The sequence below is a fragment of the Reyranella sp. genome (assembly GCF_004297405.1).
Taxonomy (GTDB): domain Bacteria; phylum Pseudomonadota; class Alphaproteobacteria; order Reyranellales; family Reyranellaceae; genus Reyranella.
On sequence record NZ_SCVC01000046.1, the window covers coordinates 110527 to 165540 of the forward strand.

A 55014-nucleotide genomic window follows, 5' to 3' on the forward strand; every position below is an offset into this window, starting at 1 on the left:
AGCGCAGCGCGCCTTGTATCATCGAGCGCGGTGAGCCACTCCCAAAGTGCTCCGTCGTCCTCGGGCAGCTCGGCCTTCCAGGCGTCGTGCCGCTCGGCGACCGCCTTGGCCGAAGCACTGTCCTTCAGATCCGTCGCCTGAACGGGGAAGAACACATGCCGCACCGATGCGTCCAGGCATGCGCCTGGCGCGCTGTGCAGGAAGGTGTCGAGGCAGAGCTTGTGCAGCAGCGCCGTCAGGGCGACTCGCGGATTGTTCGCGACGGCATCTCGCAGTGCCAGGGTACGGTGAGCGGTGAGCTCGCTGACTAGCCTTTCCGGCAGCGGTCTCATCGAATCATCCTCCCCCTCCTCCTCGGCTACGACCCCGCCGACAGTGATGACGGTGGCTTGACTGGGGGAAGTGGAAGGTTCCGCGCCATCAGAGGACAAAACGGCACCGTCGGTGCGGGGAGACGGTTCGTCCTGCGGCCGGACGTAGCCTCGATCGACAGCGAGCGTTCCATCTGCATCGATGCTGACGAAGACTCCGGCGCGCACGATCTCGGCAGGATCGTAACGAAGCGGATGATAGTCGAAAGCCGCGAGCGCGGTCTCGATCTCACCAAGCCGGGCATCGACATCATCCGGAAGCTCATCGGCTCCCTCATAGTCACTCTCGAGCTTGGCGCATTCGGTGGTCAGGGCATCGAAAGTCGCCTGTTCCTCCGCGGACAGCTCGACGGGCTCGCCATGAAGGCGTCGAAGATGGTTCGCGTGGCCGTAACGAAAATCGACAGCGACCTCGATCCACTTCCAGCCTTCGGTGGCGACCTTCTGGGCTTCTGCCGCCAGCTTCTCGGCGGCCAGGCGATCGAGCAAGGCGACGTCCTGGAGCCAACCGCCACCGTCGTTTTCGAACAGGTCGCGCAGGACAGCACCACCGGCGGCCTCATAGCTCTCCAGCCCCACGAAACGCGCTCGACGGTCCGTGGCGCGCACGGCGCTTTCGGTAAGCTGGCGCCGGATCAGATACGGCTCCTTGTCGTAGGACTGCCGCAGCGCCTCCCAGACCTGCTGTTGCCGAGCTTGGTCTGTGGTGACCGTGAAGGCCATGAGCTGCTCCAGCGTCATGCCGTCCTCGGCATAGATGTCGAGCAGCTTCTCGGAGACGGAGGCCAGGCGCAGGCGCTGCTTCACCACTGCGGGCGTCACGAAGAAGCGGGCGGCGATTTCCTCCTCCCCCGCACCCTGCTCACGCAACGTTTTGAACGCGCGAAACTGGTCCAGCGGATGCAGAGCAACCCGATGGGTATTTTCTGCGAGCGAGTCCTCTTCGACTGTGGTCAACGCGCCTGGATCTCGAACAACGCAGGGGATCAACGCCGTCTTTGAAAGGCGCTTCTGCTGGACCAGACGCTCAAGCGCCCGGTAACGGCGGCCGCCCGCCGGAATCTCGAACATGCCGGTCTCGGCACCATCGGCGTCGAGGACAGGCCGGACGTTGAGGGCCTGCAGGAGGGAACGTCGGGCGATGTCCTCGGCCAGCTCCTCGATCGAGACGCCGGCCTGGAGGCGGCGTACGTTGGACTGGCTTAGCACAAGCTTATTGAAGGGAATGTCGCGCGAGGCGCTGAGGGTGATTTTCGGAACAGCCTTTGCCATGTTGATGGACTCCGCGACGGACGGCCAAAAGACTCTCTCGACCTCCAATCCGTCACAGAATTTGGCGCAGCCCTCTCACTCGCCTTCACTTCCCGACGCGCTATCTCAGGCGCGGACCCTCATTGCCACACGCGATCCACCGGAATCGCGTCTGCAGTAGCGACCCGTTAGCGCAAACGCCTCAAGTAGTCGCCGAGCTCGGAGAGGTCCTCGACCCAACCATAAAGCGCCGAGTCATGGTTCCTTGGCAGCTTCGGCAAGGTACTGCCGATTGGTACGGCGACAACCGACGCACAGGAGTCAGGTCCCCAATCTGGTCCGTCCGCGTAGCTCTCAACGTACACGCGGCGACCGTCGAGGAGCTCCATGACAAACCCGCCAGCCCATGTGTCTCCCTCAAAGTCACCCCAGGCGCGCAATACGCGAGCGATCGCGCGGACATTCAGATCGTGACTTCCAGGCTCCTGGGCATTCTCTCGGTCGATCAATGCGAGCGTCTCAGCAAGCCCCGAAAGATAGAGCATATTCAGCCCAGGAGGTGCATCTCGGCGCATCTCCAGGAGGACGCTGCGATACTCCATGGGTGATCGTTCGGAAACGTGCTGATCCATCTTAGATCTCCTATCGTCTTCCGACTTTCAGTTGCGGGTGATTTGACGGCGCTGGCACGGGACGGCTCTCGATGCCCGAAGCATCGATCCACGCTTGCATGGCGCGGGCCTTCTCCGCCGTGTCAAAGCAGAACACTCGGCAGTAAAGCTCATCGCCGCGACTACCGGCATAGGCGAGGTACTCAGCACCGGTAGAAACACTCATCATCATAGCAATGACCTCGTCATCGTCAGACCGCCGCAGCGGCTCGTCGCGCCGCATGAGCGCCTTATGTGGAAGTCGCTTCAACATGTTCGCAAAGGGGTTTCCTCTACGGCGAACCATGCTCAGATGTTCCTCAAGAAAGCGTGTGCGGCAGAGCGCGTCGTGAAGCGAGTTGTCGTGAAGCGGCGAGAGCCGCACTTGCTACAGTGGACGCCAGCTTCCTCAAGGGTACGACTATCACCACGCCGTGCCGTCAGCGTCTCGGCCGTGAGTAGACCGCGCCGTATACAGTGCTGGCACTCGACTCCGATCAATCGCGCCCCGAGGCCACTAGCTATGTCGTGAATCGTAAGAGCGGGCATCGCTAGGCGTCGCCAACAGTGGGTTCTGCAGCCGTGGCAGCCGCATATACCGCGATCTTGCCGTAACCAGAGCGTGCCCACGGCGCTGCAAACCGGATGCGGCGTAGCGCCAACCGAAGCGGCCGATACACGAGAAGAAACTCGCTGAATGTTGGCGCTTCGACGAAAGGCCGCAACGTGGTTTCGATGGCACGCTTTGCCTCGTCCATCTCGAGCGAAAGCTCGTCGGTGTCGTCGAGTGCCGTCACACCGGCATGCACCACGGCTTCCCACTGGCGAACCAGCGCACCACTAACCTTCGTTTCGGGGGAGAGCCCAACATTGGTCATGCGGCAGGCGGTAGCTACGACTATCCGATGGTAGGCGCGGACCGGTTCGCGAAGGTGATGGGCTAGCTCGGTGCCGAAATGAACCTCTGCGTTGACGGCGGCGCGGTCCAATTCCTCGAATGCATTGCGGTGAACCTTTAGACGCTCAACGGGAATGTACAGACGGTCCAACATGCCGCCGTAAGCCGGCAGCTCGTAGTCGCCGCGCTTTCGTGTTGTCCCTTCGCCGGCATTTACAATGGGCTCGCGAGCGCGCGCTATTGCGGTCTCGGCCCGACAGAACGCGGACAACGCAGCGTCCGCAATCTCGAAGTGTCGCTTCCGCACGAGCTGCCGATGCCAGACATAGAAGCCCACAAGAGCAACCAGGATGGTCGTAAGGGGGAGAAGAAGGATCATGGCCATCCTCCAAAAGAGCCCAGAATGGGTCGCCACATGGCGAGAACAAAATGAGAACATCTGGGTCAAGTGTCAATCCGCTAGAGGTTGGGGCAATGAATCTCAAACTCTAGATGCCGCCACTAGGCGTTGAGAACGGCGGTGCTGCTGGCCCAGCCAGGGTGGTGGCCGGTAGTCGTCGGTAGATGCCCTTCGAGGTCGCGCAGCGCACAGTGCTGGCGTTGCTAGCAGTGTATGCTCGCCCTTTGCTTTCTTTGTGCGTCGCCAGCGAGTTTCGTCCAGCCGTTGGACTTCACTCTTGTCGCGAACAGCAAACCGTTCTGGGGCGACCCACAAGAACTTGAAGACTCCATTGGCCAGCAGCCCATAAGAGCATCGTGGACGCGCCAGCCACGCTATGTCTCCGACGCGTCGCTCCGTCCATCGTCGTGCACCCACCGCACCTCGCCTGACGTCATGTAGACAACAGCGCCCTTTGCGACTCCGGTTAGTTCCAGGTATTCCAGCAGTTGGCTTACGTACGCTACGTGGTCGTCCGGTGTCGGCGACACGTCACTCTTCCAGTCAAATACAGCAGTCGGCACCCCACCTTCGAACGCGACGGCGTCCGCTCGTGCAGCGGTTAGGACCATCTCCGATCGCGCTCCGTAAAGCGGGATCTCCGGCACCAACTTCGCGATATAAGGCTTGAGCTCGTCGTGCGTAAAAGTGCGCAAGGCCGTGTCTGCCATTTCTGACGGCTCAGGTCCTGGCGCTCCCTCAACGACCACCTGGCTCATCAGAGCGGCCGCGCGGTTTCTCAGATCCGCCTGATCCGGCTTCACAATTCCCGTCAGCAGTTCTTCCATGAGCTTGTGGAGGACGATGCCGCGAAGAGCACCACCACCAACCACATTCGATTTGACTCCACTGTCCAGCTCTTCCGCGACAACGTCGAAGTCTGCACGATCAAGAAGCTCTCGATCGATGTCCATCCGACTCGGCCGGCGCCACTCGATCCTCACGTTAAGCCGCTCAATGCGTTCTCGCTCCTCCGCAAAAACGGAGGCCGACTGATCGCTCTGTGGTACGGCCCGGGCCTGTTGGGCGCCCGGGCGTGAGGGCTGCTTCATGTCTTTGAGGTAAGATTGACCAAAGTCGAAGAACTTCATCCAGCCGCCTTTGGGGGCCCAACTCGGGGCTGGAAGAACGAGCAAATCGAGGGCGCGCGTGCAAGCAACGTAGAGGAGTCGCTCGTTCTCTTCCGCCTCCTCGGCCTCGTGGGCTGCAATCGCCTCGTCAAGGGTGCTTGAGAAGACGTCACCCAACGTCCAGTGCACGCTATTGTCGATCGAGCGAAAAAAGAAGTCTTCGTCACGCCCTGGCATGGTCACGAAGTTGATCGGGATCACAATGGGCCACTCCAACCCCTTCGCCTTGTGAACGGTCACAATTTCGATGCTGCTGCGCTGATGATCAGGTTCAGCTTCATCAGTTGGCAGACCACTGTCCCATTCGGCGCTGAGGTCTATGGCCAACTCCTTAAGACCCCGCACATGGTAATCGCGTGACCGCTCAAGAAGACTGTTGATGTTGCCAAGGGCACGAGCCCGCTGGTCAGGGGCCCGGCCCACAACGCTCGGGGTCACCCGAAGCCGCTCAATCGCCTCAGAGAGGAGCGCGTAAGGGGTCGTTGCCCGGCGTTTGTGCCAAAGTTCTTGGAGGCTCTCCATCACGTGACGAGCCAGAGGGTGATTTACGCGGGACAGGTCCGTCCTCAAGTCGAGGACAGCTTCTTCATCTTGCTCACGCAAGGCATGAGTGATGTCGAGGAGTTCTCCTTCGGTAAGACCGACGAGAGGCCCACGGAGGACGGCGCCGAGAGCCAGCGTGTCGCGACTGTCCGCCAGCGCACGGACAAGGGCGACGAAGTCTTGCGTTTCCTGTCGCAGGTAGAGGTTCTTGCCCGCCTGCGACGCAACAGGGAGCCCCCTCTCCTCAAGGGCCCTTTCGTATCTCCAAAGTTCCGTTCGTCGGGGCGCCAGGAGCGCTATATCGCCGGGCTCAGCAAGAGCGATCGTTCCATCGGAGCGTCGGACCCGCACCGTTCCGACGAGGCTTGCGCAAAGATCAGCGATGGCCTTCGCTTCAAGATCTCGAATTGGGCTGACGTAACTGTCCTCCGAAACATGAAAGCTGAGGCGTGCGATACTTTGAAGCCGCCCTGGGTCTTCGAGGACTGTGGAAGTGAGCGCAACGTAGTCGCCTAGCTGTATCGTCAGCCGCTCGGCGAAGATGCGATCGACGTGAGCGAGAATGCTCTTTCCCGATCGGAAGTTCGCGGCAACCTGGATGACGTTGGAGGGAGCCTGCGACCTGATAGCTGAGCGCGCACGCAAGTACGATTTCAGGTCAGCGCCCCGGAAGCGATAGATCGCTTGTTTCGGATCGCCGACCATGAAGAGGGCGCCGGGGCGAATCCTCCGGCTATCCCATGACTCTGAGGGGCCAGGATCTCCTGAAATCAAGAACAGAACTTCGGATTGGAGTGGGTCGGTGTCCTGATATTCATCGATCAGAATGTGTTTGTAGCGTTGCGCTACTTCCGCTCTGACTCGGGCATCCGTACGTAAGAGGTGCCGGGTTCGGATCAGAATATCGTCAAAGTCCAATACCGCCGCGTTGCGTTTGAACTGTTCAAAAGCGGCCACGAGCTCATCCGTCTCGCCGAAGAAGCTAGCAAGAAGCGCGTCGGCGATTGCACCAAGCGCATACGAGAACAATTTGGCGCAACGGTCGTAATGGTCCTGGCCCGCCGCGGAAAGCAATCGCCCTTCGATCTTCCCAGCGGCGCTCGACCAGAGCTTCAGTCGTCCGTTGTAGCGTTTTAGCTCGCGCTTGCGAGGCCGCAACGCTGCGCCCTCGGGATGCACAAGCGGCCACAGCTGACCGAAATCGAGGTCGACCGAAGTCGCTGGAGCAAGCGCGTTTGCGAGTTCTTCAATAGCCTCGACATCCGATACAGCTTGGTTGGGGGCCGGAACACGATTGATCCAGCGCCGATACTCTCCGACCGCTTCAATGAAGTCATGAATCGCGTCCGCGTAACGCGGCGGCGGCAATGGCCTTGCCTCTGGGCGAGACCGGCGAAACTTCGCCAGGGCCTTGAGCGTCTTCACTGACTGTACGGGGTCGTGTGCAGCCATGACGACAATGGGATCGTTCGGCCGAGCAGTTGGGCCGAGCCGTTGGCTTAGCCAAGAATCGAAGATTGACGCGAAGGCGAGGTCTGCCTGGTCTCCGTCCATCACCACGGCACCCGGATCGATGCGAGCCTCGACAGCATAGCTTTGCAGGATGCTGAGACAGAAGCTATGGATCGTGGAAGCCGTGAGCTCACCCAAGTGGGTTCGGGCGTCGCCAAGCGTCCGCACCTGTTCGTCGCTTAGCGGCAGCCTCCGAAACGCCAGCTCAAGATCCTTCGGAACCTTACGGTCAACAAGAAGCCGGGCAAACTTGTCAACGCGCTCACGAAGCTCGGCTGCCGCTCGTTCGGTAAACGTGATGGCCGCGATGGTTGATGGCCTGCGTCCGGCCGCAAGGAGCATCGCCACACGTCCAGCGAGAAGCGAAGTCTTTCCAGTGCCGGCGGACGCCTCAACTAGAAGCGTCGAATCAAGATCGGTTAGGGCGCGCTCTCGAGCTTCGTCGTCGGGCGTCGACTTCACTTCGCCCTCCAATACGCAATGAGGTCTTTGCCTGCGGCTTGGCGAATCGCATTGCTCTTTCGTTCGACGTACCGAGCTGTCGCATTGTCCCTTCGTTCGACATACCGAGCTGCGGCGGGTAGAGCGAGTTGACCAAAGCGATCCAACATCGTGGCGATGCCTGGATAGACGGTGCCAGCTTCAAGGACACTGCGTGCAATCTTCACCCATGAGGCGACGAGATCGATCGAGTTGTCGGGATTGTTTAGCGGGTAAACCTGAACGGGCGGCCGAAGATAGATAAGCCGCGCACGGAGGGGCTTCGTGTCAGGCAGCAGCACTCGACATGCAAGCGAGTAGAGTACGCGCTGCAGTTCACGGCCGCCGGCAACAATCACTTCCGGCGATTTTGGCCTTTCACCTGTCTTGTAGTCGGTCACCCGCACGGCGACGGCTGAGGCACGCAGGTCAAGCCGATCAATAGTTCCCTGGATCTTGATGTCTGTCCCCGGAAGAAGCACGGGCTGAGCTGGATCCCATGGTGGCGGCCGCCTGGGCCGGGCGCTTGCGCCCTTTTCCCCGCCAAATGCTACCTCCGTCCACGAACGCGTTCCCGCTTCCGTGAAGGATTCGAAGGTAAGACCTTCTAAACTCATCTCAGCGGCGCGTCGGACCGTGTTGGTCCAAAGCACCGGCGGCGGCACGTTCACCACCAACGGCCACGTCTCGATCACATGGTCAGATGCCAGGCCAAGCGCGTCCTCAATCTCGTGGCGGGCAGCCGCGGTGAACCCAGATCTCAGCTCGAGGTGATCGACGGTCCGGCGGAGCAACTCGTGAACGAGACGCCCCATATCGTCCGGTGGAAGCACGAGCCCACGCTCTTTGTGCACCAAGTCTCGCCAACCAAGGGCGTAGTACCATACGTAGGCCAGCGGGTCCCTTAGGAGCCGAGAAAGCGACGTTGGCGACTGCGGGCGCAAAAAGAGTGTGGCGAGCAAAGGATGCCGTGTCCCGACAAGGCCATCGTGGAGCGTAAGATCGGGCACAGCCCAGTTACGCCATGCTGTTAGAGCCGACGACACGAGCGGATCGAGACTTCTATCCTGCGGCCGTGCGAGGAGGCGATCCGACTCAGATACAGCGTGATGAGGCGGAGCATCGCGTCGCAGAGCGCACTCTGGGTCGACCGGTGGCATGAGGGCGCTCGCGCCCACAGCCTTCCCCTCGCGGCTCAATCGTCCGCAGGAAAGTATTACTTCCTCAGTGGAAGCCAGGATGTTGTCGAGACAACGGCGATCGGCCGCTTCGATTGGATCCGGAACGATGCGAGATGCTGGAACGATGTATTCCGGAAGAATGGGGTCCAGCCCATCGGTCCGAGGCCATCTCGTTACCGTAAGTCCCAGAAGCCATGCAAAGCGCCGAGGTGCGCCAGCTAGCTCATCCGCCGAGCACCAGGCAATCGAGTCTGCCGGATCATTCTCCTCGACCACGCGCAGCGATCCGAGCGAGAACATGAGCGCTGAGGCGGGCGCCGAGCGTAGGGCTTCCTCCCAAAGACTCCGAGAACGTCCGCGCAGCAGCAGCTTCCCAGCTTCCTCAGCGGCGTCCGCGCCCCGTTCGAGAAGCTTAAGCACCGGCACTAGGATAGACGCTACTTCAGGATAAGGGCTGAGTACGCGTCGCCAGTCCTCCGACGTAGAAAGCGAGGCCTCGCTAGGCACAGGCAAATGACCGTCCACTATACCGTCGAGCCTTGTCCCTTGATTGCGAATGAGCGAAAGCAAACGGCGCACTCGCGCCTGGCTCAAGCCGGCTTGCAACGCATCCGCGAGAGCGGCGCATCGCTGACCGTCCCTTGTTGAAAGCGCCGGCCGGCCATGTACGAAACTCACAGGCAGGCCCGATGCCGAGGAGAGCGCTAGCACGTAATCGTCGTATGCGGCCGGCGCCGTCGTAGCGATCGCGATATCGGACGCACGGACCCTACCGGACGCAAGAAGTTCACGCGCCCATCTCATTGCTTCAAGGGTCTCATGATAGGGGTCGGTGCAGCTTACGGCCCGTTTGCTTCCACTCTTGGCACTCTCGCGTTTGTGCGTACCCTTGAACCAGCTAGCTTCTGAGAAGACTGGCGCTGCCCATTCGACCGGTATGACCTCGCACAAGTCGTTGATGAGCGTCCGCCAGAGCGGATCGACTGCATGTGACCCGCGCATGAGCAATGGTCCAACTACCCGAGGCGCGAGCCGTACTGCAGCACGAGCTAGCTCGCACAAGTCGGGGAGAAGGCATTCCCCTGGCTGCAAGTGAAGGCGAATGGTCTCTTCGACCTCGATCAGATCGCGAACACGTGGCTTCTCCACAAATGGCTTGGCCTTCAGATCAAAGCCGGCGCGCCACACGTTTCGGAGTGTCTCATGCAACGCGCGGGTTACTCCAGGCAGATCACGCACTGGCGCAATGTCCCTGAGTAGATTCGGCTCCTTAAGGGCCGCACGAATGCCGATTTCGATGCTCTCGCGGGAGGCCGCATGGAGGAGGCCACCAGCAAGTCGTGCAGCCAGCAGTGAAGGCGTCATGATCTGGAGCCCGAGCTCCTGACTGCGCGCCGCTGCAGCGCGCCGCATCGCCAAGGCAAGACGTCCTTGAACGAGCTCACTATGCAGAGTGTGGCCACCCGTCATGCTTGTGTTTCCAACTGTACCAGTCTCCTCCGAATCAGCTTTGGCGACTAGGACGTGTACTCATATACCGGCCGTACCAATACCGGACAGTCCATGTCCGCTTTGCTCAACAGTCGGACATTCGGAGAAAGCGGTTGCGTCATTGCCGTCGTCCCGTGAGATCGCCGGGCAGATTGGCGCAACCGAGCTGGGCAGCAAACCGTGATGAGCACCAGGATTTAATAATCGCGACATGCTGTGCCACGACATTAAGCTTATCGATATTGGCCGCCTGATTATAAGCGAGGCCAGCCTGAGACTTGGCCACCTCAAACTGCTCAAGAGCGAGTTTCGTTGCCTCAAGTTTGCTCGCGAGTGTTGTCATGCCAGCGCTTTGCATCAGCTTCTCGGCTACGACGCGGGCTGCTTTGGCTTGCAACTGCCTTGTCTGCACCTCCGTTTGCACCCGCTGAATTTCAATGGTCGTGCCTTCAACCTTGCCGTTAAGAGCGTCGCTCTCGATTTGCGCCTTTGCCGCCTGCTGCCGCTTGAGGTCGAGCTCGGCTCGAATCGTGCAACGCGCAATTTCATCCCATCTACGTCCGACGTGTTTGCGCGCGCTTCGGCATTCTTGATGGTCGCCTGGGCCTCTTTGATGCGCGTTTCAGCGGCGGTCTTGAGCGACGCGTTGTAGTATTCCCACACGTGGAAGAGCACGAAGACGAGGACGCCGGCGACCATGATCGTTGGCGGCACGAAGTAGCTCAGATAGTGCCAAATCTGTTCGACAATGTTCCCGCCCGGTTTCGGCTTCCTGGCGGCTCCGGCCTCTAGCTCTGCAACCCTTGCCGCAAGCGCTGCCTCGCGCTGTGTCATCGGCTCCGACATGACGCCCCACCGCTTCGTCGAGGCCAAATGGTTGCGGCGGCCACGTCCCCTTACAACCGAGTAAGCTCCGAATCCGTTGATGGCTGAGGTCGAAACAGCTTTGCAGTCTGCCGGTAGCGCTCTTACGCGGCGTGCTGACGCTCACGGGCGGCAATGCTCGTCGGATGGGTGTAGAAGAGTTTCGCCATCTTCTCGAGATCGATTCCCGCACGGATTTTTCGCTCGCAGTAGCCTTGGCGCATTACATCCGCAGCCTGCAAACGGTTCGGATGAAACGTCCGCCCGACGTAATCCCACTTCGCGGGGGCGGTGTACTTCTCAAGCTCTCCCGGCCGCACATAGACGAGATAGCGCTGGAGGTCCGGCGGCATGAATTCGGGCTTTACCCGATAGAGATCGAGGACGGTAGGGAACACAGGACATCCTTATATCATAGTTTGTCGATCTTTAGCCATGTGGATCAGCATGTTACCTCATCATGTAGTCGAACGCTGACATTTCTTATTGTCAGCGCTCGACGACATTTCATATTGTCAACGATCGACGACATATGGTAATGTAAGCGAACGACGACATTTGGAAAACTCTATGCTCATACGTACATCAGCCGATCTTGGCGCCGTTATTCGGGACAGACGAAGGCAACTCAAGCTCGACCAGGCCGCTTTCGCCAAGCGTATCGGCGTCAGCCGTCAATGGGTCATTGAGATTGAGCGCGGTCACCCACGCGCCGAACTTGGCCTCGTGCTTCGCGCTCTCGATACCTTGAATATCCGCGTCGACGTCGACGCCGACCGTAGCGCTCGTCGCCGCACGCATAGTGCCGTCGACATCGACGCCATCGTCGACAAGGCCAAGAAGGCTATGCCATGACCAGTGAGCTGATCGCTCTCCTTGCCGGAAAGGAAGTCGGCCGTGTCCAACGAGACGCCCACGGGAGGCTCTCGTTTTCGTACAGCGATCAATGGCGAGACGATCCCGACGCCTATCCTTTGTCGCTCTCGATGCCGCTCGCCGCGAAGGAGCATCGCCGATCTGCCATTGAATCGTTCCTCTGGGGGCTCTTGCCGGACAATGAGCGGGTTCTCGATCGCTGGGCCGCGAAATTCCAGGTCTCCGCCCGCAATGTCTTTGCGCTGCTTTCGCATGTTGGCGAAGACTGCGCCGGTGCCGTCCAGTTCGTGACATCCGACCGCCTAGACGCCATACGCACCGGCGCGGAAGACAAGATCGAATGGCTTGAAGAAGCCGACATTGCCAATCGCCTCAAGACGCTGCGCACCGACCATGCCGCGTGGCGGCTGCCGAGCGATACCGGACAGTTCAGCCTCGCTGGAGCCCAACCAAAGACCGCGCTGCTTCTCGAAGGAAAGCGCTGGGGAGTCCCATCGGGGCGTCTCCCGACCACACATATCCTCAAACCGCCGACCGGCCACTTCGATGGCCATGCGGAGAATGAGCATATCTGCCTCATGTTGGCGCGGAGCCTCGGCCTCCCGGCTGCGCAGTCGCAAGTTATGCGCTTCGGTGACGAAATCGCGATCGTCATTGAGCGCTATGACCGCCTGCGTCAGGGCAACGACATCGTCCGCATCCATCAGGAGGATATTTGTCAGGCGCTCGGCATCATGCCGACGAAGAAATACCAAAACGAGGGCGGGCCTAGTCCGGATACCATCGTCGAGTTGCTTCGCACCTATTCCACCGATCGCGACGCCGACGTTGCGACCTTCGTCGCTGCTCTCGGCTTCAACTGGCTCATCGGCGGCACCGACGCTCACGCCAAGAACTATTCGCTGCTGCTGAGCGGTCCGCAGCGGCGCCTCGCGCCGCTTTACGATATCGCCAGCATTCTGCCTTACGACAAATTCGACAGGCGCAAGGTCAAGCTGGCCATGAAGATCGGCGGCGACTACAAGCTCGATCAGATCGGCCTCAGGCAATGGCAGAAGTTCACGCGCGAAATGCGCGTCGACATCGACGCGTTCCTTGGCCGCCTCCAATCGATGGCTAGGCAGCTGCCCGATGAAGTCAGCACGGCGCGGGAACTTGCCAAAGGGCAGGGCCTCGATGCGCCGCTCATAGACCGCCTTGCGGCGCAGCTCATCGAACGCGGCCGGGAATGCCAATCGATGCTTGGCGGCTCCTAGCCACCAGTATTTGTGAACGGCTCGGTCTCGGCCGCCTCGGCCCGTAAGCCACCTTGATTCCTTGAGCCGTGGATCACATTTTCCACCAGACATTGCCGAAGTTTCTCTAATTGTTCTAATCTTTTTGCTGCCGCCACTTCCACTTTTCCTGAGCTCGCGCCGCTTTCAGTGAGGAGACGCGGACCAACTGAAGGTGTGCGAACGATGAAACGAGTATTTGCGGGCGGACCACCGCCGGCATCCACGGATTCCGAGGGCTGGCGCAAGGCCATTGAGGACGGGGCGCTCACCCGTCTTCCCCTGGAATCCATGGTTGCCGCGCTTCAGGACCTTGATCCTCGCACCGCCAGCGACGTGAGGCGGGCGCTCCTGAAGTATCTGAGCGACGCGGCATCGCGGATTCTCCGCGGAGCTGTGGGCTTTCACCATCCTAATCGCGGCGAAGACATCATCTATCGCGTGCATACCAAGATTTGCGAGGCCCTCTTTCGTCCGGAGTCGAGTGACGGCCAAGCTCTCCGAGCCGGTTTCGCCGACATCGTCAATTTCCGGGTCAAGGATGCGATCGCGACCGAGAACAAGCATTCGCGCATTCCGGTCGAAGCTCATCTCAACGAGTTTGCCGAGCAGGACGATTCCGGTTCGACGCTTCCCACGCCGGCGAATGATCCCCTCTGTGCCGCCGAAGAAAAGCTCGATGTCGAACGTATCTTGGCGCTGGTCGCGGAGGACCGAAAGCGCCTGGCTTTTCGTCTTTACATGAACAAGCCAGAAACCGGTTCGACAGACCGTGACATTGCGAAGGCGGTCGGCGTGAGCACGAAGACATTAGTGCAGTGGGTCGAGGAGGTCCGGACCGAGCTGCAATCCAAAAAGGAGGTGCAGGACCTTCGGAAACTTAGTGTCGGAGAGAAGCCATGAGCCCTTACAACAAGAATAGCCGGGATGAAGTGCTGCTGGCATTTCACAGGGCCTACGATCGCCCAACCGCCGAACAAATCATTGAGTGGGTCTCGAAGCATCCGGAGTTCGCGGAGGATATCCGCGCGCATGCCGCCGTTGCCCATGACTGGGCTGCGGTCTGCGAAGCCCCGGCTACTGAGCCGGATGAGACCATGCTTCAGCGCGCGTTCAGCAATGCTCTGAACGCAATGTATGACGCCGACCGTGAAGCTGAGGCCACCTCCGACGTGGCCTCAGAAGGATTCCATGACATCCTCGCCAGGAGCGGCAAGGAGATCTTCGAGCTTGCCAGCGAGTTCGACATCGCCCGTGGCGTTCTGGCCGCTCTCTTCAATGGCTGGATGCTGCCGCCGATTCGTGCGCGACTTGTTTCTGCTGTTATGTCTGCATTGGCGATTACGCGCGTCAAATTCGATTGTGCGTTGGCGTTCGCCTTGCTGAATCCGCGTCTTGGTCATGCGAAGGCAAATCAGGCGCCGGGCATACAGCCGCGAGCATGCGACGACATCATTCGGGATAGTCCCATGTCACCCGAGCGAAAACGATATTGGCTTGAACAGGATCAATGATGGACGCTTGGGCGGACATTCGCCGCAAGGCACGCGATTGTCATGCTCGCGCGCTGGCGAAGACAAATGGAGACCGGCGCGCAGAAAGCATTGTTGCTGCTGCTCTCAAGAACGACAGCCTTGAGACTCAATGCGTCGACTTTGGACCAGGCACGCTCGGGTCTCTCGATCGTTCATCGAGGCTTGTCAATCTCGCCAAGAACCTCGATCCGATCGACAGGCTGGTCGTCATCGCCCACGAAATTGGTCATTTCCACCTTCATCTCGATCCCCGCAATGAGGTCACGCTCCGCCCGCCGGGCCTGGGCGGTGATCCCGTCGACAGCGGAGCGGGCCGGGTCGAAGGCTATTCGCCGCGCGAGCGCAAAGAAGTCCAAGCCGAAATCTTTGCCGGAGAGCTTCTCTGCCCGTCGGACTGGCTGCGGGAAGAATTCATAGTTCGCAGGAAGCGCCCGGCTGAAATCGCCACTGACCTCGGCGTGCCACCGCATCTGGTCGTCAACCAGATTGTCCGGGCGTTGCTCCTCCCGGCCCTCAAAGAAGTGACACCGCTGCCGCCGGGTGCTCATCACGACCTCGACGAAAGCCAGATCATCGCAGCGACATGGGACAAAGGCCCATTGCTGGTTGACGCGGGACCGGGCACGGGAAAGACGCGCACACTCATCCATCGCATCAAGCATCTTCTCGGCAAAGGTTCCCGTTCCGCCGACTTCCTCGCGCTCACCTTTTCCAACAAGGCAGCCGAAGAGATGCGGGAACGTCTCTCGGCGATGGACGCCGACGCATCCATCGAAATGTGGGTCGGAACATTCCATGAGTTCGGTTGGGAGCTCATCTGCAAATGGCCGTCCGCCGTCGGCCGGACATCCAAGGTCCGCGTCCTCGATCAGACTGGGTCACTCGCGCTGCTTGAATCCAAGCTTCACAAGCTGCCTCTTTATCACTACCAGAACCTTTATGAACCGGCTTATGAGCTCGTTCCGGTTCTGCGTGTTATCTCGCGCTGCAAGGATGAGCTGATTTCGCCCGCGCAATACCGGCAGGCTGCGGACGCTGCCGCAGCGGCCGCCACGACCGATGACGAGCGTGAGGCGGCGGAGAAGGTCAAGGAGATTGCCGAAATCTACAAAGTCTATGACGCGGCGCTCCAAGAGGCCGATGCCGTCGATTTTGGCGATCTGGTCGCGCGCTCCATCCGGCTGGTTCAGCAGAACGAGGATGTGAAGAAATACCTGGCGGGCTTCAAGCACATCCTTGTCGACGAGTTTCAGGACGTGAACGCTGCGAGCGGCGCTTTTCTCCACTCGATATGCAACGCCGGAACCGATGTCTGGGTCGTCGCCGACCAGCGCCAATCGATCTATCGCTTTCGCGGAGCCGAACCGTCCAATACGTCGCGCTTCGTCGAGAAGCTCAAAGCGGCGCGTCACTCGCTTGCCAACAACTACCGATCGTTTGCTCCCGTCGTTCGAGCGTTCGAGCGCTTTTCCTCGGCGATGCGCGGCGGCAGTCTTGCCGGCAAGTGGACCGCCACCCGAGGCAGCGGCGGCAACGTCACGTTGACCGTCACCCCGACCTTGGCGTCTGAAGGCGAGGCAATCCGGAATCAAATCGAGTCTCTGCGCAATCAAGGCATCACCTATGGCGAGCAAGCCATTCTTGCGCGCTCCCACCTTACGCTCGCTCGCATCACCGGCGTGCTGGAGCAACTCGGCGTCCCGCTTCTCTATTTGGGAGACTTGTTCGAACGGAACGAGATTCGCGATCTTCTCTCGCTGGTCTCGATCGGCGCCGAAGCTGGCGGCATCGGCCTTGTCCGCGTCGCCGCGTTGCCGGAGTACCGAGTTGACCGCGACGATACGCTAAAGCTTATTCGCTGGTCACAGGAGAAGTCGCTCCATTATTTTGAGGCGCTCAAACGAGCCTCGGAAGTTGATGGGATCACTGCCGCCGGCCGCGAAGGCCTCGCCAAACTTGGGCATGAGCTCGAGGGGCTGAAGGACGCCTCGCCCTGGACCTTGCTCACAACGTGGCTCTTCGAGCGCAGCGACTATCTCCGACCTATGCTCGCCGGCAACTCAGCTGCGGCCCGCCAGCAGCTTGTTGCGATCTATCAGCTTCTGAAGGTCTGCGGCGAATACGCCGCCCTTGGCGAGACGAACCGCAAGAGGTTTCTTGACCGCATTCGCCGTATCGAAGCGCTCAACGAGGACACCGCTTATAGGGCAATATCATCCGAGGCCAGCGACCTCGACGCCGTCCGCGTCATGACTATCCACGGCAGCAAAGGACTGGAATTCCAAGCGGTTCATTTGCCCGCGATCGCGACCGGCTACATGCCGAACAGCTGGCGCGGGGTGCGCGTCGCGCCGCCACCGACGCTGTCCCACCTTGCGATGCAGCCCGTCGGTCACGATGCCGAAGAAGAGGGGTTGTTCTTCGTTGCACTGTCACGCGCGCGCGACCATCTCTCGCTGACCCGCGCCGAGAAATACACGACGCGAGGCGCCGGCGCCTCGAAATTCCTGACATCCCTCTCGGGAACGATATCGCCTGCCCGCCACCAGGGATCGGGCAAATCCTACAAGGACCCATCGCCTCTCCGGCCGCCGGCGCCTCGGGACACTTATCTGGAGCGCGACCTCGATCTCTACACTCAGTGCCCGGCGCGCTATCGATATGAGGTGATTGAAGGTCTTCGCGGCGGCCGAGATCAGTCGGCCTATATCCGTTTCCATCGCTGCGTTTACGGGACCATTGGCTGGCTGGAGACCGAGCGGGCAGCAGGCAAGGCGACAAACGTTGCGGCAGCGTTGGCGCGACTCGATGAACTATGGTCGGCAGACGGTCCGGTCGGCCATGGCTTTGAACAATATTACCGCAATGCGGCCGAGGGAATGGTTCGGCGCATCGCCGACGCGGTGGCCACGGAATCCGGCCAATACGCGCGGGAGGAATGGGCGATAGCCTTGGCGGGCCGCAAGGTGCTGGTAACGCCCGATCGCGTGTTGCTGACCGCCGACGGCACGGTGCGGGTGCAGCGCATCCGTACGGGCCGAAAGACCAAGTCGGAACTCGAACGGCCCATTTATGCGCTGTTGCGCCGGGGCGCGGCGCTCATGCACACCGGCAAGCGCGCCAAAATCGAAATCTTCTATCTGGCAACGGGCGAGTGCGTTCCGCCGGTTGCAGGCAACGACCAGAAAAGCCTCAGCATCTACGCCGACGCTATTGCCGGCATCGAGCGCGGCGACTTTCACCCCGAAACCGACGCGCGCCGCTGCCCGAATTGCCCCTCCTACTTCATTTGCGGCAGCTGAACGCGGCCACTTCCACTTTTTCCTGAGCTGCATCGCTTTCCTTTTGAGAGGCCATTTCGGCCGCAACAAGAGGAACTACGATGTCCAACCCGATCATCTTCATCCAGGTCCACGGCCGCCCCGGCATCCTCGAGGCGGCGCTGGCCGAGACCGCGACCATCGCCGAGCTGCATCAGGCGCTCTACGCCTGCGGCGTCCAGATCGACGCCGAGACCTTCATCTTCATCGACGAGGCCGAGGAGCACGTCCACGGCCTCCCCCACGAGCGCGTGCACGGCCTGAAGCACGGCACGCGCGTCCACGTCGGCAAGTGCCGCCGCATCAAGACCACGGTGCACTTCCTCGACAAGACCGAGGAGCGCGAGTTCTCGCCCGGCGCGCGCGTCCGCGCCGTCAAGGCCTGGGCGGCGCACGTCTTCAAGATGGACCCGAAGGACGCAGCCGAGCACGTCCTCCAGCTCTGCAACTCGACCGAACGCCCGGCGAGCGACACACCGCTGCACCAGCTCGTCCACGGCCACCCCTGCGTCCTCTGCTTCGACTTCGTGCCCGAGAAGCGCGTCGAGGGCTAGGGCGTGACCACGCCACTTGCCCCCGACCGCATGCTGTTCGAGCAGGATCTCGCCGCGCCGGAATTCCGGTGCGGCGAGATCGAAGGACGCTGGCGGCACGTTTCCACCAGCTGGCCGCACTCGATCATCGCGATTTCGGTGCCGGAGCGCCTGACCGGGCCGCGCGAGTTCGGCTTTCGTTTCGAGTGCTCGGGCTACCGTCAGACCCCGGTCACCGCCCAGCCCTGGGACATCGCCGCCAACACGCCGCTGCCGCCGAACCGCTGGCCGACCGGTCGGTCCATTGTGCCCTCGGTTTTCCGCCCGGACTGGATGCAGGGCCAGTGCCTCTACCTTCCGTGCGATCGCCTGTCGATCGCGGGCCACGACGTTTGGCGCAGCCAGCACCCGAGCCGACTTTGGCAGCCGTCGCGGGGAATCGTCTGCTACCTGGAGCAAGTCTATGAACTTCTCAATCAAGGCGACTATACGGGCGTTACTGGCACCTAGGCACCGGCTGCACTGCAACCGGCATCGCTGGCGCGCCGTCGTCCATGAGCTTGAGCGCCGGGGCGAGCGCCGGCACGAAGCCGGGGCGTTTCTTCTCGGACGCGAGCTTGACGGCCGGCGCGAAGTCCTCGACGTCGTCTACTACGACGATCTCGACCCCAACGCCTACAGCACCGGCATCTGCATTCTCCATGCCGACGCCTTTGCCAAGCTCTGGGCGGAATGCCGTCGGCGCAGCCTGACGGTCGTCGCCGATGTTCATGTCCACGGCGGGTCCGCGCACCAGAGCGAATCGGACAGGACTAACCCGATGGTCGCACGGTCCGGCCACATCGCGATCATCATCCCGAGCTTCGCGGCCTGGCCGGTCCCGGCCGGCCATCTCGGCATCTACGAGTATCAGGGCCGGCACGAGTGGCAGGACCGAACCAAGGCCGACACCGCCTACTTTTATCGAGGCTGCTGGAGTTGAGCATGCGCGGCGCGATCGATCACACCAACCTCCACCGCACGGCCAAATACTTTATGGATAACGGCCGCGCCGAAACCCCTGAGGACGCCGTCGAGCTTCTCCGGCGCTTCGGCCTCACGGTGTTGGTTGGGTCGGAAATCTTGCACTCCGCCGGCCATCAGACGGCGCTTCTGTCTCTCGTCAACGCGGCGCGTCGCACCTTCCTCGGCGGGGTCGAGGTCGTCGGCCTGCAAGACGCGCCGAGCATCAGCCTGCTCATGTCCGGCTGCCAGTTGGCCGAGGCGGTTCGCGCCCTCGGCGGCACGACCGCTTCGGCGGTGCGGTCCGAATGGCCTTGCGCCGTCATTGGCGACGCTCGCCTCCCCGAGTCGGTCGGCATTGCCTGGCGCCTGACATGGGAAGGGTGGAGGGGAGGCGTGGTTCCCCTTGGGCGTGTCGCGCCTCTCAGCGAGCGCGACTCCATTGCCATCGCCCCGATCCTCGCGGCGGCGGTCTGCGCGGCTGAAGTATTCGCCTATCACGCTGGCGACCATCCGATGGCGGGTCGCCGATCGGCAGGAATGTCGCTCTGGAACCCTGGAGCGGACTGGCTTGGCGCCGACCCTTCGGAGCCCGCGTTGGCCTTTCTTCCTGCGCGTCTCTGGCTCATCGGCCTCGGCAATCTCGGGCAGGCATTCGCCTGGGTCCTGGCGTGCCTGCCGTTCTCTGACCGGAAGCAGATCCAGCTTATGCTTCAGGATTTTGACGACATCGCTCCGTCGAACGACAGCACCTCTTTGCTCTCGTTCCTGCGTGACATCGACCGCCGCAAGGCGCGGGTCGTCGCCGATTGGCTGGAGGCTCGCGGCTTCGTCGCTTTCCTCAACGAGCGGCGGTTCGGTGATTGGACGCGTCGTGGCCCTGAAGAACCGGCGGTCGCCTTGTGCGGCGTCGATAACGCTCTTGCTCGCGCGGCATTGGAGAAGCCGGGCTTTGACCTAGTTGTCGAGGCTGGGCTCGGCGGCGGCCCGCAAGCTTTCCGCAACTTCTCGATTCATACCTTTCCAGCGAGCCGCACAGCCGAGCGGCTCTGGCTGCCGCAGGTAGCAGAAGCGGATGAAAGCTTTGAGGCGATGCCCGCCTACCAAGCCCTGCGCCGCGAAGGTATGGACGACTGTGGACTCGCCCAGCTCGCCTCCCGCACTGTCGGCGTCCCCTTTGTCGGGCTCATCGCGGCCTGCGTGGCGATCTCGGAACTGCTTCGTCGTCTGCACGGCGGCGCAGCGCTTGAACTCGCGTCGGGGTCGGCGCTTGCCCTTGAAAACGTGGAATCCGTGAGCATGACCGCCCAACCCTATGCGGGCGGTCACGTTGCTGTCGCTTAGTTCAGGACTAGCAGTAACGCGTCTCGCCCTCCGCACGACGACTACGCCAGTCGCGCGTGCAACAGGTACATGTCGAACATGAGATGCATTTCGTAGTCGTCGAGTTTTTGTCCAGCACGGAGCTTTTCCGGAATACCGGTTCGCGGATCAACAACGCTGATCGCGAATTCCAACAACTCGCCTTCCAGTCTCTTGCCTTCGCGAAGCTTCCGTTTGACGTGACCGCAACGCGCGCTGTTCCGCTTTCTTTCGGCGACACGCTCCGGGCTTTCGGGTGCCTCGAATTCAGCCTTCCGACGGAGGATACGTTCGAGATCAGGGTCAACGGGTTTGTTGGATTCGGTCATTGCGTCCTCCGGGTTTGTTTGGAGGGCATAGTTTCCGTGAGTCGGGGTAGAACCGCCAAGCCTCCGAGGCTCAGTTGGCCGTAATTGTGCTGAGTGACACCAAACGCAAAAAATCTGTGGATAAGGCGCGTCCGGCTGCGCCGGACCGGGCTCTATTCGGCCGCCTGGGCGAGCGGCCTCACGAAGCCGCCCCTCCGTTGAAGATGGGGGAGGGGCGTCTTCGCCTCCGGTGACGATCCCTCGCGTGAAGAGGGAAGGACAGCCTCCGGCTGACGTTCGTTGGCTTAAGACTTAGGGCTCCGCCCTCGGCGCACTTCGAAGCGCCTTCCGCCCAGCTTCGGTCACTTCGTTCCCTGCCAGCCGGTTCCCCGCGAAGGCGCTTGCTCCGTTTGCACACCCGCTGCTCGCCGCGAGGCAGGGGTTCAGCAGCAGCACGCTGCGCGAACCCCGAGGAACACCATGAACCTTCTTACTCAATGCCAGACCTTCGACCTGTTGCAGAATGGCGACGCCAACAAGGCCAGCCATGGTGCAAAGGACTTTCAGCCCGTGGTGAAGCTCTTCACCCCGTGGGCGGGCGCAACTTGGCTCCTCAGCGAGTTGAACCCCGAAGATCAGGACATCGCTTTTGGTCTCTGCGATCTGGGTCTGGGGACGCCGGAGCTTGGCTATGTGAGTCTCGCGGAGCTTCGGAACCTGCGCGGTCGGGGTGGTCTTACCGTCGAGCGTGACCTGTGGTTCAAGGCCGGCAAGACGCTGCAAGCCTATGCCGACGAGGCGCGGGCCTACGGCTGCATCAAGGCGTGAGGCGGCCATGCGCTCTTCAGAGGTTTCCTCACAACTCGCTTTTGATGACCTCTTGGCCCATGGGGCCGAGACCAATCTTCAGCGGAAGCAAGACCGGCAATACGGCGACCTACCGGCAACCATGGAAGCGGCGCTGCCCTTCTATCGGCACCTGCTCAAACGTCATCACGACGCCATGATGGCGGGCGATGGGAACACCGTCCGTGCCCTGCGGCAGGAGGGCACATGACCTTGCCTACAAGCTGAACGGCTACAATCCCGGCATCATTGCCGACGAGGAAGCGCCGGGTTGCGTCCTCGAAAAGCGCACCGCAGCCAAGAAGGGTGAGGTTCCGCTTTGGGGGCAGACGGCCAACTTCGAAATCAGACACGGCAAGATGCGTGTCCGCATCGAAATGGATGGCTTGTTCGGCATCGGTGCGACCGCGATGACGTGGCTCGGTTTCTCGGCGCATGCTGTCGAGAAGAACAAGCCCTTCCTCAGTGATACCGGCTATCGCAGCTTTCTCGGCGTCAACAGTTTGTCGCTTGAGCCGGGCATCACGCCCGATGCCTTTGCCGAGGGCGTGATCGCCGCCTTTGTCGATCGCCAGCTGAAGGGCAAGCTCAAGAAGATCGTGCCCTTACGTCCCCGTCACTGAAGGGGCTCGACAGTCCAGCTTCCAAAGTCTGGCGCGATGCGGACGCGCCAGACCGGCGAGTGCGTCCGTTCGAGGCGCGTCACGCCGTAGGTGTACCCGCCATCGACGACGCCTTCGAGGCACACCACCCACACCGCATCGAAATCCAGCGGCTCGGGCAAAGCCCGACCGACACGGTTCGGATACCACTCACCACCGCGCGCGTTCGAAAACACGACGAGCGTCTTGCCCGACGCGTAGGCGCGCCCGCCCTTGTTCTGCTTGTCCTGAATGGCCTTTAGCATCAGCGCCGTCTCGTCCTGCGCCGAGCCGGCGCGCGAGGCAGGCACGATGACATGCTCCATGTCCCAGGTCGTGCCGCCCTCTGTGTATCGAATGATTCCGTCGCCGCCGCGCGGGTCGCTGCTGAACATCAGCCGGTCCCGGCCGAACTGATGATTGACGGCGGCGCAGAGCAGCCAGTTTCCCAAGGCTTCGCGCGAGCGAAGGTCATGCATCTGCCGGAACGGCTTGCCGGTCTGAAGATGCTGGCCGTCGCGGATGAAGCGCTCGAGCTCCTTCAGCGCGACCTCCATGGATTTGAAGCGGGTGACTTCGAGCTTCATGGCAAGCAAGCTAGTTTCGCGGCGCGTGATTTACCACGCGCTGCGAGATTGAGCGCGCTCGAACGTCAGAATGTGGGGAGATATTCGACCGCTTCCCTGTAGGAGGATTGGTGTCGCTGACCGGCGGCACAATCGATGCCAGGTCCTCCTCCAAGTCCACGTCATACAGGTGCGCCAAGGGGGAGGACATTTATGACCTCCGGCTCCGAGACGCTACGGTCTCCCGGCCCAGGACGTAGCCGTCTCCCTAATAAGGACGCAGCGGACTAGGAGCCGTGGCGACTAAGAGGCCTAGTAGCTACTAACCCCCGGACACTAGCGTCTCCCGGGTACAGCTGTCCTTCCATTGTGCTCGCCAACCAGACGCATCATGTTGGCCGGGCGAGGACATCCCATGACCGACAACGTCGTACCTATTAAGCCGCCCGCCATCTCCAAGGAGGACGGCAGGCAAGCAGACCGCAAGTGGTCGCCGCTGGTAATGAAGCAGGGCTACACCATCGTCCCGGTCCTGCTGCTGCACGCCCAGAAGCGGCTTGGGCTAAGCCCGCCGCAGCTCAACGTGCTGCTGCAGATCGCCTCCCACTGGTGGAAAGCCGCCCAGCTGCCTTACCCCAGCAAGCAGCTCATCGCAAACCGCATGAGCTGCACTCCCCGGCAGGTGCAGCGCCATCTCACCGCCTTGGAGAATGCCGGCCTGATCAAGCGCATCGTCCGCAAGAACACCCGTCAGGGGCAGTTAAGCAACGAATACAGCCTCGCCGGGCTGGTGAAGAAGCTCAAGGAGATCGCGCCGGAGTTCGAGGCGGAGGCCGAGGCCAGGAGACAGAACCGGGCCGCTCTCGAGAAGCGAGGCGGCGTGAAATTGCGTAAAGCCTGACGGGGTTTTCCCCCCAGCCAGGCCCGTTCGTGTACGGTAGATCACAGCCCTTCAATGTGGTGGCCGCCACAGGCGAAGGGAGAGGTTTCCACGAATAGCGCAGTAGGCGCGGGCGGTCCAATCGGACCGCCCGCGTTTCGATCAGGTCTCCGAAAGTGTCGGCCTTGTTTTGGCCACAACCTGAAGGAGATTTTGTGCTTTCCTTGCCCGCGGGACGGGGACAGGGTGAGATGAGAGACGAAATCGCTGCCAAGCCGAGCGGCGCGAGGTTCTACCGCGCCGACCTCCATATCCATAGCCATCCGGCCAGCCACGACGTCACGGATACCACGTGTACGCCGGAAGCCATCGTCGCGACCGCGAAGCGCGAGGGGCTCGAATTCATCGCCGTCGCCGACCACAACGAGATCGGCGGCTCCTTGCGGGCCGTCGCCGCCGGCGCCAAGGCGGGCCTTTTCGTGATCCCGGCCGTCGAGCTCTCGACCCTGCAGGGCCACCTGCTCTGCTATCTGCCGACCGGCGAGGCACTCCAGAACTTCTACTCGCGTCTCAACATCAAGGAGAAGGGCAAGGAGACCTGCCACTGCACCCAGAGCATGTCGGACTGCCTTGACCTGCTCGACGAGTTCCAAGGGTTCGGCGCGCTGGCACACGTCGACCTTCCGAAGGGGTTCGAAGCGGTTACCCCGACCTCGACCCCATTCAAGATCACGGTGCTCGCTCACCCGGCGCTTCTCGGCATTGAGCTGTCCAGCGCCATCGCGGCCATCAGCTACGCCGATAGCGACCCCGACGCGAAGCGCCGCGCGGCGGGCAGCCTGCGTCTGGAGCGATTGGGCCGCGGCCGGCACGTGCTCGCCCGCATTCTCAATTCTGATTCGCATACCCTGGACAAGGTCGGTCGTAACGCGGCGGCGCAGACTAAGGTAACGCGCTTCAAGATGAACGACCTCACCTTCGAGGGCCTGCGGCTGGCGATGATGGAGAACGACGCCCGCGTCCGCATCGAAGACGAGATCCCCAGTACCGTCCCTCGGATCGTCGGCCTGAAGATCGGCGGCGGCTTCCTCAACGGGCAGACGGTCCAATTCTCCAGCAACCTCAACTGCATCATCGGCGGCCGCGGCACGGGCAAGTCGACGATGTTCGAGCTTGTCCGCACCTTGACCGCCTACGGCGACGAGCCGGCCGATGTGGTCGATTCCGAGGTCGGCCCGGACCAGGTCGACATGCTGGTGCAGGATGAGGCGGGCCAAACGCACGGCATTAGCCGGCTGAAGAACGACCAGCTCCAGAACGCTGACAATGTCACGGCCGAGCCCGTCCTGTTTCCCATCGAGTGCTACTACCAGGGCGAAACGCACGAGATTGCCCGGCGCGCGAAGGAGGACCCGGCTGCGCTGCTGGAGTATCTCGACGGGTTCGTGGACATCGTAGAGGACCTGGAGCTTGAGCGGCAGGCCTGCGAAACCGCCGCAGAGCAGCATGCCCGCATCATTGACCTGCAGAACCGGATGTCTCGGATCGATCTGCTCGACCGCGAGCTGAAGGTCGTGCGGGGCCAGGTCGCGGCCGTGAAGAAGGAGAACGGCCAGGAGGTGCTTGCGACGCTCCGCACGATCGCGCGCGAGCGCACCGTGCGGACCAACATCCTTGAGCATGCCACCAGCATCACCGAAGGAACGAGCCGGGAGGATCTCAAGGAGACGGCAGAAGCGATTAAGGCGGCGGTCGACCCGAAGACCCTTTCTGTGGGCGGCGTGGAGTTCGGCGCCATCACTACGCTCGCTGCCGACTTCGAGAAGGTGCTGTCCTCCAACGACGTGTCGCTGAAGAAGGGCGCCGAGACGCTGAAAGCCGGCGTGGAGAAGCGCCTCAAAGAGTGGAGCGATAAGGCGACCGCGCTCAACGGCACGGTCCAGAAGCAGGTGAAGGCGTTGGAGGACAAGGGCGTCAAGGTACAAACGGCGTTCTTCAATCAGCTCACCACGAAAGAAGAGACCCTCACCAAGCAGCTCACCACCTTGCGCAGCCTCAAGCCCCAGCTTGAGAAGGTCCAGCGGGAGCATAAGGAGACGCTGAAGCTGCGCTGGCAGTACCGCCTGCGCATCGCCAACAAGCGCAACGGCTTCGCGATACTGGCCAACGACGCAATGAAGAACGCCCTCAACGACTTCACCGTGACCCTGAAGTATGCGGTGGGCGGCTACTCTCCGGAGGCCGAGCGCATCATCATCGAGACGATGGGGTGGAACACCAACCAGCAGGTCCGCGCCAAGTCGCTGACCGAAAACATGACCGTCGAGAAGCTCCTGGCCGTCGTTGCCAAGAAGGACGTAGCGGCATTGCGCGCGCTTCAGAATGCCGAGGGCAAGGCGGTATTCGGCAAGTCCGACGCCGACACCCTGATTGAGCGCCTGTCGGTGCCGGCGACGCGGTCTCAGCTTGAGACGTGCGCCATTATCGACCTGCCGCGCCTGACGGTCACCCGCATGGTCCAGGACGGCGCCGCCAAGCGCCCGGTGATCCGGGAGTTCAAGAACCTATCGTTCGGCCAGCAGCAGTCCGTGCTCCTGGCGCTCATGCTTTCATCCAAGAGCAACCGCCCGCTGGTCATCGATCAACCGGAGGACGACCTCGATGGCGAGTTCATCTACCACGGCATCGTCCCGGTGCTGCGCAAGGCCAAGGAGCGCCGACAGATCATCGTCGTGACCCACAACGCCAATATCGCCGTCTTGGGGGATGCCGAGCAGATCATTGTGCTGAAGAGCACGGCGGACAAGGCGCGGGTCATGGCGAGCGGATCAATCGACGACGAGGACACCCGCAACGAGGCCTGCGCCATCCTCGAAGGCGCACGCGACGCCTTCAAGCGCCGCGCCATCACCTACGGCTTCGACATCAAGGAACGCGACCCGTAGCTAATATGCTAGCTGCAGCCGCTCCTCCCCTCCCTCCGTCGCTCATCACGATCATGCACGTCAGGGATTATTAGCCATGCAGCACAACGCCATCGGCCGTTACCGCTCAGGCGGCATCAAGTGGTACCGCGCTCGGCGAAGAGGCCGCGACGAAGAGGCGCATACGGCAAGAGATCGTGCGGCTGTGCTTGGCGGTGCAGCGCGCTCTTGATTGATGGGTGGCGGACGGGGATCTACCGCTTACCCAGTCATCACAGCGTCCCGCTCGTACAAGAGTATCCCGTCCTGCTTCACCCCTGGTCCCACTCGCTCGCTGTCTGTGGCCACCGGATCGTACCATTCCAGGTCAACCTCATGAGGGAGGTGAAGATCAGGCTTTGTCTTGTGCTGCGCGTACCAGTCGAACCACGCATTGAAGTCCATCACCACAGCCAAGTCGATGTCGCTGTCCGCACGGCTCGTGCCTCGTGCTCGGCTCCCGTATAACCACACTTGCTCGATGAGCGGGTGCCGTTTCGCCCACGAGGCGATCAGCGCGGACTCTTCCTCAGAGATGTCCATATTACCTCATGGTGTATCATCTTTTTCGACCCCAGATCGCACCTAAACTGCACCTAAAGCTCTAAAATGCCCATTTTATTGAGCTTGGCCACTGACTCAAAATCAGCCGGGTTACTGCCTACAGCACACGACTTTCCAAATCGTTGCTTGTGCGGTCCATCAGCTGCATTCCGGCAGACAACGGTCGGTACAAAAACCACGAGCGAATGGCGAACTACCTCAACCCTCCTGCTTCACTACTAGCATCCCCGCCGGGAGCGGCTTCAATAACGACCGAGCGGATACCGACGGGTCGAGCCAGTCTGCCCAATGAGTACGATCGAGAATCGCGATTTGTCGATCATGGTAGGACGCGATGTCAGGGCCCGGCGGCATGGTCAACATGGTGAAAGCCTCGCCGACATCGGCCGTGCTCCGCCATATACCGGCGATGCAGAACCAGGGCTCGCCACGCATCGTGAACAGCCACTTGTCCTTGCGCTTCTTCTTCGGGTCCTTCGGATCGGTAAACTCGTAGAAGCCGTCGGCGATGATTAGGCAGCGACCAGACGAGAACTCGCGGTTCTCCGAGCGAAAGTTGTAAACCGGCCGCCGGTTCTGACCAGGCCAACTCCATCGGCGCTGAACTAGCTCGCCCGCTTCACGATCGCCATCGACGGTTCGGACGATCGGCGCGATGTCAGTAATCTTGATGTCGTCACGCGGCTCGATGTTTGGCGTGCCCTCAGGAAAGCGAATCTTGATTTTGATGTTGGAGAAGTCGTCGGCGATCGTCCCAGCACCAACGTGAAGGCGATAGTCGTTGCACATCTTCGTCTCCAACTCTGTTGCGCCAAACCTTCGTTCCTATTATGTTCTCATACATGAAGGCGACCAAGTTCGACACGGACGCCGCACTCGACGAACGCCGCATCATCGTAAGGTACGGCGAGGAAGGCGTGGAGATGGTTGAGCTGCCCTGGGGTCTCCGTCCAAAAGAGCCCGGCAATCAGCCGTTCATGCTCGCGCGTGCCGAGGGCCGAAGGTTTGCCAGCCATCGCTGTCTCGTCCCTGCGTCGGAATTCCTCATCGGCCATCATGACCAGCGCCACCGAATTTCACTCGCGGACGGCGACTGGTTCTATTTCGCTGGGATCTGGCGACCCGCTTCAGAGGGCTGGCCCGAGGCCTATGCGATCTTGACCATTGAGGCGAACGCCGATGTGGCGCGTTACCGCGACCGGCAGATGGCCGTGTTAAGACGTCGGCAGCGGATGGACTGGTTGGATTTCTCGTGCCCAGAACACGAGCTGCTTCAGCCATTGCCGATTGGGGCGTTCCGAATCGAGCGCGCGATCCCAAGGCAGGCGCAGACAGTATTGGTTCTCTAGTCCCGACACATTGGCGAGTTGAGCAATGAGTGGCCACGATGGCAGAGTCTGGCGAAGGCTTCGAACGCAGAGGTTCGGTTTGCGCACCGATACGCCAATCAGGGACTTGATCGAAAGGGAAGCCCAGCGCCCGGGCCGTACCGACGTGCCCAAGGCCGTCGTTTGCCGAGAAGCCCGTCCATCGCGGCGCGTTCTGCTGGCCGCTGGTGGTCGGACGAGGCGGCACATGCCGAAGCCGACCGAGAGGCCGCTGCGTTTCGCCTCAGTCTGCTTCCCCCCTGCTTCCCCGGCCGTCGCGTTAGAGGCGGGGAAGCAGAAAACGACCCCGAAGGACCGTTCTGACTCGCTGATTTGTTTGAAGAAAATTGGAGCGGGCGAAGGGATTCGAACCCTCGACCCCGACCTTGGCAAGGTCGTGCTCTACCCCTGAGCTACGCCCGCGCTCCGATCCGGCTGGGTAGGTCGCCGGAAGGCGGCGTTGATAGGGCTTTTCCGTCGCCTTGGCAAGGGCCTGGCCAAACCTCTCCGTAGGCCTCAGCCGCGCGCCAGTAGCCGCTGCAAATACTTGCCGTACTCGCTTTCGCGAATCGGCTGGATCAACCTTTCGAATGCATTGTCGTCGATATAGCCCTTGCGCCAAGCGATCTCCTCAGGACTGCCGATCTGCAGGCCCTGGCGATCTTCGACGGTTTCGACGAACTGCGCGGCGCGCAGCAGGCTCGACGGCGTGCCGGTGTCGAGCCAGGCGTAGCCGCGACCCAGCTTCTCGACGGTGAGCCGCCCTTCCTTCAGGTAGTGTGCGTTGATGTCGCTGATCTCCAGTTCACCGCGCGCCGAGCGTGGGATCTGGCCGGCGACATCGCATACATCCGAATCGTAAAAGTAGAGTCCGGTGACCGCCCAGTTCGACTTCGGCTGCTTCGGCTTCTCGACAATGCTGAGTGCACGCCCCTCGGCATCGAACTCTACAACACCATAGGCTGATGGATCGGCCACCCAATAGGCGTAGACCACGGCGCCATTTCCCTGGGCACCACGCTCCGCGACCGCCGGCAGCGAATCGCCATAGAAGAGATTGTCGCCCAGGATCAAGCCGACACGGCTATCGCCGATGAAACGGCGGCCAATCAGGAACGCCTCGGCGATGCCGCCGGGTTTGGGCTGCGGCTCATAGCCGATCTCGATGCCCCACTGGCGACCGTCGCCGAACAGCCGGCGATAAGCCTCGGCATCGCCGGGATTGACGATCAGCAGAATGTCGCGGCACCCCGCCAGCATCAGCGTGGTTAGCGGGTAATAGACCATCGGCTTGTTGTAGACCGGCAGGAGCTGCTTGTTGGCTGCCCGCGTCATGGGGTAGAGCCGCGTGCCGCTGCCGCCTGAGAGAATGATTCCCTTCATTCCCGCCATGTAAGACGAGCCCATGCACAGTCCGCAACAGTTATTCGACCGTCTCGCAACCCTGGGCATCCCCCACCGGACCGTCGAGCATCCTCCGGTGTTCACTGTCGAGGAGGCAAAAACGCTGCGCGGCGACCTGCCTGGCCATCACATCAAGAACCTCTTCCTGCGCAATAAAAAGGAGGAGATGTGGCTGGTGGTCGCCCTCGAGGATCGTGCGGTCGACCTGAAGCGGCTTGGCGAGGTGCTGGGCGCCGGCAGGCTCTCTTTCGGCAGCTCCGACCGGCTGCGCCGCCAGCTCGGCGTCGAGCCGGGTTCAGTGACCCCGCTCGCCCTGATCAACGACGACGCGCGCGTGGTACGCTTGGCCCTGGACCGCGGTTTGACCGAGGGTGGGCCGGTGAACGCCCATCCGCTGGTCAACACCATGACCACGGCGATCGCGGCAGCGGATCTGCAGCGGTTCTTCACGGCTACCGGCCATGCGCCGCGATGGCTCGACTTTCCGCTGTAGTGTTATATCATAACAATATGTTGCTTCGTACCCTTTCCCTGGCGCTTTGCCTGGGCACTCTCCTGTCCGGCGGGCTGCCGGCCTCGGCACAAACCAAGATCAAAGCCGTCGCGACCTTTTCGATCCTAGGCGACCTCGTGGCCGAAGTGGCGGGCGACCTGGCCGAGATCTCCGCCCTGGTCGGCGCCGATATCGACGCCCACACCTATCAGCCACGCCCGGCCGATGCGCGCGCCCTGGTCGAGGCCCGCGTCCTGGTGAGCAACGGTCTCGGCTTCGAAGGTTGGATCGACCGGCTGGCCAAGGCCGCGCCCTTCAAGGGCCGCGCCATCGTGGCAACGGTCGGCGTGCCGACGCTCGAGGCGGCGCCGACGCCAGGTCACAACCATGCGCATGGTCCCGATCCGCACTGCTGGCAGGATGTCGGTCGCGTCCGGCTCTATGTCGCGAACATCGCCAAGGGCCTTTCCGAGGCCGATCCGGCAAATGCCGCTCGCTATCGCGAGCGCGCTGAACTCTATGACAAGCGGCTGGTCGAACTCGATACCTGGGTGAAACAGGAGATCGCCAAGGTTCCCGCCGAGAAACGCAAGGCGATCACCGGCCACGATTCATTCCGCTACTTCGCGGCGGCCTATGGCGTGCAGTTCAAGTCGCCGCGCGGCTACAACACCGGCAGCGAACCCTCTGCCAAGGATGTCGCCGTGCTCATCCGCCAGGTGCGTGACCAGCGCATCAAGGCATTGTTCGTCGAGAACATGACCAATCCTGGCCTGATCGACCAGATCGCGCGCGAATCAGGCGGCGTCGTGGGTCCGCGTCTCTACAGCGATGCCCTCTCGGGGCCCGATGGACCGGCGCCGACTTACGAAAAGATGATCCGGCACAATGTAACGGCGCTGGTCGCCGGCATGATGAAGAACTGAGAACAGCGGATCAGACGGCCACATACGGCAAGCCGGCGACACGACGCGCCGCCTGCAGCGTATTGTACATCAGGCAGGCCACGGTCATCGGGCCGACACCGCCTGGCACTGGTGTCAGGTGCCCCGCCACCTTCTGTGCTTCGGCAAAGGCAACGTCGCCGACCAGGCGACTCTTGCCTTCCGTGGTGGGGATGCGGTTGATGCCGACATCAATCACAGCGGCACCGGGCTTGATCCAGTCACCGCGTACGAACTCCGTCTTGCCGATCGCCACCACGAGGATGTCGGCCTGTCGGCAGAGCGCCGGAAGGTCGCGCGTGCGCGAATGGGTGATCGTCACCGTGCAATCGAGGCGCAGCAGAAGCTGCGCGACCGGCCGGCCGACCAGATTCGAGCGGCCGACGACGACAGCGTTGCAGCCAGCCAGGCTTCCCAGCGCATCCTGCAGCAGCATCGTGACGCCGAGCGGCGTGCAGGGCACGGGAAAGTCGAGCACCGCGCCCGGCGCGATCGAGCCCAATCGCCCGACGTTTATGGGATGGAAGCCGTCGACGTCCTTGGCGGGATCGATGGCCAGCAACACCTTGGCCGTGTCGATATGCTTGGGCAGCGGAAGCTGAACCAGAATGCCATTGATTGCAGGATCTGCATTGAGCTCTGCGATGACCGCCAGGAGTTCCTGCTCCGTGGTCTCGGCCGGGAGCTTGCGATCAAAGCTCGCCATGCCGAGCTCGACAGCCAGCTTGCCCTTGCTGCGCACATAGACCTGGCTGGCCGGATCGGCGCCGACCAGCACTGTCGCCAGACCGGGCTTGGGTCCACCCTTGCCGACAAGATCCGCCACGCCGGCCGCCACCCGCTCGCGCAGGCCCATGGCGAACGCTTTGCCATCGATCAACTTTGCATCAGCCATGCTTGCGCACCCGTTGTTCCCATTCGGCTATCCGGTCGGCGAGCAAAGCGATATCGCCCGCCACGCTCACGGTCTTGTCTCGGGCCGTCGCCCCGCGCATCACGTCGAAGCTGGACTTCGGCAGACGCCACGCCTCGGCGAGCAGCGCGATCACGGCGGCGTTGGCTTTGCCATCCTCGGGAGGGGCCGTCACTGCGGCCTTGAGCCCGCCCTCGGCGGTCAATTCGAGCACGGAGCGGCGGGCGCCCGGCTGGGCACGAAGCTGAATCGTGACGCCGTCTTTGGCGCGGCGCAGGAAGGGCGGATCGCTCAGCGGATGAAGGCTGGCCAGACGTACTCCCACAGCAGGCTGCGCAGGAAGAACAGGCCCAGCAGCAAGATCACTGGCGAAATGTCGACGCCACCGAGGTTAGGGAGGATGCGGCGGATCGGGCGCAGCACTGGCTCGGTCAACCGGAAGAGGAGGTCGACGATCACCCGGATAAATTGATTGCGGACGTTCACCACGCCGAATGCCACCAGCCAACTCATGATGGCGCTCGCGATCACGACCCAGGTGTAGATGTCGATAACGCTATCGATCAGCTTCGCCAGCGAGATCATCGGCTCCCCGTCCATTAAAACCGGCGAGCCGCCGGCCGCGCGCACCCTACTCGGGCAAGATTGTCGATCACAAGCCCATTTCAGGCTCTTGTCAGGCTGAGTTCGACGCTACCGAGCCGAATGATGCGGGCCGCACTGATATCGCGTGGACCGTGCTCGGGCAGCAGCCGGGCGCCGTCGATGAAGGTACCGCCGGGGCTGCCGAGATCTTCCAGGCCGAGTCGCTGGCCCGCAGTCATGAGGCGGGCATGCGGTTGCCCGACCGAGGGATCTGGCACGCTAAGATCGGTCGGCGCCGTGGCAAGCGCACCCGTCAGGGCATAGGTCGCGGGACCGCCATAGACGGTCAGCGCGACAGTACCGCCATTGCCGAGCACGCCCGTGAGCTTCCAGCCACGGCCATCCGCCAGGGCAGCCGGCGGCGGCGGCAAGATGGCCGGCCCAGTCGGCGGGGGTGGTCCGCGTGGCGGCGGCGGCGCATAGCCCGGCGAGGCCGGTGCAGGTTCATCGCGCGGCCAGCGCATATAGGCGAACACCCAGAGGAGGATGAGGGGCACGACGGCGCCCACCGCGGTCAGGCTGAGCAGGATGGAGCCAAGCCCCGCCCAGCCCGGCAGGCCGGCCTTCTCGACGATGCGCCAGGCCATCCAGCCGGCCAACACGGTGCCGATCAGGGCGAAGGCGCCGGTAATCCCGAAAAAGCCCATCAGGGCAGCAATCTCGGCACCCATCGCTATCGCCCTGCCACCGGACGCTGCTGCCCGGCTTCACCGTTCGGCCAATCGCTGAAGGCCAGAACGCCCATGACGATGAACGAGCCGATCAACGGCACCAGATGGAACAGCGCCAGCGCGCCGGAGAAACCCGCGCGCTGGCAGATGCGCCAGGTCGGGATGATCAGCAGCAACGCCACCAGAATGTGGCCGATCACGACCGAGAACAGCAGTACCGCGCTCAATCCCAGCAGCCAGCTCACGGGATCACCCATGTTCGTTCATCAAACTTCTTATTTCCGAAACGGCTGCCGATCAGGCCAGCGCCACGACTTCGATCTCGACCATGACGTCGCGCGGCAAACGTGCCACTTCGACCGTCGAGCGCGCCGGTGCGGCGTCGCCGAAATACTCCGGCCGGCCGTAGACGTCGTTCATGGCGACGAAGCTGTCCATGCTCTTCAGGAACACGGTGGTCTTCACGGCGCGGTCAAGCCCGCTGCCCGCCTCCTTCAGCACCGCCTGCAGGTTCTTCAGTACCTGATGTGTCTGCTCGGCGATGCCGCCCTCGACGATGTTGCCGGTCTTGGGATCGAGCGGGATCTGGCCGGCGCAGAACACCAGGCCATTGGCCACGATGGCCTGCGAATAGGGGCCGAGCGCCTTGGGGGCGGCTGCCGTCTGAACCACTTTCTTGCCGTTGGCCACGGGCTTACCTCTCGATTGGAAACGCGGGAAGATGTCCGGGCGGGACGCTAACACAGCCCGGTTTGCTTGACAGGTGGCTCGGCAAGCCTTATCCGCGCGGTTCTCCGGGTCGGAGGGGGCTGTAGCTCAGCTGGGAGAGCGCCTCGTTCGCAATGAGGAGGTCAGGGGTTCGATCCCCCTCAGCTCCACCAACCGCCTCGACCCGCATCTTGCCGCATCGCCGGCCACATGCTCTGGCCTGCTGCCTCTCATCGCGGCACTATTGCAGTAGATGCGCAAACGCAAACGTCCAACACCCGCCGACCTCGGCCTCACCGCAGGAGAGGGGCGAATTCTCGGAGCCTTGAGGACGCCGCAGCGCATCCAGGAGTTCGTCGTGGGCTTGCGCGCGAATTTCGAACAGGACGGCGACACGTTGCGCTCCGTGCGCGGCGTGTTGCGCCATCGCGAAGCCCATTGCCTCGAGGCGGCGTTTGTCGCGGCCTGCGCGCTCTGGCTGCAGGGTGAGCCGCCGCTGGTCATGGATCTGACGGCGGCCAAAGACGATGCCGATCACGTCGTCGCGCTGTTCCGGCGCAACGGCTGCTGGGGCGCAATCTCCAAGAGCAACCACGCCTGGCTGCGCTGGCGCGATCCGGTCTATCGCAGCTTGCGCGAACTCGCGATGTCGTACTTCCACGAATATTTCAACAACGGCCGCAAGACGCTGCGCACCTATTCGACCTCGTTCGACCTGCGCCGCTTTGCGCCGGAAACCTGGATCACCGGCGAGGAGAATTGCTGGGATGTCGGCGCCGCGCTCGACGATGCGCGCCACTATCGCCTGATCAAGCCGGCCCAGATGCGCTGGCTGATGCCGCCCGATGCCACCGTGCTGCGGGCCGACGACCTCGTTCAATACGAAAGCCGCGATCGCAAGACGGCACGCAAGTACTAAGGGAGCGCCATCATGAGACGAGTCATTTCGATCCTGCTTCTGGTCATGCTCGGCTCTGCGCCGGCCGCCGCGCAGATCCCTGCCGAATGGCAGGCCGCCGCCCAGGCGGTGATCGGCGAACTGGAGCGCGATCAACCGCAGGCCGCGGCTAAACCATGGGGATCCGAACTGACACAGGGTTGGCACCTGGCGCGCGCCTGGCGCAAACACAACAACGGCAACGTCGAGATCATCCTGGCCGAGTATCTGACATTCGTTGCGCTCTGCCGCCGCGGTTGCGCCAACAGCACGATCGAAGGTCAGGGCTATGTCAGCGTGGCCGAACAGGTGAAGGGCTTGCGCAGCCAGAATGGCGGGCCCTATGCGCTGGCAGGCAATGCCCATGCTTGGCTCGCCGCCCTGCCCGACCCCACGGGCGCCGCGAAGAAGAACGCCACAATGTGGGAGAAGGACCCCGACGTGGCGGCGGCCGACTTCGCCACCGGCAACATCTATGCGCTGGCCTGGCTGCTAGCGCGCAACCGGCCAACGCCCACGGAGCAAGCGGAGGCCTTCGCGCGCTTTGCCCTCTTCGTGCAGGGCAAGGCCTGGATCGGCGGACGCTGCATCGACATCTCCAAAGTGGCGACAGTGCTCGACGCACCGCCACGCATCGATACGTGCAAGTGAGTGAGGACAAAGAAAAAGGGGCGCCATAGGCGCCCCTTCTAATTTCTCCGGATCGCGTCGTTACTCGGCGGCGATCGCGTCCTTCACGAATTTCTTGGCGTCGAAGTCTTCGGCGACCTTCAGGTCGTTGCCGATCAGCTTCTCGACGTCGATGTTGGCGTACTCCATCACGCCCATATCGCCGAGCGCCTTCTGCACCTTCGGCCCGAACAGGCCGATCTCCTTCAAGATCGGCACGATACGGGTGAAGAGGCGCGTGCGGAACGCCTGCATGGCGCCGGAGTTGAAGGCGTATTCCATCAGCTTGTCGACCGGCAGGCCCGACCGCATCCAGACCTCGGCCTGGTTGAAGCGATCGCGCATGAAGTAGAGCGCCTCGACGGTGAACTCCTCACGCTCCGCCCGCTCATGATCGGAAAGGTGCGGGTAGTATTCACGCAGCGCCATGCGGCCGAAGGTGACGTGCCGCGCCTCGTCCTGCATGACATAGGCGTTCACCGAAGCGGCCAGGTTGTTCTTGGCGCTGTCGCGGATGCGCTGGAAGGCGGCGAGAGCCAGGCCCTCGATCAGCACCTGCATGCCGAGATAGGTCATGTCCCAGCGGCGGTCGGTCAGAGTCTGCTCGAGCAGGCTCTTCAGCGACTCGGTGATCGGGTAGGCCGACTTGAACTTTTCATGGATCAGCCGCTTGTAGCTCTCGACGTGGCGGGCTTCGTCCATCACCTGCGTGGCGGCATAGAACTTGGCGTTCATGTCGGGCACGGTGTTCACGATCTTGGCGGTGGCGATCAAAGCGCCCTGCTCGCCGTGCATGAACTGGCAGATCGAGTGGCACTGCAGGTTGAAGCGCAGCCAGTTCTTTTCCTTCTCGGTCATCTTTTCCCAGAAGGGGGAGCCGTAGATCGGAATGGACTCATCGGCCATGCCCATCGGGTTGTCTTCGAACAGCTCCTGGCTCCAGTCGATACGCGTGCTGGTATCCCACTGCTGCTGCTTGCCCTTTTCGTAGAGGTTCAGGAGGTCCGCCGAACCGTCTTCGTATTCCCAGTTGAAGGCGATCTCAGTGGCGCCATCGAACTTCCAATTCGTGACTTCGACTGGCAGCTGGTAAATTTTTTGCGTCGTCATGGGCTCTTGACCTCCTGGCGCTGAACCTAGTCCCATCCCCTTACGGAGCGGTAAACATGACGCTCCGTTCATTTTTCTGAGCGGAACCTATCACAGTCTGCTAGGAGAGTCCCGCACGGAAATCGGGGTTTTTAAGAACGGATTTATCGATGTCCTACAACAGCCTGCGCATCGCCAAGATCATCCAGGAAACGCCCGATGCGCGCTCCTTCGTCTTCGAGATTCCAGCCGATCTGGCCGAAAAGTACCGCTACAAGGCCGGCCAGTTCCTGACCTTCCGGGTGCCCCATGCCGACGGCGCCTTCAACCGCTGCTACTCGCTGTCCAGCGCCCCGGAGACCGATGGCCTGCCCAAGGTGACGGTGAAACGCGTCGATGGGGGCAAGGGCTCCAACTGGTTCCATGATGCGCTGAAGGAAGGCGGCACCCTCGACGTGCTGCCGCCGGCCGGTCGCTTCGTGCTGGGCCAGGGCGAAGCTCCACTTCTGTTGTTCGGCGGCGGCAGCGGCATCACGCCGATGATGTCGCTGATCAAGAGCGCCCTGAAGTCCGGCAAGCGCCGCATTCGCCTCTTCTATGCCAACCGCGACAAGCCGTCGGTGATCTTCGATGCCGAGTTCGCGGCGCTGGCCCAGGCTCACCCCGGCCGGCTCGAGGTCATCCATCATCTCGATGCGGTACAGGGCCTCACCAAGCCGGAGGAAGTCGCTGCCGCCCTCAAGGGCTTCGAGAATGCCGAGGCCTATCTTTGCGGCCCCGGCCCCTTCATGAATCTGGTCGAGGCCGCGCTCCTTGCTGCCGGCATGCCGCGCGAGCGCGTGCTGATCGAGCGCTTCGAAGCGTCGGGCAACGATGCCGTGCCGGTCGAGCCGCCCGCGGAGGGCGACGTTATCCCGAGCGAGATCGTCATTCACTTCGAGGGCAAGGCGCACAAGGTGCCTTACCGCAAGGGCCTCACCATTCTCGAAGCGGCGCGCGGCGCGGGCCTCAACCCGCTCTCTTCCTGCGAAGAAGGGTTCTGCGCCTCGTGCGCGGCCAAGCGCATCAAGGGTAAAGTCGTGTTGGCCAAGAACGACATCTACACGCCGGACGATCTCGCCAATAACTGGATCCTGACCTGCCAGGGCCACTGCTTCGGGCCCGAAGTCGAGATCACCTACGACGTGGTGTAGCGATTCGCATCGAACCCTTCACCCAGGCGACACTGCTGACGATCGTCGCCGGCATGGCCGACGCGGTGGGCTATATCACCATGGGCGGCGTCTTCGCGGCCAACATGACCGGCAACACGGTGCTGGCGGGCATCGACCTAGCCGCAGCCGACTATGTCAGCGCCTGGCATCACCTGACGCCGCTGGTCTCCTTCCTTGCCGGCGCGATGATAGCGCGCGTCTTGCTGCGCCTGCTGCGATCACCGGTGGTCGGGCTCCTGGTCGAAGCGACACTGATCGCGGGCGTTGGCTTCCTCAATATCGGCGAGGAGTCCGCTGTCATGATCGTGGCACTCGCCATGGGCATTCAGGCCTCGTCGATCACTGCCTTTGCCGGCAGCGCGATCAGCACCGTCGTGGTGACCAGCACGCTCGCCCGCACAGCCGACGCCGCGGTCGACTGGCTGTGGCCGGGCGCGGGAGCCAAACCACCGACGGCCGCCAGCGCGCTGCTCATGACACTCACCTGGACCGGCTATCTCGCGGGGGCGGTAATCGGCGCAATGCTGGTCGCGCGAATGACCTACCCGCTGTTGGTGCCTGCGGGATTGCTGCTGGTTGTGCTGCTGCTCGAACTGACGAAGCCGCGGCCTACATCGGCGGCATGAGGCCGTTCTTGCCGTAGGTGATGCGCGAGGCCGCCAGGGTCCCGTCAGCGCGTTTCTCGGCCGCTCCGATGAAGATGCCGGTGCCGGGCTTCAGGTCCGCCTTGTCGCCTGGTGCATAGGCGACCACGACAGTCTCGGGCGTCACCACCAGCTTCTTCTCGCCGTCCTTGTACTTCACGGTGAGCGTGTGGTCGTCGCTGCCGGTCACCATCTGCTCGACATTGGCGTTGGTCATGGTGGCTTGCGGCTGCAGATCCCACGGCCGATGGCCTTCACCTGCACCGCGCATCGATTCCGGAAAGATGCGAACCTCGATCGCGCGCAGACCGCCGTCAGCCTGAGGAATAGCGGTCGAGCCCACATAGATACCCGGCTTGATGTCGGTGACGCTCGCCTTGACCATCGCGACAACCGTGAGCGCGTCGCCGGTCACGATCTTCAGGTCGCTTCCGTCGCGCGCTTTCACGAGAAGAAGCGGCCCTTCGACCTTCTCGATCGTGCCGCGTACGCGCATGGTTTCCTGGGCCTGGAGCGGCAGGGTGAAAGTGCAGGCGCAGAGAAGCGAGATCAGGAAAGGACGGCGCGATACGCTGGGCATGGGCGGCCTCCTGAAAGGAAGCCGCACGCTAGCGCATCGCCCACATCGCGCGAGATCAACAGGCAGTGAGCCGACGGTTACTCCGCCGCGATCGCCCGCTCGACAAACATCTTCTTGTCGAACTCCTCGGCGACCTTGCCGTCGTTGGCGAGCTGTTCGACGACGTCGACCTTGGCGTATTCCATCACGCCCATCTCGGCGAAGGCCTTCTGCACCCGCGGCCCCCACAGGCCGATATCCTTGACCGTGGGTACGACACGGCTGAACAGCCGGCCGCGGAAGGAATTCATCTGCTTGGAATTGTAGTGGATTTCGTCCAGCACCTTGGCCGGCAGGCCAAGCCGTTCCCACACTTCAGACTGATTGAAGCGATCGCGCATGAAATAGAGCGCTTCGACCACGAACTCCTCGCGCTCGTCGCGTTCGGCCTCGGTGAGTTGCGGATAGTATTCGCGCAGCGCCAGGCGGCCGAACGAGACGTGACGCGCTTCGTCCTGCATGACATAGGCGTTCACCGCGCCGGCTAGTGTGTTGCCCGACTTGTCGCGGATCGACTGGAAGGCCGCGAGAGCGAGACCCTCGATCAGCACCTGCATGCCGAGATAGGTCATGTCCCAGCGGCGATCGGTCAGCGTCTGCTCCAGGAGCTTTTGCAGTGCCTTGTTGATCGGATAGGCGAGCTGGAACTTCTCGTGCAGCAGGCGCTTGTAGGCCTCGACGTGGCGGGCCTCGTCCATCACCTGCGTGGCCGCATAGAACTTGGCGTTCATGTCCGGCACGGTGCCGACGATCTTGGCGGTCGCGATCAGCGCACCCTGCTCTCCATGCATGAACTGCGAGATCGAATTGGCCTGGAGATGGTGGCGCAGCCAGCCCTTCTCCTTGTCGTTCATCTTGTTCCAGTAGTCTGAACCGTAGATCGAGATCGCCTCGTCCTTGAGCTCCATCGGATTGTCCGGGTTGAGCTCCAGCGACCAGTCCAGCCGCGTGCTGGCATCCCACTGCTGCTGCTTGCCCTTCTCGTAGAGCTCGAGCAGGGGCGCAGAGCCGTCGTCATACTCCCAATTGAACTGGAGATCCGTCGCGCCATCGAACGTCCACTGGGTCACGTCGACCGGCAGGGCATAGATCCGTTGTGTGCTCATGGCGCTGCCCTCCCGGGGCTCACTTGGGTTCTGGTTCCGAGAAAGATGACGCTCCGTTCATCTTCTGGCAAGTCCCTTCTTGCTGTAGGCAGATAGAGGTCGATTCAGGGCTGAAGACGGTAACCGCCGCGGTCGGTGATCAGGATGGCAGCACTTGCCGGGTCCTTCTCGATCTTCTGGCGCAGGCGATAGATGTGGGTTTCCAGCGTGTGGGTGGTGACGCCGGCGTTGTAGCCCCAGACCTCGTTCAGCAGGATGTCGCGCGCCACCGGCCGATCGCCGGCGCGGAAGAGGTATTTCAGGATCGAGGCTTCCTTGTCGGTCAGCCGGACCTTCTTCTTGCCGCCCTTCTCCATCAGCATCTTGGCCGCTGGGTGGAATTCGTAAGGGCCGATGGTCATCACGGCATCCTCGCTGCGCTCGTGCTGACGCAGGTGCGCGCGCAGCCGGGCCAGCAAAACGTTGATGCGAAACGGCTTGGTCACATAGTCGTTGGCGCCCGATTCCAGGCCCAGAATCGTATCGGCATCGCTGTCAGCGGCAGTCAGCATGATCACCGGCGCCCGAACGCCTTGCCGGCGCATCAACTTGCAGAGTTCGCGCCCGTCCATATCGGGCAGGCCGATATCGAGCAGGATCGCATCGAAGTGTGCGAGCTTGGCCTTTTCCAGTCCCTCCGCGGCCGTGCTGACCTGGATGGTCGTAAAACCATCATAGAGGTCGAGTTGTTCCGCCAGCACTGTGCGCAGCGACTGGTCGTCGTCGACCAGGAGGATCTTCTTGCCGCGATTGTTTACGGACATGCTCGTGCCACCTGCCAGCCATCCCAAAGTCACTGTATCCGGTACGATTTGGACACAAAAGCGGCCCGCTTCAGTAAAATCCCGCCGGCATGGTAGATAGAAGCATGAGTCCCGGTTCCGTTCACTCTCGCACCGCATCTGCAGTCGCCGTCGTCGAGCGCGCCATGGCCGAGCTGCGCCGCGGCGGCATCGTCGTGCTGCGCGGCGAAGATGGCAACGGCGGCCTGGTCATTGCCGCCGAATCCTGCGGCCCGCGCGCCTTGCAGCGCCTGCAGGGTCTGGCCCAGAACGCGCCCGTGCTGGTCACCACGCGCCGTCGCGCCGAAGCGATCGGCATGGATATCCCGCCGCATATCGCGGGCGGCATGGGCGAAACCAACAAGCCGATCACCCTCGACCTGCCCGAAGGCGTGCCGGTCGACATCATCCTGCGGCCGCACGAGGCCGAGAATGCCGGCCGCCACGTCGCGCTGCGTCACCTGTCGCGGCCGGTCGCCAGCCACGCGCCTCAGATTGCCCAGGCCGCGATCGAACTCGCCAAGCTTTCACGCCTGCTGCCCGCTGTCGTGCTGGGGCCGCTCAGCCGCGATCCCGGCAACAAGCGGCGCGAGTGGGCGCGCGAGCAGGACATCATCTACGTCGATGCCGCCGATGTCGCCTCCTACGAAGAGACGGCGTCGCGCAACCTGCAGCAGGTGGCGCAGGCGCATGTGCCGCTCGAAGGCGCGGAGAATGCCCGCATCCTGGCGTGGCGGCCGAGCGACGGCGGCAAGGAACATCTCGCCATCGTCGTGGGCGAGATCGATCCCACCGAGCCGGTGCTGATCCGCCTGCACTCCGAATGCTTCACCGGCGACCTGCTGGGATCGCTGCGCTGCGACTGCGGCGTACAACTGCGCGGCGCCATCGCCCAGATCGCGCAGCACGGCTCGGGCGTTCTGCTCTATCTCGCGCAGGAGGGACGCGGCATCGGCCTCGTCAACAAGCTGCGCGCCTACGAGTTGCAGGACGACGGCTTCGACACGATCGACGCCAACGAACAGCTCGGCTTCGATGCCGACGAGCGCATCTACGCACCGGCCGCCACCATGCTCGGCCGCATGGGCATCAAGCGCGTGCGACTGATGACCAACAATCCGGAAAAGATTGCGCAACTCGAGCGCTACGGCATCGAGGTCGCGGCGCGCGTGCAGCACTCCTTCCCCTCGAACGGGCACAACGAGAACTATCTTCGCACCAAGGCGGAGCGAGCAGGCCACCTGCTCTAAGACAAGAAGAACGACTGGAGGAAACGATAATGGTCAAGTTGCGTCGCCGCGATTTCGCGGCCGGTAGTGCTGCGCTCGTTTTCGCGCCATCGATCGTGCGTGCCCAGAAGAAATACGATCCAGGTGCCAGTGACACCGAGATCAAGCTCGGCCACACCAACCCCTATAGCGGCCCACTCTCGGCCTACGGCGTCATCGGCAAGGCCGAAGCGGCCTACTGGCAGATGGTCAACGACAAGGGCGGCATCAATGGGCGCAAGGTGAACTTCATCACCTATGACGACGGCTACTCACCGCCCAAGACCGTCGAGATGGTGCGCAAGCTCGTCGAGGACGACAAGGTCCTGGCGATCTTTCAGCTCCTCGGCACACCGACCAACACCGTCGTGCACAAATACCTGAACCAGAAGAAGGTGCCGCAGCTTTTCGTCGCCACCGGTGCCTCGAAGTGGGGCGATCCCAAGAACTATCCGTGGACCATGGGCTGGCAGCCCGACTACGCGACTGAGGGCGGCATCTACGCCAAGCATATTCTCAGCCAGCACAAGGGCGAGAAGATCGCCGTGCTTTGGCAGAACGACGATTCCGGCAAGGATTATGTCGCCGGCTTCATGCAAGGCCTGGGCAAAGAGAACGAGAAGATGGTCGTCGCCTCGGTAAGCTACGAGGTCACCGACCCCACGGTCGACAGTCAGATCATCCAGCTCAAGAACTCGGGCGCCACCGTGTTCTTTAACGATGCTGCGCCCAAGGCCGCTGCGCAGGCGATCCGCAAGGTCGCCGACCTCGGCTGGAAGCCGGCACACTATCTCACCAACGTCTCGGCCTCGGTGTCTTCGGTGCTGAAGCCGGCCGGCTTCGAGGCCAGCCAGGGCATCATCACCGCGGCTTACCTCAAGGATCCGACCGATCCGCAATGGGCAACATCACCCGATTTCATCGAGTGGAAGGCCTGGATGGCCAAGTACCATCCGACCGGCAATCCGTCGGACTCCTTCAACGCCTATGGCTATGCCGTCAGCACCACCATGCACGAGTGCCTGAAGCGCTGCGGCGATGAGCTGACACGCGCCAACCTGATGAAGCAGGCCGCCAGTATGAAGAGCCTTGTCGTTCCCATGCTGTTGCCGGGCATCTCGATCAATACCAGCCCGACCGATTACTATCCCATCCAGTCGGTGCGCCTGCAGCGCTTCAAGGGAGAAACCTGGGAACTGTTCGGCAACGTGCTGAGCAACGAAAGCGTCTGAAGGCCGACGCGCAACAGGACTGAAACACGGGTTGTGCGTCGGACTGACGCGCAACGCGATAATTTTGCGGCGGAGATGGCATGGGGGATGCTTAGTTCGGTCCATGACTGAACGAGACATCCGGGCCCGATGCCGTCCCGCCTGACCCGTCGAGCCTGGATGACCGGCGCCGGCGCGGCGGCGCTGGCGGCAGCAGCATACGGATCTGCGCACACCACCGTCCGGACATCGCCGCCGGCACGCCGGTCTGCCTGGGGATTCCCGGATGGCTTCCGCTGGGGGACCGCGACATCGTCCTACCAGGTCGAAGGCGCTGCGCAGGAAGATGGCCGCGGCCCCTCGATCTGGGACACCTTCGCCCAGCAACCGGGGCGCATCCGCGATGGCTCGACCGGCCAGGTCAGCGTCGACCACTATCATCGCTACAAGGAAGACGTCGCGCTGATGAAATGGATCGGCGCGCAGACCTATCGTTTCTCGATCGCCTGGCCGCGCGTGTTCCCCGAAGGCCGAGGCAAGGCTAACCCCAAGGGGCTCGACTTTTACGACCGCTTGGTCGACGAGCTGCTGGCCGCGGGCATCGAGCCCTTCGCGACGCTCTATCATTGGGACTTGCCACAGCCGCTTCAGGATCGTGGCGGCTGGGAGTCGCGCGACACCGCCGAGGCATTCGGCGACTACGCGTCCTATGTCGCGAGCAAGCTGACCGATCGCGTCCGCCAGATTTTCACGATCAACGAGATGCAGACCTTCGTCGAACACGGCCACAACAGTGGCGTGTTCGCACCGGGGCTCAAGCTCGACCCTGCCCGACTCAATCAGGTTCGCCATCACGCCGTGCTGGCGCATGGTCTCGCCGTACAAGCCGTGCGGGCAAGCGGTCGGCGCGGAACCAAGGTCGGCCCCGCCGAAAACATCGCTACGGCCTTGCCGGCCGTCGAGACGGTCGAGAACATACGCGCGGCCGAGCTTGCGACACGCGAGCTCAATGCCCCCTACCTCACCGTGATGCTGGAAGGTCGCTACACCGACGCCTATCTCGCCAATGCAGGCGCCGACGCGCCTCGCTTCACGCCACAAGACCTGAAGACGATCTCTAGCAAGGTCGATTTCGTCGGCCTCAATGTCTACGCCCCCAGCCAGTATGTCCTGGCCAGTGAGGCGGCCCCCGGCTTCACCGAAGTGCCGCTCCAGGCGTCGCATCCCCACATGGCGTCGCCCTGGCTGACCCTGGGGCCGGAGGCGCTCTACTGGGCGCCGCGCCACGCCGCCAACCTCTGGAAGGTGAAGGACATCTTCATCACCGAGAACGGTGCGTCGGCCGCCGACGAGCCCGCCGACGACGGCACGGTCTACGACGTCGATCGCGTGATGTATCTGCGCAACTGCCTGACACATCTGCAGCGCGCGACGGCCGAAGGCGTGCCGGTACGCGGCTATTTTTTGTGGAGCCTGCTCGACAATTTCGAATGGGCAGACGGCTATGCGACGCGCTTTGGCCTCGTCCATGTCGACTATGCGACGCTGAAGCGGACACCGAAACTCAGCGCCTCGTTCTATCGCGAAGTGATCGCCCGCAACGCACCGGCTTAGGCTTCGCCGACAATACAAATACCTCCGAGGTAGTTGCCGGTGGGCTTGCGAGGCGGCGATGCTCTCGTCCATGAACGAGAAGACCGGCGTTCTGCTGGCGCTGCTGTCGAGCATGCTGGGTGGCGGCGCTGCAGTGGCCACACGCTTCCTGATCGGCGGGGTCGACCCATTGACCCTGGCCGCCGTGCGGTTCGGCGGTGGCGCACTCTGCCTCGCGCCGCTCGCGCTGCTGTTGCGGCCCAAATGGCCGTCGCGGGCCGATCTGCCGGCTGTCGCTGGGCTCGGCTTCCTCTTCTACGGCGTCTTCATCGCCTTCTATAACCTCGCCCTCTCTTACACGACGGTCGCCCGTGGAACCCTGGCGCTATCGACCTTGCCGCTGCTGACGATGGTGGCCGGCGCACTCCTGGGCGTCGAGGCGTTGACTGCCCGCAAGACGGCCGGCGTGCTGCTGGCGACAGGCGGTGTGGCCTTGGCGCTCACAGCCAGTCTGGGCAATGCCCCGGAAGGTGCCTGGCGTGGCGACCTGATCATGGCTGGCGCGACCCTCTGCATGGCGCTCTACAACGTCTACGCCCGGCCCTTCATCGCCCGTTCGAGCGCACTGGGTTTCCTGACGGTCGGCATGATGGCCGGCGGCGGCGCGCTGATCCTCTTCACCCTTGTGTCGGGCCGCGTGCAGACGCTGCTTGCCTTCGACGCGGTTCAGGTGTGGACCGGGCTCTATCTCGCGATCGGCGGCGGCGCCCTCGGCTTCTTTCTCTGGGTAGTCGCCCTTCGCTATGCGAGCCCGACGCGCGTCGCCAATACCATCACCGTCAATCCGATGATCGCCATGGCCGCCGGCACGCTATGGCTCGGCGAGCCGCTGACCGCATCGTTGATCGCCGGCCTCGTCGCCGTCTGTCTCGGCGTGTGGCTGGCAACGACCGAGTGGCGAAACACCGCGCGAAACTGAATTTCCATTCTCCAATCGTCGTTGGAGTTGGAAACAGTTTCCGCACATGAAAGGATCGTGGCCCAATATAAGAATTCCTGACGTGCCCAGCGTGCCAAGATGGGTGACTCTGGATGACGAGAGGAATGACAGATGACATTGCCAGTGGCGACGCTCGATCACGTAGTCATCAACGCGCGCGACGACATGGATCGCGCGGCCGACGTTTATACACGGCTGGGCTTCTCGCTGACCGAGCGGGGCTACCACTCGCTGGGCTCGATGAACCATCTCGCCATGTTCGGTACCGATTACCTCGAGCTGATCGCCGTGCCGAAGGACGCCAAGAGCGGCCGCCTCGATCTGCTGACCTATTCGCCCGGCCTCAACGGGCTGGTCTTTGGCTCGGAGGATTCGGCGATCACCTACGCCGCACTCGCCAAGGCCGGCGTGCCAGTCGACCCGCCCTCTGAGTTCACCCGGCCGGTGAAGGTCGACGGCGCCGACCGCGATGCGCGCTTCCGGACGATTCGCATGAAAGCAGGCGTCGTGCCCTACGGCCGCGTCTACTACTGCCACCACTTCACCCGCGACCTCGTCTGGCGTGACGAGTGGCGCCATCACGCCAATGGCACCGTCGCCGTCGTACGCGCGGTGATCGTCGAGCCCGATCCTGCGGCAGCGTCCAAGCTCTATGCTGACATGTTCGGGCCGGAAGCGGTGCGTGACATCAAGGGCGGCAAGACCGTCGTAGTCGGCAATTCTCGCTTCGATATCGTGACCGAGGCCGAACTCAAGGCCCAGTTCGGCGATGCGGTGCCGGATGCCGACAGCCGCAAGGCCTACATGGCCGCGCTCACCTTCCGCACCACATCGGTCGAAAAAGCGGCACGTGCCGTGCAGGCAGGAAACATCGGTGGCGTGACCCGAAGTGCAGGGCGGCTCGTCGTACCGGCCAAGCAGGCGGTGAACGCCACCTTGGAGTTCATCGAATAGCCGGGCTCCCGCTCACCAACCAAGCACTTTCGGAACTCGCCGCATGGTGACCATCAAGTACGACAACCAGGGCGACGCGATCTCGCGCGATGTGCCGCCCGATAGCCTGGCGCTGATCGACGCCGGCGGCAACGGATCGGACCGCAGCTACAGCTACGCCGATCTCATGCGACTGAGCGGCGCCGTGGCGCGTGGCCTCCTCAAACGCGGCCTGCAGCGCGGCGATCGAGTGGCGATCCTGTCGGCCAATCGCGCGGAGTTCCTGTTCACCTTCCTCGGCACCATGCAGGCCGGCCTTGTCTCGGTGCCGGTGAACTACAAGCTGCCGGCCGAGACGGTGGCCTATGTCGTGGAGAATTGCGACGCCAAGCTGGTGATCGGCGACGATGCGCGCCTCGCCCTGGCGCCGGACAACGTGCCGAAGATCTCCTTCGATCGAGACTTTGCGTCGCTGCTCGATGAAGGCCCTTTCACGCCGCTGGCCATGAAGCCCGAAGAGCCAGCGCTCTTTCTCTATACGTCCGGCTCGACCGGGCGACCGAAGGGCGTCGTGCTGTCCCACTATTCGCACCTCTGGGCGATCAGCCAACGGAAGCGCCGGCCGGCGGCACCGCCCAGCCAGCGAGTTCTCGTGGCCGCGCCGCTCTACCACATGAACGGTCTGGCCATGTGCCAGACGACCTTCTCCCACGGCGACACGATCGTCCTGCTGCCGCAGTTCACGACCAAGGGTTACGTCGAGGCCGCCGCGAAGCATCGCGTCGCCTTCCTGACCTCCGTGCCGACCATGATCGCCATGATGCTGCGCGAGCGCGAACTTCTGGCCAAGAACGACCTCTCGGCCGTCGAGGCGGTACGCATGGGCTCCGCACCCATCACCCAGGCGCTGATCGATCAGGTGCGACAGGTCTTTCCCAAGGCCGTCATCTCCAATGGCTACGGCACCACCGAAGCGGGCCCCGTCGTGTTCGGTCCGCATCCCGACGGGATCGCGCAGCCCGAGCTTTCGACGGGCTATCCGCATCCCGATGTTCAGCTCCGCTTGGTCCGTGACGGCAAAGAAGTCGACGACGAAGGCGCCCTCGAAATGAAGTGCGGCGCGCTGATGACGCACTATCACAAGCTGCCCGAAGTGACGGCCAGGGCGATGACGTCGGACGGCTACTATCGCACTAGCGACGTGTTCCGCCGCGACGACAACGGCTTCTTCTATTTCGTCGGCCGCGTCGACGACATGTTCGTCTGCGGCGGCGAGAACATCTATCCCGGCGAAGTCGAGAAGATGCTGGAACGCCATCCCGACATCCATCAGGCCGCCGTGATTCCTGTGCCCGACGAGCTCAAGGGCCACAAGCCGATCGCCTTCGTCGTCAAGGCAAAGGACGCCGAACTCGACGAGCAGGCCGTGAAGACCTATGCGCTGGCAAATGCGCCGGCCTATCAGCATCCGCGGCAGGTGTTCTTCGTTGACGAGATGCCGCTTGCCGGCACCAACAAGATCGACAAGCGCGTGCTCGCCCAGCAAATCCCAACCGGAGACGTGTAAACAATGAAAGCAGCAGTTGTCCGCGAACATGGCGGGCCGGACCGCCTGGTCTTCGAGACCAACTTTCCCGATCCCAAGCCCGGCGAGGGTGATGTGATCGTCGCGGTCAAGGCGTCGTCGCTCAACTACCACGACGTCTTCACCCGCCGCGGCATGCCGGGCATCAAGGTGCCGATGCCCGCGATCATGGGTCTCGACGTGGCTGGCGAGATCGCGGAAGTGGATCCCGGTGTCACTGGCTGGAAGAAGGGTGACCGCGTGCTGGTCGATCCGATCAACCGCGTCGAAGGCGGCCTGATGGGTGAGACGGTGCATGGCGGCCTGGCGGAACTCTGCAAGGCGCGCGCGCACCAGCTCGTGCGTATTCCCGACGGCGTGTCGTTTGCCGATGCCGCGGCGCTGCCCGTGGCCTACGGCACGGCGCTGCGCATGATGGTGACCAACGGTAACGTCGCCAAGGGCGAGAAAGTGCTGATCCTGGGCGCGTCCGGCGGCGTCGGTGTCTGCTGCCTGCAGCTCGCCAAGCTGGCCGGTGCCGAGGTCATCGCCTGCGCCGGCACCGACGCCAAGGCCCAGCGCCTGCGCGAACTCGGCGCCGACAAGACCATCAACTACATCGAGAAGGATTTCATGAAGGAAGTCTTCGCGATGTACGGCAAGCCGGCACGGCGCGGCGCCGGTGCCGACAATGGCATCGATGTGGTGGTGAACTACACCGGCGGCGACACTTGGGTGAATTCGATGAAGTGCCTGAAGGTCGGCGGCCGGTTGCTGACCTGCGGCGCCACCGCAGGCTATGCGCCGACCGAGGACATCCGCTTCATCTGGACCTTCGAACTCAAGGTCCTGGGCTCGAACGGCTGGATGCGCACCGATATCGAGAAGCTCCTGGAGCTGGTGCAGAGCGGCAAGCTCAAGGTGCTGGTCGACAAGGTGTTCAAGCTCGAGGAAGCCCGCGAGGCACTGCGGGTGATCGAGGATCGCGAAGTGTTCGGAAAGGTCGTGGTGGCACCATGAGTGGCGACAAGAACAACGACAAGCTCCCGCCGCTGACCCCGACGGAGATACAGGCCCTGCTCGACCGTTCGCCCTTCATCGCCTTCCTGGGCCTCAAGGTGACGGCGGCCGATCCGGCCAAGGAAGAGGTCACCATGAGCTGCGCCATGCGGCCGGAATTCGAGCGTGGCGCCGGCACTGGGCAATGGCATGGCGGCCCGATCGCCGCGATCATCGACACGGTGGGCGACTATGCGCTGGTGATGGCACTGCGCCGCGGCCTGCCGACGATCAACTTCCGCGTCGATTATCTGCGGCCGGCGATCAAGACCTCCCTCATCACGACGGCGCGCGTGCGGCGGGCCGGCAAGAGCGTCGGGGTGGTCGATGTCGACGTCTACAACGAGCAGAAGGCGCTCCTGGCCGTCGGCCGGGCGACCTACTCGACACTGCCGGCATAGCCCCTACTGCAGTAGCTTGTTCGGCCGGGGCGCGAAGGCAATGTACCGGGCGATCGACCATTTGCCGTCCGGCTGCCGCTGGAAGAAGTCCATGCCTTCTTCCGTCGTCGTGTCCTTGGCGCCGTTCGCCTCGGTCGTCAGGGTCCAGGTCAGCCGGACGATGGCGACATCGCCGGCCACGATGATTTCGTGAATGTCGGGCTTTCCATAGCGGGCCTGGAGGTCGGTCCGGGCGAAAAGCTTTTCGAAGTTGGTACAGATCGTCTCCCGCGTGCCCCGAAGCATGCCGGGAAACGAGTAGACAAGGTCCGGCGCAAAAAGATCGCAAGAGCCGGCCGCATCCTTGGCATTGAAGGCGGCCGTCCAGCGCTCGAAGCGCTGGATGATGGCCGCCCGGTCGGCGGCAGGGTCGGCAAAGGCCGCCGTCGCACCGACGACGGCCGCCAGGGCGACGATTACGGCGAGCCATCTCTGAGACATTGGACCCTCCGGTTGAAAAGGCGGAGATGATCTTCGCATATTGAAAGGCGGCCGCTATCGCCGTCTGACGATTTGGCTATGATCGGCGCATGAGACGATCCGCCCTGTTCGCTGGCTTTGCCGCCCTTTTCCTGCCCCTCGCCGCCACAGCCCAGACCATGGAGTTCGCCTGCCCCGAGCCGGGAACGACGTTCACTTACGACAGCGGCGTCAAGGTCGTGGCGCGGGGCCGCGACGGCATGACTTGCTCCATGGAACGGGTCGGCGGCGCGCCGTTCAAGCTCAGCGCCCTGCTGTTCGACAATCCCTCGCCGGACGGCGCGAACATGTCCGCCTATATCGCGGCGCTCCGCCCGGAGCGGCTCTGGCCGCTCGAGGTCGGCAAGAAGATCGAGGCGCAGTATTCAGGAGGCGGCGCCACCTGGAATTACCTGTTCACGGTCGTGCGCTACGAGCGCCGCACTGGTCCGGCCGACAAGATGATCGATACCTTCCTGATCGAGATGACCGAACAGGGCAGCAAAGGCCAGCGCTCGGTCTCGCGCTGGTGGATCTCGCCTGCCGACAAGTTCGCGATCCGCTACGACTTCAGCGACGGCACCGGCAAAGCCAACCGCGCCGTGGTGACCACAGTCACGCGGTAGCGGCGTCCAGCATCTCCGCGAGATTCTCCGGCCAGACCGTTGCCTCGGTCTGCCGGAGTTCCTGCCGCGACCACCAGCGATGTTCGACCATCACCTCACGCTCGAAGTCGGTCCAATTCTCCCACGACAGGATGTCATCAGCGACGCGAACGACGAAGTATCGTTCGTCCGATATTGCATGCTCGCCATCGGGCAACTGCAAGACGACTTCGCGGCGAACGATTTCTGTTCCCAGATCGTCCCGCCGCAGGCCGGTTTCCTCCGCCAGTTCACGGACGGCGGCCTGCTCCAGGGTTTCACCCTCCTCGACCCCACCACCAGGTGTCGCCCAGAAATCCTGACCGGCCAGTGGGCCTCGCTTGTGCACGAAGCGGAACAGCAGAACCAGCCCGGCATCGTTCAAGATCAGGAATCGGGCCGACAGGCGCCTGCGCATCGTGGCCTCCCGACTGCAGGCTAGCCGACCGACCCCGGATCGGTGTTGGCGCCGCAGATTAGGGTCGCCACGCGCTCGCCCGCTGCCGGGCGATAGGCGCCGGACATCAGCGCGGCCAGCCCCGTGGCGCCCGCGGGCTCCGCCACAAGGCGCAGCGCTTCCCACAAGGCTCGCTGTGTCGTGCGCACGGCGTCGTCGCTCACCAGGACCGACTCGCGCACGAGCTTCTGGGCGATCTCGAAGTTGGGCGTGCCGATGCGGCTCGCGCCCAGCGCATCGGCGGCAATGCCGGAGATGGTGACATCGACCGGCTTGCCGGCCTTCAGCGCCTCGTGCAGCGTTGGCGTGCCTTCGGTTTCGACGGCCACGATCTTAACCTGATCACCGATTGCGGCGGCGCAGCCTGCGATCAAACCGCCGCCGCCAACCGCTACCAGCAACGTGTCGAACGTCGCCTGTTCGGCAAACTCCAGTGCCACGCTGCCCGCACCTGCAAAGACCACGGGATCTTCATAGGCCGGCGCGATCAGCGCGCCCGTTTCCGCCGCATGCTTCTCCGACGCCGCCCGTGCCTCGGCATAGACGGCACCGATCTGGTGCACGATCGCGCTGTAGCTTTGCAGGCGCGCCACCTTGGCTGGAGCGGCGATGGTGGGCACGAAGATCTCGGCCTTGTGGCCAAGTGACCGTGCTGCATAGGCAGCGGCAGCTCCGTGATTGCCGCCCGAGGCCGCGACGATGCCCGCCGCCGGTACCTTCGAGGCGAGCAGCTTGTGGAATGCGCCCCGCCCCTTGAAGGAGCCACTGACCTGCAGGGCCTCCAGCTTCAGCGCCAGTGGAGCGGCGATGCCGAATGAACCAGGCCCCAGCTCCAGAACGGGCGTGCGACGGACATGCGGCCGGATGAGGCCCCAGGCGGCCTCGACCTCTTTACGGGAAATCATGGGAACCTCAGGTGCGCCGCCTCAGATGCGCCGAAGGGCTGGCACGTGGCGCAGATAGTGGTCGAAGTCCGGCGTGCGGGCGTGCGGATCCTTCGCCTCTTCGTCGTAGCGGCGCAGCCGCACCGCCTCGGCGTGATGAGGGTTGGCGCGGAAAGCCTCGACCTCGTCCGGCGACATCAGGCCGCCCTGCAGCTTGAGGCTGCGCACCGAATCGGGCGCGAGCTTGCTGAAATAGTCGGACTCGACCGTGCAGAGATAGCGCTTGGCCGTGACGTGGAGACGGACCGGTTCGCTGACCTCGGGGCCAAACCGCCTGGCCAGCCATTGGGCGCCCAGCTCTTCGTGCACATCGTCGACGCCGCGCGACGCCGGGTCTTCCCCCAGCTCGTGGATCATGTGGCCGACATCGTGCAGCAGCGCGGCCAGCACGGTGGTGGGCGGCGCGTCGTCGGCTTCGGCAAGGGCCGCCGACTGAAGCGCATGCTGGAGCTGGTTGATCTCGCTGAGCCCATAACGGCGGGTCGCGCGACCAACGAAAATATCCAGAAGTTCCTGGCGCAGAGGATCGCTCATGCGCCTTTCTTATCACGAACCGGGCCGTAGCCGGGAATCAGGGAGAGCGCCTGTTTCAACGGGTCGGCTTGCCAGGCGCGTGTAACAAATTCGCCATGCATGTCGAGGCCGCCGGCGGCCACGAACGCTGCGGTTCCCGCCGACAGGGTCCGGGGCACGCCGCGCGAGACAGGGATGCGCCGCTTGGCCAGCAATCCCTCAAGGGCGGCATTCTCGGCCCGGGTTGAATCCGTATAGGCGCTGAGCAGGAAGGCCTGGCGGCGGCGAGCCGCGAACCAGGCGGCGAACTTGTCCTCGTCGCCGTAGAGCGCGTCCATCAGCAGCACGCCATGCACGCGATGATTGGCGCCGCCGCGTTCGAGCGCATAGGCGGCCGGCAGGTAGCCGCCGCTATAGGCGACGATCGTCACCGGTGCGGTGTTGAAGGCGCGGCCGGCCAGGCGATTGCCATAGAGCCGCATCAGCCGCTCCGCCGCTTCATCGAGATAGGCCGCGAAATGTCCGCCACGCCAGAAGTTGCCGGCGCTCGAATCGGCGGCATCGACGGCAAGCTGCGGCGCCACCAACGCGATGTTCTGGCCCGACTCGGCAACCTGTCGCGGCACCCCCTGCCTGCCAATGACATCGCGCTCCAAGGTAGCGCCGTTACCGTGGAGATAGAGAACGATCATCGCCGGTCGTGCCGGGTCGAAACCGGGTGGCAAATAAAGCAGCGAACGACGGTCGCTGTAGACCGTCTCCTCCCAATAGACATCGCCGCGGCCGGTCGTATGGCCGCGCCGCTTGCCATCGCGCGCATCGAGGAACGGCTTGGTCGAGCCTGGAAGGAATCCGCGATAGGGGAACGCCGATGCGTTGAAGGCGACGAGCTCGGTCTTCGCTTCCTTCGTCGGAGACGGCGGTGGTGCCTTGGCCGCAGCCTTCGGGGCCGCCACCTTGGCGGCGGCCGGCTTCGCCGCCTGCTTCTTGGCGGGCTTCTTCTTCTGGGCGTGCGCGGCGGTTGGCATCAGCAGAGCCCCCAGCACCAGCAGCGCCCGCCGCTTCACGCCGCGGCGGGCCGCCCGCCTTGGAGCGGCATCAGCACGGAGAAGAACGCCGGCAGCGCTATCAGATAGGCGACCGCGCCAACCAGCACGACGGCAGGCAGGCCGAAGCTGGTGGCCACGATCGGCACCAGGGCGGCA

At 62.9% G+C, this 55014-nt stretch carries 59 protein-coding genes and 2 tRNA genes (2 of these 61 cut by a window edge); 32 read left to right on the forward strand and 29 right to left on the reverse strand.

Features of this window, described 5'->3' with window-relative positions:
• From EPO50_RS29080 to EPO50_RS31620, 6 genes are all read right to left on the reverse strand, one after another.
• Positions 1-1643, reverse strand: partial view of a ParB/RepB/Spo0J family partition protein gene (locus EPO50_RS29080; protein ID WP_296350171.1) — the 5' portion only. It extends 442 nt beyond the left edge of the window; only the first 1643 of its 2085 coding nucleotides appear in the window; the start codon lies at positions 1641-1643; its stop codon lies off the left edge, out of view.
• Between the two features lie 167 nt (positions 1644-1810).
• Complete coding sequence (locus EPO50_RS29085) at positions 1811-2254, reverse strand: hypothetical protein (protein ID WP_296350172.1); 444 nt, start codon at positions 2252-2254, stop codon at positions 1811-1813.
• Positions 2255-2264: 10 nt separating this feature from the next.
• Entirely contained in the window at positions 2265-2516 is a 252-nt protein-coding gene (locus EPO50_RS29090; RefSeq protein ID WP_296350174.1) for a hypothetical protein, read from the reverse strand.
• Positions 2517-2823: 307 nt separating this feature from the next.
• Complete coding sequence (locus tag EPO50_RS29095; RefSeq protein WP_296350176.1) at positions 2824-3549, reverse strand: hypothetical protein; 726 nt, start codon at positions 3547-3549, stop codon at positions 2824-2826.
• A gap of 395 nt (positions 3550-3944) precedes the next feature.
• On the reverse strand, positions 3945-7256 hold the full coding sequence (locus tag EPO50_RS29100; RefSeq protein WP_296350177.1) for an exodeoxyribonuclease V subunit beta: 3312 nt from the start codon (positions 7254-7256) through the stop codon (positions 3945-3947).
• Complete coding sequence (locus tag EPO50_RS31620; protein WP_367268078.1) at positions 7253-9925, reverse strand: PD-(D/E)XK nuclease family protein; 2673 nt, start codon at positions 9923-9925, stop codon at positions 7253-7255. The genes EPO50_RS29100 and EPO50_RS31620 overlap by 4 nt, the downstream gene beginning before the upstream one ends.
• A gap of 232 nt (positions 9926-10157) precedes the next feature.
• On the opposite strand from EPO50_RS31620, the gene EPO50_RS29110 reads away from it, so the two are divergent.
• Entirely contained in the window at positions 10158-10598 is a 441-nt protein-coding gene (locus tag EPO50_RS29110; RefSeq protein ID WP_296350178.1) for a hypothetical protein, read from the forward strand.
• 316 nt (positions 10599-10914) lie between these two features.
• Here the strand turns inward: EPO50_RS29110 and EPO50_RS29115 are convergent, their stop codons facing one another.
• Entirely contained in the window at positions 10915-11208 is a 294-nt protein-coding gene (locus EPO50_RS29115; RefSeq protein ID WP_296350179.1) for a hypothetical protein, read from the reverse strand.
• A 172-nt stretch (positions 11209-11380) separates the two neighbouring features.
• Here EPO50_RS29115 and EPO50_RS29120 point away from each other — a divergent pair, with 172 nt between their 5' ends.
• From EPO50_RS29120 to EPO50_RS29160, 9 genes are all read left to right on the forward strand, one after another.
• The gene (locus EPO50_RS29120; RefSeq protein WP_296350180.1) at positions 11381-11665 is read left to right on the forward strand and encodes a helix-turn-helix domain-containing protein; all 285 of its coding nucleotides are present in this window, start codon (positions 11381-11383) and stop codon (positions 11663-11665) included.
• Positions 11662-12942 (forward strand): type II toxin-antitoxin system HipA family toxin, encoded by a 1281-nt coding sequence (locus EPO50_RS29125; protein ID WP_296350181.1) that lies wholly within the window; start codon positions 11662-11664, stop codon positions 12940-12942. The genes EPO50_RS29120 and EPO50_RS29125 overlap by 4 nt, the downstream gene beginning before the upstream one ends.
• Before the next feature lie 204 nt (positions 12943-13146).
• Positions 13147-13863, forward strand: a complete 717-nt coding sequence (locus tag EPO50_RS29130; protein WP_296350182.1) for a hypothetical protein — start codon at positions 13147-13149, stop codon at positions 13861-13863.
• Entirely contained in the window at positions 13860-14474 is a 615-nt protein-coding gene (locus EPO50_RS29135) for a hypothetical protein (protein ID WP_296350183.1), read from the forward strand. The genes EPO50_RS29130 and EPO50_RS29135 overlap by 4 nt, the downstream gene beginning before the upstream one ends.
• Positions 14471-17797, forward strand: a complete 3327-nt coding sequence (locus tag EPO50_RS29140; RefSeq protein ID WP_296350184.1) for a UvrD-helicase domain-containing protein — start codon at positions 14471-14473, stop codon at positions 17795-17797. The genes EPO50_RS29135 and EPO50_RS29140 overlap by 4 nt, the downstream gene beginning before the upstream one ends.
• An 80-nt stretch (positions 17798-17877) precedes the next feature.
• Positions 17878-18369: a hypothetical protein gene (locus EPO50_RS29145; protein WP_296350185.1), complete on the forward strand. Its 492-nt coding sequence runs from the start codon at positions 17878-17880 to the stop codon at positions 18367-18369.
• A 3-nt stretch (positions 18370-18372) separates the two neighbouring features.
• A complete protein-coding gene (locus EPO50_RS29150; protein WP_296350187.1) occupies positions 18373-18858 on the forward strand; it encodes a hypothetical protein in 486 nt (161 codons plus the stop codon).
• Positions 18812-19330 (forward strand): hypothetical protein, encoded by a 519-nt coding sequence (locus EPO50_RS29155; protein ID WP_296350189.1) that lies wholly within the window; start codon positions 18812-18814, stop codon positions 19328-19330. Before EPO50_RS29150 ends, EPO50_RS29155 begins: the two co-directional genes overlap by 47 nt.
• A 2-nt stretch (positions 19331-19332) precedes the next feature.
• Complete coding sequence (locus EPO50_RS29160) at positions 19333-20694, forward strand: hypothetical protein (protein WP_296350191.1); 1362 nt, start codon at positions 19333-19335, stop codon at positions 20692-20694.
• A gap of 41 nt (positions 20695-20735) precedes the next feature.
• Here the strand turns inward: EPO50_RS29160 and EPO50_RS29165 are convergent, their stop codons facing one another.
• Positions 20736-21041, reverse strand: coding sequence for a hypothetical protein (locus EPO50_RS29165; protein ID WP_296350193.1), 306 nt, complete (start codon positions 21039-21041; stop codon positions 20736-20738).
• Between the two features lie 459 nt (positions 21042-21500).
• Here EPO50_RS29165 and EPO50_RS29170 point away from each other — a divergent pair, with 459 nt between their 5' ends.
• From EPO50_RS29170 to EPO50_RS29180, 3 genes are read left to right on the forward strand one after another with little or no spacing between them, the layout of a single operon-like run.
• Positions 21501-21848: a DUF2958 domain-containing protein gene (locus tag EPO50_RS29170; RefSeq protein ID WP_296350194.1), complete on the forward strand. Its 348-nt coding sequence runs from the start codon at positions 21501-21503 to the stop codon at positions 21846-21848.
• Between the two features lie 7 nt (positions 21849-21855).
• Positions 21856-22077, forward strand: coding sequence for a hypothetical protein (locus tag EPO50_RS29175; protein WP_296350195.1), 222 nt, complete (start codon positions 21856-21858; stop codon positions 22075-22077).
• Positions 22037-22489: a hypothetical protein gene (locus EPO50_RS29180; protein ID WP_296350197.1), complete on the forward strand. Its 453-nt coding sequence runs from the start codon at positions 22037-22039 to the stop codon at positions 22487-22489. Before EPO50_RS29175 ends, EPO50_RS29180 begins: the two co-directional genes overlap by 41 nt.
• Here EPO50_RS29180 and EPO50_RS29185 read toward each other — a convergent pair.
• On the reverse strand, positions 22483-23094 hold the full coding sequence (locus EPO50_RS29185) for a hypothetical protein (RefSeq protein WP_296350199.1): 612 nt from the start codon (positions 23092-23094) through the stop codon (positions 22483-22485). The genes EPO50_RS29180 and EPO50_RS29185 overlap by 7 nt on opposite strands.
• Positions 23095-23488: 394 nt before the next feature.
• On the opposite strand from EPO50_RS29185, the gene EPO50_RS29190 reads away from it, so the two are divergent.
• Both EPO50_RS29190 and EPO50_RS29195 read left to right on the forward strand, forming a co-directional pair.
• Positions 23489-23974, forward strand: a complete 486-nt coding sequence (locus EPO50_RS29190) for a helix-turn-helix domain-containing protein (RefSeq protein WP_296350201.1) — start codon at positions 23489-23491, stop codon at positions 23972-23974.
• Positions 23975-24204: 230 nt separating this feature from the next.
• Positions 24205-26898 (forward strand): TrlF family AAA-like ATPase, encoded by a 2694-nt coding sequence (locus EPO50_RS29195; protein WP_296350203.1) that lies wholly within the window; start codon positions 24205-24207, stop codon positions 26896-26898.
• Between the two features lie 240 nt (positions 26899-27138).
• On the opposite strand, the gene EPO50_RS29200 is transcribed toward EPO50_RS29195, so the two are convergent.
• The gene (locus EPO50_RS29200; protein WP_296350206.1) at positions 27139-27459 is read right to left on the reverse strand and encodes a nucleotidyltransferase domain-containing protein; all 321 of its coding nucleotides are present in this window, start codon (positions 27457-27459) and stop codon (positions 27139-27141) included.
• 219 nt (positions 27460-27678) lie between these two features.
• Positions 27679-28269, reverse strand: a complete 591-nt coding sequence (locus tag EPO50_RS29205) for an SOS response-associated peptidase (protein ID WP_296350209.1) — start codon at positions 28267-28269, stop codon at positions 27679-27681.
• 53 nt (positions 28270-28322) lie between these two features.
• Here EPO50_RS29205 and EPO50_RS29210 point away from each other — a divergent pair, with 53 nt between their 5' ends.
• Positions 28323-28829 (forward strand): SOS response-associated peptidase family protein, encoded by a 507-nt coding sequence (locus EPO50_RS29210; protein WP_296350210.1) that lies wholly within the window; start codon positions 28323-28325, stop codon positions 28827-28829.
• A 366-nt stretch (positions 28830-29195) separates the two neighbouring features.
• Here the strand turns inward: EPO50_RS29210 and EPO50_RS29215 are convergent.
• Both EPO50_RS29215 and rfbA read right to left on the reverse strand, forming a co-directional pair.
• Positions 29196-29270, reverse strand: a tRNA-Gly gene (locus EPO50_RS29215).
• Between the two features lie 93 nt (positions 29271-29363).
• Positions 29364-30230 (reverse strand): glucose-1-phosphate thymidylyltransferase RfbA, encoded by an 867-nt coding sequence (gene rfbA, locus EPO50_RS29220; protein WP_367268079.1) that lies wholly within the window; start codon positions 30228-30230, stop codon positions 29364-29366.
• A 22-nt stretch (positions 30231-30252) separates the two neighbouring features.
• On the opposite strand from rfbA, the gene EPO50_RS29225 reads away from it, so the two are divergent.
• Together EPO50_RS29225 and EPO50_RS29230 are read left to right on the forward strand one after the other, a co-directional pair.
• On the forward strand, positions 30253-30744 hold the full coding sequence (locus EPO50_RS29225) for a prolyl-tRNA synthetase associated domain-containing protein (RefSeq protein ID WP_296350212.1): 492 nt from the start codon (positions 30253-30255) through the stop codon (positions 30742-30744).
• 17 nt (positions 30745-30761) lie between these two features.
• Positions 30762-31670, forward strand: coding sequence for a zinc ABC transporter substrate-binding protein (locus EPO50_RS29230; RefSeq protein WP_296350214.1), 909 nt, complete (start codon positions 30762-30764; stop codon positions 31668-31670).
• 10 nt (positions 31671-31680) lie between these two features.
• On the opposite strand, the gene folD is transcribed toward EPO50_RS29230, so the two are convergent.
• The 6 genes from folD to EPO50_RS29260 form a co-directional block, all read right to left on the reverse strand.
• Positions 31681-32583: a bifunctional methylenetetrahydrofolate dehydrogenase/methenyltetrahydrofolate cyclohydrolase FolD gene (gene folD / locus EPO50_RS29235; protein ID WP_296350218.1), complete on the reverse strand. Its 903-nt coding sequence runs from the start codon at positions 32581-32583 to the stop codon at positions 31681-31683.
• Positions 32576-32926 carry a DUF167 domain-containing protein gene (locus EPO50_RS29240; protein WP_296350220.1) on the reverse strand — a complete coding sequence of 117 codons (351 nt, stop codon included), beginning with the start codon at positions 32924-32926 and terminating at the stop codon, positions 32576-32578. The genes folD and EPO50_RS29240 overlap by 8 nt, the downstream gene beginning before the upstream one ends.
• Positions 32893-33186 (reverse strand): YggT family protein, encoded by a 294-nt coding sequence (locus tag EPO50_RS29245; protein WP_296350222.1) that lies wholly within the window; start codon positions 33184-33186, stop codon positions 32893-32895. Before EPO50_RS29245 ends, EPO50_RS29240 begins: the two co-directional genes overlap by 34 nt.
• 80 nt (positions 33187-33266) lie before the next feature.
• Positions 33267-33917 carry an FHA domain-containing protein gene (locus EPO50_RS29250; protein ID WP_296350224.1) on the reverse strand — a complete coding sequence of 217 codons (651 nt, stop codon included), beginning with the start codon at positions 33915-33917 and terminating at the stop codon, positions 33267-33269.
• Positions 33918-33919: 2 nt separating this feature from the next.
• Positions 33920-34174: a hypothetical protein gene (locus EPO50_RS29255; RefSeq protein WP_296350226.1), complete on the reverse strand. Its 255-nt coding sequence runs from the start codon at positions 34172-34174 to the stop codon at positions 33920-33922.
• 40 nt (positions 34175-34214) lie between these two features.
• Positions 34215-34607, reverse strand: a complete 393-nt coding sequence (locus EPO50_RS29260; RefSeq protein WP_296350228.1) for a RidA family protein — start codon at positions 34605-34607, stop codon at positions 34215-34217.
• A gap of 115 nt (positions 34608-34722) precedes the next feature.
• Between EPO50_RS29260 and EPO50_RS29265 the strand changes: the two genes are divergently transcribed.
• The 3 genes from EPO50_RS29265 (at position 34723) to EPO50_RS29275 (ending at position 36213) form a co-directional block, all read left to right on the forward strand.
• Positions 34723-34798, forward strand: a tRNA-Ala gene (locus tag EPO50_RS29265).
• An 80-nt stretch (positions 34799-34878) separates the two neighbouring features.
• Entirely contained in the window at positions 34879-35544 is a 666-nt protein-coding gene (locus EPO50_RS29270) for a hypothetical protein (protein WP_296350230.1), read from the forward strand.
• A 12-nt stretch (positions 35545-35556) separates the two neighbouring features.
• Positions 35557-36213, forward strand: coding sequence for a hypothetical protein (locus tag EPO50_RS29275; RefSeq protein ID WP_296350232.1), 657 nt, complete (start codon positions 35557-35559; stop codon positions 36211-36213).
• Positions 36214-36273: 60 nt separating this feature from the next.
• Here EPO50_RS29275 and EPO50_RS29280 read toward each other — a convergent pair whose 3' ends face one another.
• Positions 36274-37341 carry a ferritin-like domain-containing protein gene (locus EPO50_RS29280; protein ID WP_296350234.1) on the reverse strand — a complete coding sequence of 356 codons (1068 nt, stop codon included), beginning with the start codon at positions 37339-37341 and terminating at the stop codon, positions 36274-36276.
• Positions 37342-37490: 149 nt separating this feature from the next.
• Between EPO50_RS29280 and EPO50_RS29285 the strand changes: the two genes are divergently transcribed.
• Entirely contained in the window at positions 37491-38513 is a 1023-nt protein-coding gene (locus EPO50_RS29285) for a ferredoxin--NADP reductase (RefSeq protein ID WP_296350236.1), read from the forward strand.
• Between the two features lie 35 nt (positions 38514-38548).
• The gene (locus EPO50_RS29290; RefSeq protein WP_296350484.1) at positions 38549-39160 is read left to right on the forward strand and encodes a YoaK family protein; all 612 of its coding nucleotides are present in this window, start codon (positions 38549-38551) and stop codon (positions 39158-39160) included.
• On the opposite strand, the gene EPO50_RS29295 is transcribed toward EPO50_RS29290, so the two are convergent.
• The 3 genes from EPO50_RS29295 to EPO50_RS29305 all read right to left on the reverse strand — a co-directional run bounded on the left by EPO50_RS29295 (position 39144) and on the right by EPO50_RS29305 (position 41706).
• Complete coding sequence (locus EPO50_RS29295) at positions 39144-39758, reverse strand: hypothetical protein (RefSeq protein WP_296350239.1); 615 nt, start codon at positions 39756-39758, stop codon at positions 39144-39146. The two genes, EPO50_RS29290 and EPO50_RS29295, sit on opposite strands and share 17 nt — an antisense overlap.
• 77 nt (positions 39759-39835) lie before the next feature.
• Entirely contained in the window at positions 39836-40903 is a 1068-nt protein-coding gene (locus EPO50_RS29300; protein WP_296350240.1) for a ferritin-like domain-containing protein, read from the reverse strand.
• A gap of 104 nt (positions 40904-41007) precedes the next feature.
• Entirely contained in the window at positions 41008-41706 is a 699-nt protein-coding gene (locus EPO50_RS29305; protein ID WP_020699018.1) for a response regulator transcription factor, read from the reverse strand.
• A 104-nt stretch (positions 41707-41810) separates the two neighbouring features.
• On the opposite strand from EPO50_RS29305, the gene ribA reads away from it, so the two are divergent.
• The 8 genes from ribA to EPO50_RS29345 all read left to right on the forward strand — a co-directional run bounded on the left by ribA (position 41811) and on the right by EPO50_RS29345 (position 50753).
• Positions 41811-42974 carry a GTP cyclohydrolase II gene (ribA, locus tag EPO50_RS29310; RefSeq protein WP_296350244.1) on the forward strand — a complete coding sequence of 388 codons (1164 nt, stop codon included), beginning with the start codon at positions 41811-41813 and terminating at the stop codon, positions 42972-42974.
• A 29-nt stretch (positions 42975-43003) separates the two neighbouring features.
• Complete coding sequence (locus tag EPO50_RS29315; protein WP_296350246.1) at positions 43004-44224, forward strand: ABC transporter substrate-binding protein; 1221 nt, start codon at positions 43004-43006, stop codon at positions 44222-44224.
• Between the two features lie 129 nt (positions 44225-44353).
• Positions 44354-45817: a GH1 family beta-glucosidase gene (locus EPO50_RS29320; protein ID WP_296350248.1), complete on the forward strand. Its 1464-nt coding sequence runs from the start codon at positions 44354-44356 to the stop codon at positions 45815-45817.
• Between the two features lie 70 nt (positions 45818-45887).
• Positions 45888-46775 (forward strand): DMT family transporter, encoded by an 888-nt coding sequence (locus tag EPO50_RS29325; protein ID WP_296350250.1) that lies wholly within the window; start codon positions 45888-45890, stop codon positions 46773-46775.
• Positions 46776-46907: 132 nt separating this feature from the next.
• Positions 46908-47750 (forward strand): VOC family protein, encoded by an 843-nt coding sequence (locus tag EPO50_RS29330; protein WP_296350253.1) that lies wholly within the window; start codon positions 46908-46910, stop codon positions 47748-47750.
• 43 nt (positions 47751-47793) lie between these two features.
• A complete protein-coding gene (locus tag EPO50_RS29335) occupies positions 47794-49296 on the forward strand; it encodes a class I adenylate-forming enzyme family protein (RefSeq protein ID WP_296350254.1) in 1503 nt (500 codons plus the stop codon).
• A 3-nt stretch (positions 49297-49299) separates the two neighbouring features.
• A complete protein-coding gene (locus tag EPO50_RS29340) occupies positions 49300-50313 on the forward strand; it encodes a zinc-binding dehydrogenase (RefSeq protein WP_296350256.1) in 1014 nt (337 codons plus the stop codon).
• Positions 50310-50753 carry a PaaI family thioesterase gene (locus EPO50_RS29345; protein WP_296350258.1) on the forward strand — a complete coding sequence of 148 codons (444 nt, stop codon included), beginning with the start codon at positions 50310-50312 and terminating at the stop codon, positions 50751-50753. The genes EPO50_RS29340 and EPO50_RS29345 overlap by 4 nt, the downstream gene beginning before the upstream one ends.
• Before the next feature lie 3 nt (positions 50754-50756).
• Here the strand turns inward: EPO50_RS29345 and EPO50_RS29350 are convergent, their stop codons facing one another.
• Positions 50757-51233, reverse strand: coding sequence for a nuclear transport factor 2 family protein (locus tag EPO50_RS29350; RefSeq protein ID WP_296350260.1), 477 nt, complete (start codon positions 51231-51233; stop codon positions 50757-50759).
• An 89-nt stretch (positions 51234-51322) separates the two neighbouring features.
• Between EPO50_RS29350 and EPO50_RS29355 the strand changes: the two genes are divergently transcribed.
• Positions 51323-51877 carry a hypothetical protein gene (locus tag EPO50_RS29355; RefSeq protein WP_296350262.1) on the forward strand — a complete coding sequence of 185 codons (555 nt, stop codon included), beginning with the start codon at positions 51323-51325 and terminating at the stop codon, positions 51875-51877.
• Here EPO50_RS29355 and EPO50_RS29360 read toward each other — a convergent pair.
• The 5 genes in view from EPO50_RS29360 to EPO50_RS29380 are tightly spaced (at most 21 nt apart) and all read right to left on the reverse strand, a layout consistent with a single transcriptional unit that may run on beyond the window.
• Positions 51867-52313 (reverse strand): NUDIX domain-containing protein, encoded by a 447-nt coding sequence (locus EPO50_RS29360; protein WP_296350264.1) that lies wholly within the window; start codon positions 52311-52313, stop codon positions 51867-51869. The two genes, EPO50_RS29355 and EPO50_RS29360, sit on opposite strands and share 11 nt — an antisense overlap.
• A gap of 20 nt (positions 52314-52333) precedes the next feature.
• A complete protein-coding gene (locus EPO50_RS29365) occupies positions 52334-53257 on the reverse strand; it encodes a threonine/serine dehydratase (protein ID WP_296350265.1) in 924 nt (307 codons plus the stop codon).
• 21 nt (positions 53258-53278) lie between these two features.
• Complete coding sequence (locus tag EPO50_RS29370) at positions 53279-53830, reverse strand: HD domain-containing protein (RefSeq protein WP_296350268.1); 552 nt, start codon at positions 53828-53830, stop codon at positions 53279-53281.
• Complete coding sequence (locus EPO50_RS29375) at positions 53827-54876, reverse strand: alpha/beta hydrolase (RefSeq protein WP_296350270.1); 1050 nt, start codon at positions 54874-54876, stop codon at positions 53827-53829. The genes EPO50_RS29370 and EPO50_RS29375 overlap by 4 nt, the downstream gene beginning before the upstream one ends.
• Positions 54873-55014, reverse strand: partial view of a hypothetical protein gene (locus EPO50_RS29380; protein ID WP_296350272.1) — the end only. Its footprint extends 2516 nt past the window's final position; the window shows 142 of its 2658 coding nt (coding positions 2517-2658); its start codon lies off the right edge, out of view — the gene reads right to left on this strand; the stop codon is at positions 54873-54875. Before EPO50_RS29380 ends, EPO50_RS29375 begins: the two co-directional genes overlap by 4 nt.

Excerpts from the sequence above, each read along its gene's own strand:
- EPO50_RS29085 (WP_296350172.1), bottom strand. The coding sequence starts at position 2,254 with ATGGATCAGCACGTTTCCGAACGATCACCCATGGAGTATCGCAGCGTC.
- EPO50_RS29090 (WP_296350174.1), bottom strand. The coding sequence starts at position 2,516 with ATGCGGCGCGACGAGCCGCTGCGGCGGTCTGACGATGACGAGGTCATT.
- EPO50_RS29095 (WP_296350176.1), bottom strand. The coding sequence starts at position 3,549 with ATGATCCTTCTTCTCCCCCTTACGACCATCCTGGTTGCTCTTGTGGGC.
- EPO50_RS31620 (WP_367268078.1), bottom strand. The coding sequence starts at position 9,925 with ATGACGGGTGGCCACACTCTGCATAGTGAGCTCGTTCAAGGACGTCTT.
- EPO50_RS29110 (WP_296350178.1), top strand. The coding sequence starts at position 10,158 with ATGCTGTGCCACGACATTAAGCTTATCGATATTGGCCGCCTGATTATA.
- EPO50_RS29120 (WP_296350180.1), top strand. The coding sequence starts at position 11,381 with ATGCTCATACGTACATCAGCCGATCTTGGCGCCGTTATTCGGGACAGA.
- EPO50_RS29125 (WP_296350181.1), top strand. The coding sequence starts at position 11,662 with ATGACCAGTGAGCTGATCGCTCTCCTTGCCGGAAAGGAAGTCGGCCGT.
- EPO50_RS29130 (WP_296350182.1), top strand. The coding sequence starts at position 13,147 with ATGAAACGAGTATTTGCGGGCGGACCACCGCCGGCATCCACGGATTCC.
- EPO50_RS29135 (WP_296350183.1), top strand. The coding sequence starts at position 13,860 with ATGAGCCCTTACAACAAGAATAGCCGGGATGAAGTGCTGCTGGCATTT.
- EPO50_RS29140 (WP_296350184.1), top strand. The coding sequence starts at position 14,471 with ATGATGGACGCTTGGGCGGACATTCGCCGCAAGGCACGCGATTGTCAT.
- EPO50_RS29145 (WP_296350185.1), top strand. The coding sequence starts at position 17,878 with ATGTCCAACCCGATCATCTTCATCCAGGTCCACGGCCGCCCCGGCATC.
- EPO50_RS29155 (WP_296350189.1), top strand. The coding sequence starts at position 18,812 with ATGAACTTCTCAATCAAGGCGACTATACGGGCGTTACTGGCACCTAGG.
- EPO50_RS29160 (WP_296350191.1), top strand. The coding sequence starts at position 19,333 with ATGCGCGGCGCGATCGATCACACCAACCTCCACCGCACGGCCAAATAC.
- EPO50_RS29165 (WP_296350193.1), bottom strand. The coding sequence starts at position 21,041 with ATGACCGAATCCAACAAACCCGTTGACCCTGATCTCGAACGTATCCTC.
- EPO50_RS29170 (WP_296350194.1), top strand. The coding sequence starts at position 21,501 with ATGAACCTTCTTACTCAATGCCAGACCTTCGACCTGTTGCAGAATGGC.
- EPO50_RS29175 (WP_296350195.1), top strand. The coding sequence starts at position 21,856 with ATGCGCTCTTCAGAGGTTTCCTCACAACTCGCTTTTGATGACCTCTTG.
- EPO50_RS29180 (WP_296350197.1), top strand. The coding sequence starts at position 22,037 with ATGGGAACACCGTCCGTGCCCTGCGGCAGGAGGGCACATGACCTTGCC.
- EPO50_RS29185 (WP_296350199.1), bottom strand. The coding sequence starts at position 23,094 with ATGAAGCTCGAAGTCACCCGCTTCAAATCCATGGAGGTCGCGCTGAAG.
- EPO50_RS29190 (WP_296350201.1), top strand. The coding sequence starts at position 23,489 with ATGACCGACAACGTCGTACCTATTAAGCCGCCCGCCATCTCCAAGGAG.
- EPO50_RS29195 (WP_296350203.1), top strand. The coding sequence starts at position 24,205 with ATGAGAGACGAAATCGCTGCCAAGCCGAGCGGCGCGAGGTTCTACCGC.
- EPO50_RS29200 (WP_296350206.1), bottom strand. The coding sequence starts at position 27,459 with ATGGACATCTCTGAGGAAGAGTCCGCGCTGATCGCCTCGTGGGCGAAA.
- EPO50_RS29205 (WP_296350209.1), bottom strand. The coding sequence starts at position 28,269 with ATGTGCAACGACTATCGCCTTCACGTTGGTGCTGGGACGATCGCCGAC.
- EPO50_RS29210 (WP_296350210.1), top strand. The coding sequence starts at position 28,323 with ATGAAGGCGACCAAGTTCGACACGGACGCCGCACTCGACGAACGCCGC.
- rfbA (WP_367268079.1), bottom strand. The coding sequence starts at position 30,230 with ATGAAGGGAATCATTCTCTCAGGCGGCAGCGGCACGCGGCTCTACCCC.
- EPO50_RS29225 (WP_296350212.1), top strand. The coding sequence starts at position 30,253 with ATGCACAGTCCGCAACAGTTATTCGACCGTCTCGCAACCCTGGGCATC.
- EPO50_RS29230 (WP_296350214.1), top strand. The coding sequence starts at position 30,762 with ATGTTGCTTCGTACCCTTTCCCTGGCGCTTTGCCTGGGCACTCTCCTG.
- folD (WP_296350218.1), bottom strand. The coding sequence starts at position 32,583 with ATGGCTGATGCAAAGTTGATCGATGGCAAAGCGTTCGCCATGGGCCTG.
- EPO50_RS29245 (WP_296350222.1), bottom strand. The coding sequence starts at position 33,186 with ATGATCTCGCTGGCGAAGCTGATCGATAGCGTTATCGACATCTACACC.
- EPO50_RS29250 (WP_296350224.1), bottom strand. The coding sequence starts at position 33,917 with ATGGGTGCCGAGATTGCTGCCCTGATGGGCTTTTTCGGGATTACCGGC.
- EPO50_RS29255 (WP_296350226.1), bottom strand. The coding sequence starts at position 34,174 with ATGGGTGATCCCGTGAGCTGGCTGCTGGGATTGAGCGCGGTACTGCTG.
- EPO50_RS29270 (WP_296350230.1), top strand. The coding sequence starts at position 34,879 with ATGCGCAAACGCAAACGTCCAACACCCGCCGACCTCGGCCTCACCGCA.
- EPO50_RS29275 (WP_296350232.1), top strand. The coding sequence starts at position 35,557 with ATGAGACGAGTCATTTCGATCCTGCTTCTGGTCATGCTCGGCTCTGCG.
- EPO50_RS29280 (WP_296350234.1), bottom strand. The coding sequence starts at position 37,341 with ATGACGACGCAAAAAATTTACCAGCTGCCAGTCGAAGTCACGAATTGG.
- EPO50_RS29285 (WP_296350236.1), top strand. The coding sequence starts at position 37,491 with ATGTCCTACAACAGCCTGCGCATCGCCAAGATCATCCAGGAAACGCCC.
- EPO50_RS29295 (WP_296350239.1), bottom strand. The coding sequence starts at position 39,758 with ATGCCCAGCGTATCGCGCCGTCCTTTCCTGATCTCGCTTCTCTGCGCC.
- EPO50_RS29300 (WP_296350240.1), bottom strand. The coding sequence starts at position 40,903 with ATGAGCACACAACGGATCTATGCCCTGCCGGTCGACGTGACCCAGTGG.
- EPO50_RS29305 (WP_020699018.1), bottom strand. The coding sequence starts at position 41,706 with ATGTCCGTAAACAATCGCGGCAAGAAGATCCTCCTGGTCGACGACGAC.
- ribA (WP_296350244.1), top strand. The coding sequence starts at position 41,811 with ATGAGTCCCGGTTCCGTTCACTCTCGCACCGCATCTGCAGTCGCCGTC.
- EPO50_RS29315 (WP_296350246.1), top strand. The coding sequence starts at position 43,004 with ATGGTCAAGTTGCGTCGCCGCGATTTCGCGGCCGGTAGTGCTGCGCTC.
- EPO50_RS29320 (WP_296350248.1), top strand. The coding sequence starts at position 44,354 with ATGCCGTCCCGCCTGACCCGTCGAGCCTGGATGACCGGCGCCGGCGCG.
- EPO50_RS29325 (WP_296350250.1), top strand. The coding sequence starts at position 45,888 with ATGAACGAGAAGACCGGCGTTCTGCTGGCGCTGCTGTCGAGCATGCTG.
- EPO50_RS29330 (WP_296350253.1), top strand. The coding sequence starts at position 46,908 with ATGACATTGCCAGTGGCGACGCTCGATCACGTAGTCATCAACGCGCGC.
- EPO50_RS29335 (WP_296350254.1), top strand. The coding sequence starts at position 47,794 with ATGGTGACCATCAAGTACGACAACCAGGGCGACGCGATCTCGCGCGAT.
- EPO50_RS29340 (WP_296350256.1), top strand. The coding sequence starts at position 49,300 with ATGAAAGCAGCAGTTGTCCGCGAACATGGCGGGCCGGACCGCCTGGTC.
- EPO50_RS29345 (WP_296350258.1), top strand. The coding sequence starts at position 50,310 with ATGAGTGGCGACAAGAACAACGACAAGCTCCCGCCGCTGACCCCGACG.
- EPO50_RS29350 (WP_296350260.1), bottom strand. The coding sequence starts at position 51,233 with ATGTCTCAGAGATGGCTCGCCGTAATCGTCGCCCTGGCGGCCGTCGTC.
- EPO50_RS29355 (WP_296350262.1), top strand. The coding sequence starts at position 51,323 with ATGAGACGATCCGCCCTGTTCGCTGGCTTTGCCGCCCTTTTCCTGCCC.
- EPO50_RS29360 (WP_296350264.1), bottom strand. The coding sequence starts at position 52,313 with ATGCGCAGGCGCCTGTCGGCCCGATTCCTGATCTTGAACGATGCCGGG.
- EPO50_RS29365 (WP_296350265.1), bottom strand. The coding sequence starts at position 53,257 with ATGATTTCCCGTAAAGAGGTCGAGGCCGCCTGGGGCCTCATCCGGCCG.
- EPO50_RS29370 (WP_296350268.1), bottom strand. The coding sequence starts at position 53,830 with ATGAGCGATCCTCTGCGCCAGGAACTTCTGGATATTTTCGTTGGTCGC.